Source organism: Kocuria sp. NBRC 114282, assembly GCF_030268385.1.
GTDB classification, from domain to species: domain Bacteria; phylum Actinomycetota; class Actinomycetes; order Actinomycetales; family Micrococcaceae; genus Kocuria; species Kocuria palustris.
In genome coordinates this window covers 282392-339314 of the sequence record NZ_BSQO01000001.1, presented here as the reverse complement: position 1 = coordinate 339314, position 56923 = coordinate 282392, and the positions used below count along the sequence as shown (strand labels likewise).

Annotated in this window: 48 protein-coding genes (2 of these 48 cut by a window edge); 16 read left to right on the top strand and 32 right to left on the bottom strand. The window is 71.2% G+C overall.

Annotated features, from left to right (window positions below):
- From QSJ40_RS01540 to QSJ40_RS01480, 13 genes are all read right to left on the bottom strand, one after another.
- Window positions 1-1021 carry the 5' portion of an NHL domain-containing thioredoxin family protein gene (locus QSJ40_RS01540; protein ID WP_285728400.1) on the bottom strand. 878 nt of this gene lie to the left of the window's left edge, so the window shows 1021 of its 1899 coding nt (coding positions 1-1021); it begins with the start codon at window positions 1019-1021; its stop codon lies off the left edge, out of view.
- A gap of 100 nt (window positions 1022-1121) precedes the next feature.
- The gene (locus tag QSJ40_RS01535) at window positions 1122-3332 is read right to left on the bottom strand and encodes a bifunctional copper resistance protein CopD/cytochrome c oxidase assembly protein (protein WP_271403456.1); all 2211 of its coding nucleotides are present in this window, start codon (window positions 3330-3332) and stop codon (window positions 1122-1124) included.
- Window positions 3333-3471: 139 nt separating this feature from the next.
- A complete protein-coding gene (locus QSJ40_RS01530) occupies window positions 3472-4875 on the bottom strand; it encodes a Dyp-type peroxidase (protein WP_285728399.1) in 1404 nt (467 codons plus the stop codon).
- Window positions 4872-5552 carry a copper chaperone PCu(A)C gene (locus QSJ40_RS01525; RefSeq protein WP_285728398.1) on the bottom strand — a complete coding sequence of 227 codons (681 nt, stop codon included), beginning with the start codon at window positions 5550-5552 and terminating at the stop codon, window positions 4872-4874. The genes QSJ40_RS01530 and QSJ40_RS01525 overlap by 4 nt, the downstream gene beginning before the upstream one ends.
- The gene (locus QSJ40_RS01520) at window positions 5549-6196 is read right to left on the bottom strand and encodes a copper resistance CopC family protein (RefSeq protein WP_285728397.1); all 648 of its coding nucleotides are present in this window, start codon (window positions 6194-6196) and stop codon (window positions 5549-5551) included. The genes QSJ40_RS01525 and QSJ40_RS01520 overlap by 4 nt, the downstream gene beginning before the upstream one ends.
- A 241-nt stretch (window positions 6197-6437) precedes the next feature.
- Window positions 6438-7097 (bottom strand): hypothetical protein, encoded by a 660-nt coding sequence (locus QSJ40_RS01515; RefSeq protein WP_285728396.1) that lies wholly within the window; start codon window positions 7095-7097, stop codon window positions 6438-6440.
- Between the two features lie 250 nt (window positions 7098-7347).
- Window positions 7348-7632: an HU family DNA-binding protein gene (locus QSJ40_RS01510; protein ID WP_006213874.1), complete on the bottom strand. Its 285-nt coding sequence runs from the start codon at window positions 7630-7632 to the stop codon at window positions 7348-7350.
- Between the two features lie 70 nt (window positions 7633-7702).
- Complete coding sequence (rpsN, locus tag QSJ40_RS01505; RefSeq protein ID WP_053447915.1) at window positions 7703-8008, bottom strand: 30S ribosomal protein S14; 306 nt, start codon at window positions 8006-8008, stop codon at window positions 7703-7705.
- Between the two features lies 1 nt (window position 8009).
- Window positions 8010-8177: a 50S ribosomal protein L33 gene (gene rpmG / locus QSJ40_RS01500; RefSeq protein ID WP_006213876.1), complete on the bottom strand. Its 168-nt coding sequence runs from the start codon at window positions 8175-8177 to the stop codon at window positions 8010-8012.
- A gap of 1 nt (window position 8178) precedes the next feature.
- Window positions 8179-8415, bottom strand: a complete 237-nt coding sequence (gene rpmB, locus QSJ40_RS01495) for a 50S ribosomal protein L28 (protein ID WP_006213877.1) — start codon at window positions 8413-8415, stop codon at window positions 8179-8181.
- 419 nt (window positions 8416-8834) lie between these two features.
- Window positions 8835-11108, bottom strand: coding sequence for a 4-alpha-glucanotransferase (gene malQ, locus QSJ40_RS01490; protein ID WP_321163956.1), 2274 nt, complete (start codon window positions 11106-11108; stop codon window positions 8835-8837).
- Window positions 11109-11227: 119 nt separating this feature from the next.
- A complete protein-coding gene (locus QSJ40_RS01485; protein ID WP_006213879.1) occupies window positions 11228-12076 on the bottom strand; it encodes an HpcH/HpaI aldolase/citrate lyase family protein in 849 nt (282 codons plus the stop codon).
- Window positions 12077-12228: 152 nt separating this feature from the next.
- Window positions 12229-13305 carry a glutathione S-transferase family protein gene (locus QSJ40_RS01480; protein ID WP_058870783.1) on the bottom strand — a complete coding sequence of 359 codons (1077 nt, stop codon included), beginning with the start codon at window positions 13303-13305 and terminating at the stop codon, window positions 12229-12231.
- Window positions 13306-13560: 255 nt separating this feature from the next.
- On the opposite strand from QSJ40_RS01480, the gene QSJ40_RS01475 reads away from it, so the two are divergent.
- Together QSJ40_RS01475 and QSJ40_RS01470 are read left to right on the top strand one after the other, a co-directional pair.
- Window positions 13561-14700 (top strand): hypothetical protein, encoded by a 1140-nt coding sequence (locus QSJ40_RS01475; RefSeq protein WP_268144407.1) that lies wholly within the window; start codon window positions 13561-13563, stop codon window positions 14698-14700.
- Window positions 14701-14759: 59 nt separating this feature from the next.
- Complete coding sequence (locus tag QSJ40_RS01470; protein WP_058870785.1) at window positions 14760-15356, top strand: hypothetical protein; 597 nt, start codon at window positions 14760-14762, stop codon at window positions 15354-15356.
- A gap of 346 nt (window positions 15357-15702) precedes the next feature.
- Here the strand turns inward: QSJ40_RS01470 and catA are convergent, their stop codons facing one another.
- Window positions 15703-16572: a catechol 1,2-dioxygenase gene (catA, locus tag QSJ40_RS01465; protein WP_058870786.1), complete on the bottom strand. Its 870-nt coding sequence runs from the start codon at window positions 16570-16572 to the stop codon at window positions 15703-15705.
- A 429-nt stretch (window positions 16573-17001) separates the two neighbouring features.
- Between catA and benA the strand changes: the two genes are divergently transcribed.
- The 5 genes from benA (at window position 17002) to QSJ40_RS01440 (ending at window position 24705) form a co-directional block, all read left to right on the top strand.
- On the top strand, window positions 17002-18393 hold the full coding sequence (gene benA / locus QSJ40_RS01460; RefSeq protein WP_285728395.1) for a benzoate 1,2-dioxygenase large subunit: 1392 nt from the start codon (window positions 17002-17004) through the stop codon (window positions 18391-18393).
- Between the two features lie 47 nt (window positions 18394-18440).
- Window positions 18441-18956 carry a benzoate 1,2-dioxygenase small subunit gene (gene benB, locus QSJ40_RS01455; protein WP_285728394.1) on the top strand — a complete coding sequence of 172 codons (516 nt, stop codon included), beginning with the start codon at window positions 18441-18443 and terminating at the stop codon, window positions 18954-18956.
- Between the two features lie 254 nt (window positions 18957-19210).
- Window positions 19211-20812, top strand: coding sequence for a benzoate 1,2-dioxygenase electron transfer component BenC (gene benC / locus QSJ40_RS01450; RefSeq protein ID WP_285728393.1), 1602 nt, complete (start codon window positions 19211-19213; stop codon window positions 20810-20812).
- Window positions 20812-21717, top strand: coding sequence for a 1,6-dihydroxycyclohexa-2,4-diene-1-carboxylate dehydrogenase (locus QSJ40_RS01445; protein ID WP_285728392.1), 906 nt, complete (start codon window positions 20812-20814; stop codon window positions 21715-21717). Before benC ends, QSJ40_RS01445 begins: the two co-directional genes overlap by 1 nt.
- A 114-nt stretch (window positions 21718-21831) precedes the next feature.
- Window positions 21832-24705 carry a helix-turn-helix transcriptional regulator gene (locus tag QSJ40_RS01440; RefSeq protein ID WP_285728391.1) on the top strand — a complete coding sequence of 958 codons (2874 nt, stop codon included), beginning with the start codon at window positions 21832-21834 and terminating at the stop codon, window positions 24703-24705.
- 51 nt (window positions 24706-24756) lie between these two features.
- Here QSJ40_RS01440 and QSJ40_RS01435 read toward each other — a convergent pair whose 3' ends face one another.
- Genes QSJ40_RS01435 through QSJ40_RS01425 form a run of 3 tightly spaced genes read right to left on the bottom strand, consistent with a single transcriptional unit; the run spans window position 24757 to window position 28538 of the window.
- A complete protein-coding gene (locus tag QSJ40_RS01435; protein ID WP_206390696.1) occupies window positions 24757-25857 on the bottom strand; it encodes a mandelate racemase/muconate lactonizing enzyme family protein in 1101 nt (366 codons plus the stop codon).
- Complete coding sequence (locus tag QSJ40_RS01430; protein ID WP_285728390.1) at window positions 25857-26786, bottom strand: LysR family transcriptional regulator; 930 nt, start codon at window positions 26784-26786, stop codon at window positions 25857-25859. The genes QSJ40_RS01435 and QSJ40_RS01430 overlap by 1 nt, the downstream gene beginning before the upstream one ends.
- Window positions 26787-26795: 9 nt before the next feature.
- Window positions 26796-28538: a long-chain-fatty-acid--CoA ligase gene (locus QSJ40_RS01425; RefSeq protein ID WP_251714482.1), complete on the bottom strand. Its 1743-nt coding sequence runs from the start codon at window positions 28536-28538 to the stop codon at window positions 26796-26798.
- Window positions 28539-28849: 311 nt separating this feature from the next.
- On the opposite strand from QSJ40_RS01425, the gene QSJ40_RS01420 reads away from it, so the two are divergent.
- The 4 genes from QSJ40_RS01420 to QSJ40_RS01405 all read left to right on the top strand — a co-directional run bounded on the left by QSJ40_RS01420 (window position 28850) and on the right by QSJ40_RS01405 (window position 32723).
- On the top strand, window positions 28850-29566 hold the full coding sequence (locus QSJ40_RS01420) for a LuxR C-terminal-related transcriptional regulator (RefSeq protein WP_058870791.1): 717 nt from the start codon (window positions 28850-28852) through the stop codon (window positions 29564-29566).
- Between the two features lie 40 nt (window positions 29567-29606).
- Complete coding sequence (locus QSJ40_RS01415; RefSeq protein WP_058870792.1) at window positions 29607-30908, top strand: sensor histidine kinase; 1302 nt, start codon at window positions 29607-29609, stop codon at window positions 30906-30908.
- On the top strand, window positions 30889-32010 hold the full coding sequence (locus tag QSJ40_RS01410; RefSeq protein WP_251714479.1) for a DUF8320 family protein: 1122 nt from the start codon (window positions 30889-30891) through the stop codon (window positions 32008-32010). The genes QSJ40_RS01415 and QSJ40_RS01410 overlap by 20 nt, the downstream gene beginning before the upstream one ends.
- A gap of 113 nt (window positions 32011-32123) precedes the next feature.
- On the top strand, window positions 32124-32723 hold the full coding sequence (locus QSJ40_RS01405; RefSeq protein WP_006213901.1) for a DNA-3-methyladenine glycosylase I: 600 nt from the start codon (window positions 32124-32126) through the stop codon (window positions 32721-32723).
- Window positions 32724-32819: 96 nt separating this feature from the next.
- Here QSJ40_RS01405 and QSJ40_RS01400 read toward each other — a convergent pair whose 3' ends face one another.
- The 4 genes from QSJ40_RS01400 to hisC all read right to left on the bottom strand — a co-directional run bounded on the left by QSJ40_RS01400 (window position 32820) and on the right by hisC (window position 38035).
- Window positions 32820-34388 (bottom strand): 2-oxo acid dehydrogenase subunit E2, encoded by a 1569-nt coding sequence (locus QSJ40_RS01400; RefSeq protein WP_006213902.1) that lies wholly within the window; start codon window positions 34386-34388, stop codon window positions 32820-32822.
- Between the two features lie 54 nt (window positions 34389-34442).
- A complete protein-coding gene (locus QSJ40_RS01395) occupies window positions 34443-35456 on the bottom strand; it encodes an alpha-ketoacid dehydrogenase subunit beta (RefSeq protein WP_006213903.1) in 1014 nt (337 codons plus the stop codon).
- Window positions 35453-36604, bottom strand: a complete 1152-nt coding sequence (locus QSJ40_RS01390; RefSeq protein ID WP_081609449.1) for a thiamine pyrophosphate-dependent enzyme — start codon at window positions 36602-36604, stop codon at window positions 35453-35455. Before QSJ40_RS01390 ends, QSJ40_RS01395 begins: the two co-directional genes overlap by 4 nt.
- 324 nt (window positions 36605-36928) lie before the next feature.
- Window positions 36929-38035 (bottom strand): histidinol-phosphate transaminase, encoded by a 1107-nt coding sequence (gene hisC / locus QSJ40_RS01385; protein WP_058870794.1) that lies wholly within the window; start codon window positions 38033-38035, stop codon window positions 36929-36931.
- A 132-nt stretch (window positions 38036-38167) separates the two neighbouring features.
- Between hisC and purB the strand changes: the two genes are divergently transcribed.
- Entirely contained in the window at window positions 38168-39610 is a 1443-nt protein-coding gene (gene purB / locus QSJ40_RS01380) for an adenylosuccinate lyase (RefSeq protein ID WP_006213908.1), read from the top strand.
- A 130-nt stretch (window positions 39611-39740) separates the two neighbouring features.
- Here the strand turns inward: purB and QSJ40_RS01375 are convergent, their stop codons facing one another.
- From QSJ40_RS01375 to QSJ40_RS01360, 4 genes are all read right to left on the bottom strand, one after another.
- Complete coding sequence (locus QSJ40_RS01375) at window positions 39741-40553, bottom strand: FAD:protein FMN transferase (protein ID WP_040560445.1); 813 nt, start codon at window positions 40551-40553, stop codon at window positions 39741-39743.
- A 383-nt stretch (window positions 40554-40936) separates the two neighbouring features.
- A complete protein-coding gene (locus QSJ40_RS01370) occupies window positions 40937-41836 on the bottom strand; it encodes a glycerophosphodiester phosphodiesterase (RefSeq protein ID WP_081609438.1) in 900 nt (299 codons plus the stop codon).
- A gap of 202 nt (window positions 41837-42038) precedes the next feature.
- Window positions 42039-42860, bottom strand: coding sequence for a hypothetical protein (locus QSJ40_RS01365; protein ID WP_006213911.1), 822 nt, complete (start codon window positions 42858-42860; stop codon window positions 42039-42041).
- A gap of 112 nt (window positions 42861-42972) precedes the next feature.
- Window positions 42973-44187: an endonuclease/exonuclease/phosphatase family protein gene (locus tag QSJ40_RS01360; protein WP_006213912.1), complete on the bottom strand. Its 1215-nt coding sequence runs from the start codon at window positions 44185-44187 to the stop codon at window positions 42973-42975.
- Between the two features lie 129 nt (window positions 44188-44316).
- Between QSJ40_RS01360 and QSJ40_RS01355 the strand changes: the two genes are divergently transcribed.
- Window positions 44317-45132 carry a spermidine synthase gene (locus tag QSJ40_RS01355; RefSeq protein WP_006213913.1) on the top strand — a complete coding sequence of 272 codons (816 nt, stop codon included), beginning with the start codon at window positions 44317-44319 and terminating at the stop codon, window positions 45130-45132.
- A 9-nt stretch (window positions 45133-45141) separates the two neighbouring features.
- Here QSJ40_RS01355 and QSJ40_RS01350 read toward each other — a convergent pair whose 3' ends face one another.
- Window positions 45142-45465 carry an acylphosphatase gene (locus QSJ40_RS01350; RefSeq protein ID WP_006213914.1) on the bottom strand — a complete coding sequence of 108 codons (324 nt, stop codon included), beginning with the start codon at window positions 45463-45465 and terminating at the stop codon, window positions 45142-45144.
- A complete protein-coding gene (locus QSJ40_RS01345) occupies window positions 45462-46292 on the bottom strand; it encodes a DsbA family protein (RefSeq protein ID WP_285728389.1) in 831 nt (276 codons plus the stop codon). Before QSJ40_RS01345 ends, QSJ40_RS01350 begins: the two co-directional genes overlap by 4 nt.
- A 143-nt stretch (window positions 46293-46435) precedes the next feature.
- On the opposite strand from QSJ40_RS01345, the gene QSJ40_RS01340 reads away from it, so the two are divergent.
- Window positions 46436-46636, top strand: coding sequence for a hypothetical protein (locus QSJ40_RS01340; RefSeq protein ID WP_006213916.1), 201 nt, complete (start codon window positions 46436-46438; stop codon window positions 46634-46636).
- A 7-nt stretch (window positions 46637-46643) separates the two neighbouring features.
- Here the strand turns inward: QSJ40_RS01340 and QSJ40_RS01335 are convergent, their stop codons facing one another.
- From QSJ40_RS01335 to manA, 3 genes are all read right to left on the bottom strand, one after another.
- Entirely contained in the window at window positions 46644-47855 is a 1212-nt protein-coding gene (locus QSJ40_RS01335; protein ID WP_268144436.1) for a hypothetical protein, read from the bottom strand.
- A gap of 127 nt (window positions 47856-47982) precedes the next feature.
- Window positions 47983-50604 (bottom strand): excinuclease ABC subunit UvrA, encoded by a 2622-nt coding sequence (locus tag QSJ40_RS01330; protein WP_285728388.1) that lies wholly within the window; start codon window positions 50602-50604, stop codon window positions 47983-47985.
- Window positions 50601-51779: a mannose-6-phosphate isomerase, class I gene (gene manA, locus QSJ40_RS01325; protein WP_285728387.1), complete on the bottom strand. Its 1179-nt coding sequence runs from the start codon at window positions 51777-51779 to the stop codon at window positions 50601-50603. Before manA ends, QSJ40_RS01330 begins: the two co-directional genes overlap by 4 nt.
- Before the next feature lie 131 nt (window positions 51780-51910).
- Here manA and QSJ40_RS01320 point away from each other — a divergent pair, with 131 nt between their 5' ends.
- Window positions 51911-53308, top strand: a complete 1398-nt coding sequence (locus QSJ40_RS01320; RefSeq protein ID WP_024289745.1) for a phosphomannomutase/phosphoglucomutase — start codon at window positions 51911-51913, stop codon at window positions 53306-53308.
- Between the two features lie 469 nt (window positions 53309-53777).
- The gene (locus QSJ40_RS01315) at window positions 53778-54617 is read left to right on the top strand and encodes a hypothetical protein (RefSeq protein ID WP_235044718.1); all 840 of its coding nucleotides are present in this window, start codon (window positions 53778-53780) and stop codon (window positions 54615-54617) included.
- Here QSJ40_RS01315 and QSJ40_RS12750 read toward each other — a convergent pair.
- The gene (locus QSJ40_RS12750) at window positions 54547-55203 is read right to left on the bottom strand and encodes an ATP-binding cassette domain-containing protein (protein WP_352155837.1); all 657 of its coding nucleotides are present in this window, start codon (window positions 55201-55203) and stop codon (window positions 54547-54549) included. The genes QSJ40_RS01315 and QSJ40_RS12750 overlap by 71 nt on opposite strands.
- Window positions 55119-56923 carry the 3' portion of a phosphoenolpyruvate carboxykinase (GTP) gene (locus QSJ40_RS01310; protein ID WP_024289741.1) on the bottom strand. It continues 55 nt past the right edge of the window, so 1805 of the gene's 1860 nt are visible here — the last part of the coding sequence; its start codon lies beyond the right edge, outside the window; its stop codon occupies window positions 55119-55121. Before QSJ40_RS01310 ends, QSJ40_RS12750 begins: the two co-directional genes overlap by 85 nt.

Sequence of the window (56923 nt, the reverse complement as noted above, 5' to 3'; positions counted from 1 at the left end):
CCAGCTCGCCGGTGCGCGGATCGAAGGTGAAGATCTGATGCGTGCCGGACATGGCCACCACCAGGGTGTCGGCGGCCGTGGACCACACGGTGTCCCACGGCGAGGACAGCGCGACGTCCCGCGGGTCGGCTTCAGGATCGATGTGATCGGCGTCCACGCCCTTGGCCCGCTCCGAATCCAGCAGGCGCTGCACGCCGCTGCCCGCCAGGGTCGTGACCTCGCCGTCGGACAGGCGCACGCCGCGCAGGCGGTGGTTCACGGTGTCGGCCACGATCACGTCATAGCCCACCTGCTCGCGGACGCCCTGCGGCAGCAGCGCGAGCCCGCGCGGCTCGTTGAAGTGCGCCTCTTCGGGGCCGCCGTCGGCGTGGCCGCGGGTGCCGTCGCCGATCACGGAGCGCACGGTCTGCAGGTCGGCGGCCATGCGGACCAGGCGGTGGTGGCCGGTGTCGGCCACCAGCACGGAGCCGTCCTCGAGGGCCACGGCCTTCTCCGGGAAGCGGAGGTCGCCGTCGGTGATCTCCGGGGGGACGTAGGGACCGTCGCCGCGGTGCAGCGTGCCGGCCGCCTCGTGCTGCTCCACGAGCTGCTCGACGAGCGAGACGATCCCCTGGACGTGGCCCTCCCCCGAGAGGTGGGCCACGATGTAGCCCTCGGGATCCACGACCACCAGGGTCGGCCAGGCGCGCGCGGTGTACGCGTCCCAGGTGCCGAGCTCGGGGTCATCGAGCACCGGGTGGTGGATCTCGTAGCGGTCCACCGCCGAGGCCAGGGCCTCGGGATCGGCCTCGTGCTCGAACTTGGGCGAGTGCACGCCGACCGTCACCAGGACGTCGGAGAAGCGCTCCTCCAGCGGACGCAGCTCATCCAGCACGTGCAGGCAGTTGATGCAGCAGAACGACCAGAAGTCCAGGATGACGATCTTGCCGCGCAGCTTCTGCCAGTCGAGCTGCTCGCCGCCGGTGTTCAGCCAGCTGCGGCCTGTCAGGGCGGATGCTCGGACGCGGGACTGCGCGCTCATCTGGGGTCCTCTTCCTCGTGCTCGTCTCGTGCGGGGCCCGATCGCTCGGTCCTGCCCCGTCGTGACAACCCCCGGCGGGCGCCGGGGTATTCCGTCCGGCTCAGCGGCGCTCGCGCTCGGCCAGCGACTGCATCATCTCGTTGTAGGCCTCGAGCTCGGCATCGCCGGTGCGATCCGCCTCGCGATCCACCCGGCGGTTCTCGCGCTTGCCGTCCATGGCCCACTGAATGGCCACGACGACGGCCAGGATGGCCGTGGGCAGCTCGCCGATGCCCCACATCAGGGCTCCGCCCGTCTGCTGGTCCTCGATCGCCGAGGCTCCCCAGGGGCGGCCCATGTTGCCGAACCAGGAGGCCTCCAGCAGCGTGTCCATGCCCATGATGGTGACGCCCACGAACGCGTGGTAGACCATCGTGGCGATCAGCAGGACCAGTCGCATGAAGTGCGGCGGCCGGTACGGGATGGGGTCCTGGCCCACGAGCACCAGGGCGAACATGTACCCGGTGAACAGGAAGTGGGCCATCATGAACTCGTGGCCCACGTGGTAGCGCAGCGTGACCGACAGCAGGTCCGTGAAGTAGAAGATCACGATCGAGGCCGCGAAGTTCACCGAGGCGAAGATCGGATGCGTGACGACCTTGCCCCAGGTGGAGTGGACCAGGCGCAGGATCCACTCGCGCGGTCCGCGAGTGCCGTCCTGGCGCGGCTCCAGGGCCCGCAGGAGCAGGGTGACGGGCGAGCCCAGGACCAGGAACACCGGGATGATCATGGTCAGCGACATGTGCTCGACCATGTGCGCGGAGAACAGCACCCGCGCGTAGATGGCCAGACCGCCGGACGTCGCGTACATCAGCAGGGCCAGGCCCGCGAACCAGGACACTGCGCGCAGGGGCGACCAGCGCCCGCCGGTGCGCGCGAGCTTCCACAGGGCCCAGGCGTAGGACAGGCCCAGCACGGCGATGACCGCGACCCACAGCCAGTCGAAGCGCCACATGGTGACCAGGCCCTCGGGCGTCGGCGCCGGCGGCAGCTCGTAGAACGTGAGGATGCGCGCCGGGGAGGCGTTGTCGGAGAGCTCCTCGGGCACCGGCGGCGCCGAGTTGCCGAGTGCTACAGCGACGCCGATCAGCGCGCCCATGAGCACGAGCTCGCCCAGGATGACCTGCCACACGGCTCGGCGCCCCGAGACCTTCCCCTCCTCGAGCGCGGGGATCACTGCGCGGCGGTGCATGAGACCGGCCACGCCCAGCAGCAGGGTCAGCAGGAGCTTGAGCAGTGCCAGGACCCCGTAGTCGCTAGTGAGCTGCTCCCAGGTGCCGATGCGCACCCCGGCGTTGATGATCCCGGAGGCCAGCACGAGGACATAGCAGCACAGCGCCAGGGTCGAGAAGCGATGCAGGACCACGGCGATGGTGGGGACGCTTCGGCCTCGGGCGGCCTGCCCGGACTCGGCGCCGCGGCGCCCGCGCGTGCCGATCGGCAGTGCCGTAGTGGTGGTGTCCGCGGCCAGCTGCGGCGAGATCCACGCCAGAGCGGCGAGGCCGCCGGCCCACAGGCAGACGCCGAGCAGGTGCAGACCCAGGGAGTTGACCGCGCCCATGTGATCGTCGCCGCCGGCGCTGTGGCCGTTGAGGGCCATGGTCACGATCGCGAGGCAGCCGACCGCCATGGCCGCGGCCAGTCCCAGCCGGGAGCGCAGGCCGAAGAGCAGGGTCGTGGTCACGGCGGCGACGATCGTGCCCACGGCGATCGCCTGCCCCGTGGGGATCTCGGTCGCGAAGCTCACGAGCTGGCGCGTGTAGTCCGAGCTGGCGGACAGCTGCACCCCGGAGACATCGGCATAGGTCAGGATCAGCACCGCGACCGAGGCCACGGTCCACACGATCGACGACGCCCCGGCCAGAGCGACGGTGCGCGCGAACAGCGGGGACTCGGGCTCCTGCTCCCCCGCGCGGGCCCGAGGCGAGCGGCCCCGCCCCGAGCGCTGCCGGTGCGGGAGCACCGACACGGCCAGCAGCACGGACCCGAGCGCGACGATCATGCCCGTGTCCCGCAGCGCCTCGGCGATCGGCAGACCCCAGCGCACTGCGGCTCCCGGATCGGCGACCTCCTGCGGGGCGGAGGCGCCCGAGAAGGCCAGGGCGCCCAGAAGCGACAGCAGCACCACCACGATCACCCCTGCGATCCACCAGGGCGAGAGGCCGTGGACGACCCCGGGCCCGGTGGAGGGCGAGGATCCGCCTCCGAGGGCGGGGCCTCGCCCCGACCGCCGCTGCTGCGCGGTCCCGGTCGAGTTCGCCGTGCTGCTCATGCTGTCCTCCCGGCCGGCGCCGTCTGCGCCGCGGCCTGTGCTGCTGGGCGCGCCGTCGCGGCGCACCTCCATCCATCTGCTGCCGGCCGACCGGGGCCCGCGTTCGGGGCCTCCGCCGGACAGCGCTGTCCCGAGGGTCTCACCACAGCTGCTCCCCCACGAATCCGCCCGGCTCGCAGGCCGGCGGGATCGCGAACACCGAGGACCCGGTCGGCACCGTCCAGGTGTTGAGCATGTCGAGCTCGTCCAGGCGCTGCTGGATCGGGAGGAACTGCTGGGCCGGATCCGACTGATACGACGCGAACAGCAGACCGGAGTCGCTGACCCCGCCCTCCGTCTCGTCGGGTCGGGAGAACCCGGAGGCCCCGCTGACGGGCATGTCGTAGTTGTAGACCCGTCGGTGGATGCGCACCCGCTCATCGGGGTGCCGCGCCCGGCGCATGTGCGAGTAGTCCGAGATCACGGGGAACCCCACGGGGGTCGTGGCCTCGAAGTCGGGCTCGTCGTGCTCGTGCTCACCGGTCAGGGGCGCCCCGGTGTCCAAGGTGCGTCCCACGGCGTCCTCGCGCCCGATGCGGTCGACCTCGTCCCAGGTGTCCAGGTTCATGTGGATCCGGCGCAGCACCAGGGAGGTGCCGTTCTGGATCCAGGGCTCGAACGCGTCCTCGCCCTGGCCCCACACGATCCTCTCGTGCTCGGGCGTGCCTGCGGCGGTGTCGACGGTGCCGTCGACCTGCCCGAACAGGTTGCGCGGCGTGGTGCCCGCGGGTTCGGCTCCGGCGGCGGTGCGGAACCCGTCCTGCACCCAGCGCACCTGCCCGAAGCTTCGGACGTCCTTGAGCAGCACGCGCTGAGCGTGCGCCAGGGTCAGCGGGTCCTCGCAGCACAGCTGCAGCAGCAGGTCGCCGTCGCTCCAGCGCGGCTGCAGCTGATCGATCGAGAACTCCGGCAGCGGGGCCAGCCACGACGGGGCGGCCGCCGGGGCCAGGATCCGCATCAGCCCCGACCCGAAGCCGAAGGTCACCGTGAGCCTCGACGGGTTCAGCGCCAGCTCGGGCTCCTGGTCGCCGATCGGGGCCTGGCCCTCGGTCAGCTCGGCGGCGTCCTGGGTGAGCACGACGAGCATGCGGCGCAGGTCCTCGCGCGTGGTGCCCTCGGTCAGATCGATGCCCAGGAAGGCCGCGAAGCCCTGCGCGGGGGTGTCGATGCCGGCCTGGCGCTCGCCGTGGAAGTCCTCGGCGATGTCGCCGATGAACGCGGGCTGAGCCTCTTCCGCCTGAGCGTTCGAGCCTCCCGAGCGCGTCGGCTCGGACAGCCTGGAGGCGCCCAGACCGACAGCGCCCAGGCCAGCCGCAGCGGCAGCTCCCACGGCGCCGCCTGCGCCGAACAGCCCGCGCCGGGACAGGCCCCGCGCGGGACGGGACTCGCCCTGAGGCGCCCCGGCCGCAGCCCAGGGCGGCTGCGCTGAGCCGCCCTGGGCCTCGACCGGGCCCTGCTGCGCGCCGCGGGAGCGCGCAGCAGGATCGGGACGGCGCTGTGTCACGCAGCCTCCTCGCACATGGGCAGCGCCTCCGAGGAGGAGTCCTCCATCCCCGCCATGTCACCGTGATCCATGCCCTCCATGCTCTCGTCGGCATGTTCCGGGCTCTCACCGGCGGTGGGCTCCTCGCCCGGTGCGTACTCCTCCTTGGCACCGGCGTAGTCGCGCACGGGCAGCCGGAGGCTCTGCTCCTGACCGCCCTCGAACTGCAGCTGCACGCTCACCTCGGTGCCGGCCATGGGGGCGCACTGCAGATCCATGAGCATGATGTGCTGCCCACCCGGTTCGAGGGTCACGGTCTCCCCCGGCTCGATCACGATCGGGTCCTCCAGCGCCTGCATCTTGGTGGCCCCGGTCTCCGGATCCGCGACGGTCTCGTGCAGCTCGACCTCGCCCGCGATGCCGTCGGCAGAGGCTCCGGTCAGGGTGACGGCGGTGTCGCCGTCGTTGCGCAGCTGCCCGAAGGCGGCGGTCATCCCGCTATCGGCCGCCTTGATCCAGGGCTGCTCGACGCTCAGCTGATCGCCGCCCTGCGCCTCGGCGCTGCTCGAGGCGCTGCTGGAGGCCGAGTCGCCGTCCAGGGCGTCCTGTCCCACGGCGCAGCCGGACAGCAGGAGCAGGCCGCCCACGGCGGACGCAGCGGGCAGAAGGCGCCGCCGCGCGGCTGCCTGCGCGCTCATCGCCCCATCCTCCGCATCATCACGACGGCCGCAGCGACGGCACCCAGCACGACGACGCCGCCGCCGATCAGCAGCCACAGGGCTGTGCCGGAGGACGACTCGTCCCCGGTGTCGGACGAAGGCTGGTCGTCGTCCTGCCCCTCGGTCGGGGCGTCGTCCGCGTCCGAAGAGGCCGGCTCCGGGGCCTGCGCCGCGCCGGAGGCCCCGGCGGACGACGACCCCGCGGCCGGCTCCCCGCCTGCGGGCTCCTGCGAGGCGCTGGCCTCCCCGCCCTCGACCGTGTAGTCGTAGGCGCCCTCGATCGGGTGCCCGTCGGAGGAGACCACCCGCCACACGACGGAGTACTCGCCCGGCTCGTCCGCCTGATCCGACAGGGGCTGGGTGACCGTCGTGCCCTGGATCTCGGGCTCGCCGTCCGTCACGTCCGAGCCGTCGGGCCCGCTGACGCGGATATCGAGGCCGATGTCCTGCGGGGCCGCTGAGAACGTCAGATCGATCCCCTGGGGAGCCTCAGCGCTCGAGGCCCCGCTCTCGGGGCTCGAGCCGGTGAGGCTGTCGTGCGCCAGCGCCGGTGCCGGCATGGCGATCAGCGCGGCAGCGGCCAATCCGGCCCCCGCGCTCATGGTGTGCTTGCTGATGGACATGGAGTTCCTCCTCCGCCGCGCCTCGGACATGCCCTTCAGGGAATGGAGGGGCGGCGATGATGCTGTGATGGAGCCGATCCGGTGCCGGTGCTGGCCCGCTCGGCGTGGAGCTGCGCATCTCGCCATCGTCCGCAGGCAGAAGCCGCTGGACCCGTGAGGGGCCGCGACGTCCACGGGCCGACGCGCCGGTGCGGTCTCAGGCGCACTCCGGAGCGCGCGGCTCGACGTGGAGCGCGGAGGATCAGATGGCGAGCATCCGCACGGGCGGACCCCGGTAGCGCAGTGCGGCCAGGATCACCTGGGCGAGACGCGGCACGGCCGAGCCCATCGGTGCGCAGCGCCATGCGGATGCGGCGATGACGAGCGGGTCCCCGATCCGCGAGATCAGTGCTCGAGCACGGATCAGCAGCGTGGCCGCGGCCCGCAGGGCGAGCTTCTCGCCGTGGCGCAGCACCAGCACGGTCACGATCCCGGCCGCAGCGTGCAGGACGGGCATGAGCCATGCGGCGCTCGAGGAGCTGACTCCGAGCGCCTCGAGCGCCGCGTGGTCGTGGACCATGGCTCCGGTGGCGCTCAGGACCAGCTCCGGGCCGTCGGAGGCGGCACCCAGGTGCCCGGCGTGCGAGGTGTGATCGACGGCTGCGGACATGCTCCCGGACACGGAGAACAGTCCGTGGAACAGCAGCTGCGACACGGCGACGGACAGCGTCAGCCCCAGCCCGGGCAGCCGCAGTCCGGCCAGGAGCATGCACACCGGCGCCGACAGCGCGAGGCACAGGGCCACGAGCAGCGGCGACGGCCACGGGCCTCCGGCGGCGGTGTGGGCCAGGGCGGCTGCACCCGTGGCCACCGCGGCCGCGGTCCAGCCGCGCAGCAGTCGGAGGGAGCGCGCGGTGATCACGGCGAGCGTCCCTCCTTCGGGCCTCCGGGCGGCGATGCGGACTTCCGGGCGGCGGGGCCTCGACCGCCCGGGCAGATGCCCCACAGTATGCCGCGCGCCGCGTCCGCCCCGCGAATCCGCGGGGGCCGGTTGCCGGGCCATGACGCGGAGCACCGCCTGGTCCGAAAACGCCTCAGGGCGGCTCCCCCGAGGGGGAGCCGCCCTGAGGCGCTCGGGCCGGGCAGCAGTCCTGCTGCTCAGCCGCGCGGCATCACTTGGAGGAGGCCGCAGCCTTCAGCTTGGAGCCGGCCGAGAGCTTCACCGAGTGGCCCTCGGGGATCTCGATGGACTCGCCGGTCTGCGGGTTGCGTCCGGTGCGCGCCTTGCGGACGGTGCGCTCGACGGAGAACCAGCCCGGGATGGTGACCTTCTCGCCCTGAGCGACGGAGGTCTCGAGGACCTCGAAGAGGGCGTCCAGGACGCCGTTCACCTGCGCCTGGGTGGTGTCGGCCTTCTCGGCGATCTCGGCGACGATCTCGCTGCGGTTCTTAGCCATACTGCAGTCCTCCTGAAGATTGGGGTCTACTCAGTGGCATCTCATCGGGAGATGCCCGCCGAACGGGAAATTACCAGCTCGACTTGGTGATGCCCGGCAACTCGCCCTTGTGAGCCATGTCCCGGAAGCGCACACGGGAGATCCCGAACTTCTGGAAGGTGCCGCGCGGGCGGCCGTCGATCTGGTCGCGGTTGCGCACGCGGACCGGCGAAGCGTCGCGGGGAAGCTTCTGCAGGCCCAGACGAGCTGCCTCGCGAGCCTCGTCCGAGGCGTTCTCGTCGATCAGGGTCTTCTTGAGCTCCGCGCGCTTGTCGGCGTAGCGGGCGACGATGACCTTGCGCTGCTCGTTCTTGGCGATCTTGGACTTCTTGGCCATCTCAGCGCTCCTCGCGGAAATCGACGTGCTTGCGGGCGACCGGGTCGTACTTCTTCAGCACGATGCGATCCGGGTTGTTCCGACGGTTCTTGCGGGTCACGTAGGTGTACCCGGTGCCGGCGGTGGACTTCATCTTGATGATGGGACGGACGTCCTTATCCTTGGCCATATCAGAACTTCTCCCCTCGTGCCTGCATCTCGGCGACGACAGCATCGATGCCGCGGGCGTCGATGACGCGGATGCCCTTGGCGCTGAGGTTCAGCGTGATGTTGCGGCGCAGGGACGGGACCCAGTAGCGCTTCTTCTGGATGTTCGGGTCGAACCGGCGCTTGGTGCGGCGGTGCGAGTGCGAGATGGTGTGCCCGAAGCCCGGCTGAGCTCCGGTCACCTGGCAATACGCTGCCATTGTGCTCTCCTCCAAATGTCGACGAATGACGGCACGCTGTGGTGCGCGCTGATGCACGGATGCAACTGCGGCAGCGGCCAGGGCGTCCCGTCACCTGAGTACAGCCACCGTTCATGAACCCAGGGCCCGCACTCGGGCCCGGCACGGTGGGTAACCGTCAGGGGTCCGCCATGACGACGGTGAAGATCTTGGTGCCGGAAGGTGGACTCCACCACACGACAGCCTTAGATAGTAGGTTGACGCCGGGTTGCCCGCAACTTTCCGCATCCCCCGGTGAAGGAGGATGCCGCCCCTCCCCGGGTGCCGTCCGGAGCCTTGATCGGGCCCGAGACAGGGATGGGACGAGAGGCGAGTCTAGTCGACACGGCGCGGAAGACCAACCGGCAGGGGGTGGGATCACCCACACCCTGCCGCGCGGCTCAGCCTTCGACGGGGCTCACGGAGCCGGTGGTCCACGGCGCGGTGGGGGCGTCCGGGTCCATGGTCCGCGGCTGCGAGGGCGCGCCCTCGCGGTTCTGCCTGCGCATCCCGCGCCCGAGGGCCCGATTCATGACCGCGGACAGCGAGCGCACGCGCTCCGAGCCCTGGATCTCCTCGAGCAGCACGCGTCGGCCCTCGTCATCGGCCAGCGGGATGCGCCAGTTGGGGTGCTGCTCATCGGTCGTGCCGGGCTGGTTCTGCACGCGGCGCTCGCCCACGGCGTCGACGAGCTGGACACAGTGCAGCAGCGACGGCGCCAGTCCCAGGTAGGCGTGCAGTGCCTCGACGGTCTGCTGCTCACTCGCCTCCTCGGGCAGCAGGCCCTCGGCCCGGACGGCGTCGAGCCAGCGCTGCAGCGTCTGCTGAGCCTCGGCTCGCTCCTGCTCGACGGGCCGCTCGAGCAGTCCGAGCTCATCGCGCAGGTCCACCTGGACGCCCTGGAGGTAGCCGGCGGTCGGCGGGAAGTCGTGCGTGCCCACCGAGGCCATGGTCTCCACGCGGTAGTCGCGGGGGTCCTTGGGGCCGTCGCCCTCGGTCTCGAACCACAGCACCGAGGTGCCGAGCACGCCGCGGGCCGCCAGCTCCTCGCGCACCCAGGGCTCCACCGTGCCGAGGTCCTCGCCGACCACGACGACGCCCGCGCGCTGGGCCTCGAGCGCCAGGATGCCGAGCATGGCCTCGTGGTCGTAGTAGACATAGGCGCCCTCGGAGGCCCTGTTGCCCTCCGGGATCCACCACAGCCGGAACAGACCCATGATGTGGTCGATCCGGATGCCGCCCGCGTGGCGGAAGATCCCGCGCAGCATCTCCCGCCACGGGCGGTAGCCGGCCTCCGCCAGACGGAACGGATGCCACGGCGGCTGGCTCCAGTCCTGTCCCTGCTGGTTGTACATGTCGGCGGGAGCGCCCACGGAGACTCCCCGAGCCAGAGACCGGTTCAGCGACCAGGCATCGGCCCCGTCCTTGGACACTCCCACGGCCAGGTCATGCATCACGCCGATCGCCATGCCCGCCGAGTCCGCAGCGTGCTGGGCGCTGGCAAGCTGCTCGTCGAGCAGCCACTGCAGCCAGATGTGGAAGTGGACGCGGCCCTGCAGGCGCGTGCGGGCCTCGACGGCGTACGGCGAGTCCGGACCGGCGGCCTCGTCCTCCCACAGCGGCGAGTCCTTTCCGATCTCCTCTCGGATCGCGCACCACAGCGCGAAGTCCTGCAGCTGCTGCCCGCCCTCGGCGGCGAAGCGGCGCAGCTGCTGCTGGCGCTGTGCTGAGCGGCGGACGGTGTAGAGCAGCTCCAGCGCCTTCAGCTTGGCGGCGTAGACGGAGTCCCGCTCGACGTCGTCGACCTCGAGGATCCTGCGCCGCTGGATGGCATCCAGCGTCTGGACGACCTCGGCGTCGCCGGGACGGAGGTAGACGATCTCGGGGATGCCCGCGATGCGCAGATACAGCGGGTTGAAGAACCTCCGGGTCACCGGCAGGTAGGGCGAGGCCTCCAGCGGGGGCACCGGCTCGGAGGCGTGCAGGGGGTTGATCAGGATGTAGTCCGCGCCCTGCTCGCCGCCGATCGCGGCCAAGCCCGCGAGGTCGTTGAGATCGCCCACGCCCCAGGTCCGGTTCGAGGCCACGGAGTAGAGCTGCACGGCCCAGCCCCAGCGGCGCTTGTCCTGCAGCCGATCGGTGGTGGACAGGCGGGCGGGCGTCACCGCCAGCTCGACCTCGGTGGGCACCCCGTGATCGATCTCCGGGGCGCTGGCGCGCAGCTCGTACCACTCCGGGGCCAGATCGGAGGGGATGCGGTAGAGGATGCGATCGACCGGGCACCCGTCGATCTCCCGGGTGCTCAGGCTTCCGGGCACGGCCTCGAGGGGCCGGGTCCGCTCTCCCGCGAAGAGCTCCACGGTGGGCTCGCTGCCGGAGGGGACGTGCACGGGGAAGGAGTCGTCGCGGCCTTCGACGGCGATCACCACCGGCGGCAGGAGCCTGCGCCAGGGGGCGTCCAGGTGCTCCTGCAGGGAGTCCAGCGCGGCCCGCTCGGAGGAGACATCGAGATCCAGGGCCGTGAGCACCGAGCTCAGCGTGGCGTCCGGGACCTGCGCCTCCTGGCCGTCGAAGCCCTCGTAGCTGGTGCTCACGCCCAGCTGCTCGGCCAGGCGCCGCAGCGTCTGCCCGGACGGACTGCCGCCGGTGCTGGTGGGTCCTGTGGAAGTGCTCAAGCGCTCCTGGGGTTGATCCATGCCGCCATCGTATCGGTCGGCTCCATCGTCCCGACGAGTCGACCCTCACACCGCCGACGAGCCCTCGTCGCGCGCGGCGAGGGCTCGTCGGAGTCGGGTCAGCGGTTCCAGAGGCCGTAGGTCGCGGCGAGATCCGAGACCTTGCGGGCGCGGGCCAGGCGCGGCAGGTAGCTGCCGTCCATGGTCCCGGGCATGCCGGACTCGTGCTCGTGGAGCAGCTCGCGGGCCCAGGCGATCTCCTGCTCCGAGGGCGCCAGTCCGGAGTTGATCGCCTCGGTCTGAGCCGGATCCAGGGTCAGCTTGCCGGTCATGCCCATGGACTGGGTCACGCGGCAGGCCTCGTCGAGCTGCTCGCCGGAGGCGCCGGGGGTCGGGCCGTCGATCGGGCCGGGCAGACCGCCCACGCGGGAGGCCACCACCAGGGTCGAGCGGGCATGGGCCAGGGCCATGGGGTCGCCGGAGGCACCGGTGTCGCGGCGGAAATCGCCCACGCCGAAGGCCAGGCGGAAGACGCCCGGGGCCCGGGCGATGTCATTCGCGTTCACCAGGCCCAGCGCAGACTCGATGAGCGCGATGACCGGGGTGCCGGCCGGCATCATCATGGCGGTGCGCGTGATGTGATCGGACGACTCGGTCTTGGCCAGCATGATCCCGCGGAGGTTGCGCGCCCCGGACAGCGCATCCAGGTCCGCCTGCCAGTGCTCGGAGTGGATGTCGTTGATCCGCACCCACGCGCCCGCGCCCTGGTTCAGCGCCTCGACGACATCGGCCCGCCCCTGCTCCTTCTGCCCCTCGGGCAGGCCGTCCTCGATATCGAAGATGACGGAGTCGGCCTCCGAGGCCAGCGCCGGGACGAAGGCCGAGGGATCGCCGGCTCCGACCAGCAGCACGGAGCGGGAGAGCCGGGCCGGCAGAGCGGCGGCTCGCTGATTGCGGTACGGGGTCACGGAATCATCCTTCAGGGGAGTGGGGGCGGCCCGGCGGCGGGGGCGGGGCCTGCGCGGCAGCCGGGCGGGTCTCGACCCACCAGCGTACCGCCGTCGCCCCAGCCGGGCCGGTCCGCTGAGCGCAGGTCGCGCCGCGGGGTCGGCGCCCGGGCTCAGACCGCCAGGGGCGTGTGCGCCGGATCCACGCGCTCGTCGGGGCGCACGGGTCCGGGGGCGGTCCCGTCGCCGAACGGGCTGCCGCCCAGCGCCTCGCGGCCGTGGGGCTCGAGCCAGTTCTCCAGCGACGGCCCGACCGGAACGATCTGCGTGGGGTTCAGGTCCTCGTGGACGATGTAGTAGTGCTCCTTGATCTGCTGGAAGTCGACGGTGTCGCCGAATCCGGGGGTCGTGAACAGATCGCGGGCGTAGGCCCACAGGTTGGGCATCTCGGACAGCTTGTTGCGCGAGGCCTTGAAGTGGCCGTGGTAGACGGGATCGAAGCGCACCAGGGTCGTGAACAGGCGGACGTCCGCCTCCGTGATGTGATCGCCCATCAGGTAGCGCCGGTCCGCCAGCCGCTCCTCGAGCCAGTCCATGGCGGTCCACAGCCGGTCGTAGGCCTTCTCGTAGGCCTCCTGCGAGCCGGCGAAGCCCGCGCGGTACACCCCGTTGTTGACCTCGGTGTAGATCCGCTTCATGACCGCCCGCATCTCGTCCTCGAGCTCAGCCGGCCACAGGTCCGGGGCGCCCTCGCGATGATGAGCCGTCCACTGCTTGGCGAAGTCCTCCGTGATCTGCGGGAAGTCGTTGGTCACGACCGCACCGGTCTCGATGTCCACGATCGCCGGCACCGTGATGCCGCGGGGGTAGTCGGGGAATCGGGCGAAGTAGGCCTCCTGCAGCCGCTCGATGCCCAGCACCGGGTCCTTCCCGCCCTCGTCGAGGTCGAAGCGCCACGAGCGGACGTCGTGGGTGGGCCCCGGGAGCCCGACCGAGATGGCATCCTCGAGCCCGAGCAGGCGGCGCACGATCAGCGTGCGGTTGGCCCACGGGCAGGCGCGCGCGGCGACCAGGCGGTAGCGCCCCGCCTCGACCGGCCAGGCCTGCGCCCCCTCGTTCAGCCGCGCCGACGACGGGTCCGCCACGATCCGGTCCTCGATGTAGTTGGCGTCCCGGTCGAACTCCTCGCCCTGGTGCACGTAGGCGCCCTTGGTGCTGTGCTCGGTGCCTGCTGTCGTCAGCTCGCTCATGGCTCTCCTCCATCGTGGTGCGCTTGCGGCCCCGAGCCCCGCGCTGCGGCGGGGCCGGCGACCCGTTCCTGGTTTAGATGATACGTCACCAAAAGAGATCCGGCCAGTGCCCATGACCCGCCTCACGACCGAGGACGCTCGCGCATACCGTACGATCCCGCCAGACGTCCTGCCCCCCCCCACGGGCGGCGGGAACACCCCGACACCCCCACCGTCACCCGACCCGCTGCGCGCGGGCCAGAGGGAGAGCACCCCGTGAGCCAGAGACTTCGCGTCGACATCGTGCGGACGGAGGCGCAGCTGCAGGAGTTCATCGACCTGCCCTGGGAGCTGCACCCGGCCCACCTGCACATGCCGATCATGGAGGAGACGATCCGCAGCTGGTTCCACGGCTCCGCGGATCACCCGGGGCGCATCGACCTGGTCCTGGTCCGCGACCAGGAAGGGGCCGCGCGGGCTCGCTCGACCGTGCACACCCACGACGCCTTCGAGCAGCGTCTGGGCACGCCGACCCTGTTCTTCGGGGCCACCGAGTTCGCAGATCACGCCTGCCTCGAGACGCTGACCGCCTGGGCCGCCGAGCGCGGGCGGTCCATGGGCAAGCAGCAGCTGCTCGGCCCGGTGGCCCTGGACGGGCAGGAGCGCTGCGGCGTGATCACCAGCGGCTTCTCCCAGCCGACGTTCATGGACCAGCCCTGGAACCCGAGCCGCGTCCCGGACAGCTTCGAGGCCCTGGGCTTCGAGCGCTGGACCGAGGGCGCGACCTGGAGCGTGGACCTGACCCGCGCGCAGCTGCGCCGCCCCGAGGCGGCCGAGCTCGACGCCCGCGGCGTGGAGCTCGTGCAGCTGCGCCGCCGCGACGTGGACGGCATCCTGCCAGAGATCGCCGCGGCCGTGAACGAGGCCATGGGCCGCCAGCACTACTTCACACCCATGGACGAGCAGCAGTTCGCCGCCTCGGTCAAGGACCTGTCGATCATGCTGGATCTGGAGATCGTGGGACTGCTGCGCGATCGGGCCACCGGGCGGATCGCCTCGCACTTCATCTGCATCCCGAACATCTCGCCCGCGGTGCGCGAGGCGCGCGGCCGGATGCGCCTGTGGGACCAGGCCAAGCTGCTGGTGCGCAACCGGCGCTACCGCCGCGAGGCCCTGCTGCTGGTCCAGGGCACGCGCGCGGAGCACGAGGGCCAGGGCCTGCTGTCGATGCTCAGCCAGGAGGTCATGTCCCGCCTGCGCGAGAAGGGGTATCGCCGGCTGCTGGTGACCTTCATCGTGGAGGAGAACCGCGGCTCGTCGCGCCAGTTCGAGCGGGTGGGCGGGGCCCCGCTGCACGGCACCACCTTCTACCGAATGGATCTCACCGGGACCCGCGAGGCTCCGGTCGTATCCTGAAGACGGGTCAGATCCGCCGCAGATCCGCGGGCGGATCAGAACCACCAGGAGGTGATCCCGTGACCGAGCGCCCCGATCCGGCCGAGGACTCCGTGCACGCGCCGTCGACGGACGAGCGCACCGTCCGCGCGCGACGCCGGGCCGTGCGCGGGATCTCCCTGGCCATGATCAGCCTGGGCCTGCTGCTGTGCGCTTCGCTGTCCACCACGGGCCGGAGCCTCCTGGGAGCCCTGGGCCTGCTGCCTGCGGTGATGGGTGCTGCGGGATTCCTGGCCGTGGGCATGGGCGTGCCTGCAGGGCTGCGCCTGCCCGCTCGCGAGCACCGCCGCGGCCGCGCGCTATGGCTGCTGCCCTCCGCGGTGCTGGCCCTGGCCCTCGTCTTCCTGGGCGCAGCCTTCTGGGCCGACGGCACCGCCCCGGAGTCCGGCTCCCCCTGGACGATCGTCTGGCTGGTCAGCGCTGCCACCCTGGTCACCTTCGCCGGACTGAGCTTCGGACTCGTGGCGGCCTCCCGCCTCACCATCCACGATGACGACGACGCCCCGCTGCGCCGCGTGGACTGGGCCGAGGAGTACCCCGAGCGCTTCGAGGACCGCCCGCGCCGACGTCCCGACGCCGGCTACGACTCGTCCTGGATCCGCGGCCAGCGACGCTGAAGAGCATCCTGCCCCCGGGTGTGCGAACGGGCCCTGCCGCTTGGGGGATCAGCAGGGCCCGTTCTGGCGTCCGCATCGGGGGAACGGGACGCACCATCGCGCGCGGGAATCATCCGAGAACACATACGGGGGACGTCCTCGGGCCGATACGCGCGACATCCCCCAATATAGGGGACACCTCAGCCCACTGACAAGACATCGACAATTCATATTTCTCCGCCCGTCGGGCGGAGGCGCAGAAGCCCCCGGTCGCACCTGGATCGGTGCCTCCCGAGGGCTCGTGCGATGCGAAGCCGGCCAGCGGGACCTCGCCCCTGGCCGGCGTCGCGGGGTCAGCGGAGGCTGATCACTTGGTCTCGCCCTCGCGGGCCAGGACGTAGTTGTAGGTCGCCATCTCGCCGGGGGCGTCCGGGTTGTCCTGCGGATCCAGCATCAGCTCGGGCTTCACGGCGCCGGCGATGTCATCCTCGTTGTGGACGTCGCCCGGGAAGTAGAGCTGCTGGGTGACCAGCTGGTAGCCCGGAGCGTGGACCTTGATGTGGATGTGGGCCGGGCGCCAGGCGTGCCAGCCGGCGGCTGCGATCAGCTGGCCGCAGGCGCCGTCGGTGGGGATCTGGTACGGCGCCGGGCGCTTGGTGTGGATCTCGAAGTGGCCGTTCTCATCGGCGGCCACAGTGCCGCGGAACAGCCACTTGGGCAGCTCCGGGGCGTACTGCGAGTAGAAGCCCTGGGCATCGGCATGCCAGATCTCGATTGTCGCATCCTTGATCGGGTTGCCCGCGGTGTCGGTGAAGTCGCCCTGGAAGACGATGGGGGTGCCCTCCTCGTCCTCGCGCATCTCCAGCGTGGCCGGGGTCTGCATCTGCGGGGCGTTCGGAACGTAGTACGGGCCCTCGATCGTGCCGACGACGCCCGGACGGTCCTGGGAGTTGATGTCCTCGATGGTGTGCTCGAGCCACACGTCGAGGAACAGCGGCCACTCGCCGTCCGAGCCGACCTTGATGAGCCAGGACTTGAACGCGTTGAACTCCTCGTACGTGGCGCTGTGCTTCACGGCGATCTCGTTCAGGGCGTTGACCAGGTCCGAGGCGATCGCGTCGACGCGCTCGACCGGGACGTCCAGGCCGGAGAGCTTGCCGGACTCGGCGAAGCGCTGGGTGGCGAGCGAGCCGGCCTCGACGGCTGTGCCCTCGTGCTCCTTGCGGGTTTCAGTCATGTCGACCTCCACATAGTTCGGATTGCCGACGCGAGCACGCCGCCCATGGCTGCGCCGCGTCGATGCGGAGCCGTCCCCGCCGTCGGCTGTCAGCCGCGGCACCCCAGTCCGCGGGCCCGGAGGGCCTGCGGACATCCTGCCGGGACGAGGGATCCGGCCGCACATGTGATGTGCGATACAGCCAAGACTAAGTCACTCATTGCTCATATCACAAATATCAATCGTGTCGCTTCTCTTCTTGAACCAACATATTCGAACCCCTTGCCCCCCACTAGGCATTCCCCTGATGTGAGCGCCGTCACCGAACCCCAGACTTGGTTCATCATCGAGGCACGCCGCATTCCCGAAGAACGCATCGTGGGAAGCGCGAGCCGCGCACCCGTCCCAGGGCACATCCCGGACGGTCCGGTCGACACTCCAGGAGGAGACATGACTGAGAACCTGAGCCATCTGCACGACGTCATCGACAACGCCGTCATCGACGACCGCGAGAACGGCGTGATCCGCGCCAAGCGCGAGATCTTCACCGACGAGGAGGTCTTCGAGCTCGAGATGAAGTACATCTTCGAGGGGAACTGGATCTACCTGGCCCACGAGTCGCAGATCCCGAACGTCGGCGACTACTACACGACCAACATCGGCCGCACCCCCGTCGTGATCACCCGGGACAAGGATGAGCAGCTGCACTGCATCGTCAACGCCTGCGCGCACCGCGGGGCCATGCTGTGCCGACGCAAGACGGACAACCGCACCACGTTCACCTGCCCGTTCCACGGCTGGACGTTCCGCAACAGCGGCGAGCTGCTCAAGGTCAAGGACGGCCGCAACGGCGCCTACCCGGAGGGCTTCAACAAGGAGGGCTCGCACAACCTCACCAAGGTCGCGCGCTTCGAGTCCTACCGCGGCTTCCTGTTCGGCTCGCTGAACCCGGACGTCAAGCCCCTCGAGGAGCACCTGGGCGATGCCACCAAGGTCATCGACTCGATCGTCAACCAGTCCCCGGACGGCCTCGAGGTCCTGCGCGGCGCCTCCACCTACACCTACGACGGCAACTGGAAGGTCCAGGCGGAGAACGGCGCCGACGGCTACCACGTGACCTCGGTGCACTGGAACTACGCCGCGACCACCTCGCGCCGCTCCTCGGGCGACTCCACCAACACCACCAAGGCCATGGACGCCGGCAAGTGGGGCAAGCAGAAGGGCGGCTTCTACTCCTTCGAGCACGGCCACCTGCTGCTGTGGCAGGAGTGGGGCAACCCGAAGGACCGCCCGCTGTGGGACCGCCGCGAGGAGCTCGTGGAGAAGCACGGCGAGGAGATGGCCAACTTCATGGTCAACATCTCGCGCAACCTGTGCCTCTACCCGAACGTCTACATCATGGATCAGTTCTCCTCGCAGATCCGCGTCTTCCGCCCGCTGTCCGCGGACAAGACCGAGGTGACGATCTACTGCATCGCCCCGGTCGGCGAGTCCAAGGAGAACCGCGCCAACCGCATCCGCCAGTACGAGGACTTCTTCAACGCCTCTGGCATGGCCACCCCGGACGATCTCGAGGAGTTCCGCTCCTGCAACAAGACCTACTGGGCCAAGGGCGCGCAGTGGAACGACATGACCCGCGGCATGGAGCACGAGATCCAGGGCCCGGACGAGCAGGCCAAGGCGCTGGGCATGGACAACGTGCTCGCCTCGGGCGTCAAGACCGAGGACGAGGGCCTCTACCCCATCCAGCACGGCTACTGGCACGAGGTCATGGAGTCGGGCCTGCAGGCCGAGGAGGCCGCCGAGGCAGAGGCTGCGGAGTCCGCGGCCGCCTCGAGCTGACGCACGCCCCTCGCAGACCGATTCCCCAGACCTGAAGGAGACACCACATGGCTGAGCTCATGAGCATCGAGGACATCCAGGTCCTCGAGACCGTCCGCGCTTTCCTCCACCGCGAGGCCCGCCTGCTCGACGACCGCGACTTCGACGCCTGGATCGAGTGCTACCACCCGGACGCCGAGTACTGGATGCCGTCGTGGGACGACGATCACGAGCTGACCACGGATCCGCAGACCGAGATCTCGCTGGTCTACTACGCCAACCGCGGCGGCCTCGAGGACCGCGTCTTCCGCATCAAGACGGACCGCTCGTCGGCCACGTCGCTGCCGGAGCCGCGGCACAACCACAACCTCTCGGACATCGAGGTCCTGGGCCGCGACGGCGACACCGTCCACGTCCGGTACAACTGGCTGACCGGCTACTTCCGCTACAACAACGACATGTACTACTGGGGCCACGCGGAGGTCGACATCGACCTCGCCGGCGACAAGCCCCAGATCACCAAGAAGAAGGTCGTGCTCAAGAACGACTACATCCACCAGGTGATCGACGTCTACATGATCTGATCGCAGGCGCCCTCCGGCCCGCCGACCGTGATCTGCCTCCGTCACGGACCGACGCAGAGCACGGCGGCGGGCTTTCGGGTGTCGCCTGTCGAACCCGCGCGAGTCGCCGTCTGCCCGGCGCCCCGCACCCCCGCCCGGGGCCATCCCGGGCCTTCCCGAATCCCGACCCCCGCGCGAGCAGCCCGCCCGCGCGGCCGTCGGACCACGAGCTTTCCTGCGCCGGCCGCAGCGCCGCAGAGGACGAGGAGAAGACCATGCCCAACCAGGTCGCACTGAATTTCGAGGACGGCGTCACCAAGGTCATCAAGGTCGGTGACATGGAGACGATCATGGATGCCGCGTTCAAGGCGCGCATCAACATCCCGTCGGACTGCCGCGACGGGGCCTGCGGCACCTGCAAGTCGTTCTGCGAGTCCGGCGAGTTCGATCCCGGCGACTTCATCGACGACGCCATGACCGAGGACGAGCTGGAGAAGGGCTACCTGCTCACCTGCCAGTCGACCCCCGAGTCGGACATGTCGATCAACATCCCGTCGACCTCCGAGGTCGCCAAGACCTCCGCCGTGACGTTCAACGGCAAGGTCGACATGATCGAGCGCCACTCGGACTCCACGATCTCCTTCGGCATCGACATCCCCGACCGGGACGAGCTCTCCTTCCTGCCGGGCCAGTACGTGAACATCAAGGTCCCCGGCACCGACGAGGTCCGCTCGTACTCGATGTCCAGCGGCCCGGACACCGACGAGACCACCTTCATGGTCCGCATCTCGGAGAAGGGCGCCATGTCCGAGTACCTGCGCGACCGCGCGCAGGAGGGCGATGAGATCGAGTTCTCCGGCCCCTTCGGCTCGTTCTTCCTCCGCGAGCCCAAGCGCCGGCTGCTGCTGCTGGCCGGCGGCACCGGCCTGGCCCCGCTGCTGTCGATCCTCGAGAAGCTCGCAGAATCCGGCACCGATCAGCCGGTGCACCTGATCTACGGCGTGACCCGCGAGGCGGACATCGTGGGCCTGGACCTGCTCAAGGCCTACGAGGACCGGCTCTCCGACTTCACCTGGGACTACATCGCCTCCGAGGAGGGGACCTCCGCCCCGCACACGGGCTACGTCACTCAGATCACCGAGCCGGAGCACCTCAACGAGGGCGACGTCGACATCTACCTGTGCGGCCCGCCCCCCATGGTCAACGCCGTGTCCTCCTGGCTCGACGAGAAGCAGGTCAACCCGGCCAACTTCTACTTCGAGCGCTTCGCCCCCAAGGGCACGACCGGCGGCGACGACGAGACCGGCGCTCCGGTCTCCCCCGACGAGGTCGACTCGTCCACCTCCGCCGAGCAGGCGGTCTCGTCCATGGAGACCGGCGTCCTGAAGTTCGGCAAGGTGGACACCGCCGCGCACCTCGATGCCCGCGCCGGGCTGGAGACCGCCGCCGCCCGCCTGCTGATCGGCAAGCTCACCGAGGAGCAGCTCGACAACTGGGGCCGCCTGGCGGACAAGTGCGACGGCACCGTCGAGGACTGCAAGCTCGTGGACTACGAGGCCTTCGTGGCCGCGAACTACGACTTCCACGAGTACCCCTTCACGGTCGCCGACAACCCCGCGCTGCTCGCGGCGTACCAGGGGCTGGACACCCCCTCCCACATGCGCGAGGCCCTGGAGAACGGCGGCGTGATCTTCGAGACCGTCACGCAGGAGCACCACGATCTCGTGGAGCTCATGCGGGCCGGTGAGCTCGAGAAGACGCTCGAGCTGATCCAGTCTCACACCGTCCAGGCCAAGCAGACCATGGACACGGCAGTGGACGCCCACGAGACCTCCGCCGACGAGAAGCCGGAGACGGCCGCCGGGGCGGATTGCTGATGGCCTCCGCGGACGGCAAGGGCCCGGGCGCTCCCGGAGCCACGGGCACCGATGTCTCCGGGATGCCGACCGTCGAGGCCGAGGCCGGGCAGCGCACGCACCTGAGCTCGGGCCGCTTCGCGGACCGCGTGGTCGTGGTGACCGGAGCGGCTCAGGGCATCGGCCGCGCGGTGGCCGAGCGCGTGGCCGCCGAAGGCGGCACCGTCGTGCTCGTGGACCGCTCCGAGATCGCCGAGGAGGTCGCCGCGGGCATCGACGAGCGCGCGGAGGCCGGCTCCGGCGCCGGGCGGGCCACCGCGGTGACGGGAGTGGATCTGGAGCAGGCCTCGGGAGCGGAGCAGTTCGTCTCCGCCGCGCTCGAAGCCCACGGCCGGATCGACGTGCTCATCAACAACGTCGGCGGGACCATCTGGGCCCGGCCGTACGAGGAGTACGACGTCGAGAAGATCGACAAGGAGATCCGACGCTCGCTGTTCCCCACCATGTACGCGTGCCACGCCGTGCTCAGGCCCATGCTCGAGGCCGGCTCGGGGACCATCGTCAACGTGTCCTCGGTGGCCACGGGCGGTCTGAACCGCGTCCCGTACGCCGCGGCCAAGGGCGGCGTCAACGCCCTGACCAAGGCGCTGGCCTTCGAGGTCGCCGAACGCGGTGTGCGCGTCGTGGCCACGGCTCCGGGCGGAACGCTCGCCCCGCCGCGGGCCGTGCAGCGCGGGCCCGGCCCGGAGACCGAGCAGGAGGAGGCCTGGTACCGCACGATCGTGGACCAGACCGTCGACTCCTCGTTCATGAAGCGCTACGGCACCCTGGAGGAGCAGACCGCGCCGATCGTGTTCCTGGCCTCCGACGAGGCCTCCTACATCACCGGCTCCGTGCTGCCGGTGGGAGGCGGCGACCAGGGCTGAGCCCCCGGACGCAGCCCCCGGGGCCGGTCGACTCCCTCGGGGCCGGCCGGCCCCTCGTCGTCGGACCGGTGGGGGCCCGGATGTCCGGGCAGACGTGATCGCTATGATCTGCCCATGCCCCACGCACCCACCGGAAGCTCCGGCGATGTCGCGCTCGTCGGGCGCGATGCGCAGCTCGAGCACCTCCTGCGGCTCTACCAGGAGGTGCGCCGCGGTCATCCCCGCACCGCAGTGATCTCCGGGCCGGTGGGCATCGGCAAGACCAGGCTGCTGCGCGAGCTGCTCGCCCCGACAGCGTCCCGCAATCGCACGGTCCTCTCCGCCAGCGGCAGCGATTGGGAGTCCGCGCTCCCGTTGGCCGGTTACACCCAGCTGATGGGCAGCGCCCCTCTGCGCAGTCCCTCCGGGTTCGACGGCGGCCCGCAGCCGCCCTCGCAGGTGGTCGAGCGGCTCACCCCCGACCAGGCGCTGAACTACGCCCAGACCCTGCAGACCCACCTGGAGGCCCAGCAGCACCGCGGGCCGGTGATCGTCGTGATCGACGACCTGCAGTGGCTCGACGAGGACTCGCTGCGCATCCTGATCTTCGCCGCGCGGCGGCTGCACAGCTGCCGGGTGCTCTTCCTCTTCGCCGTCGACCTGGACCAGGCCGACGGGCTGCCGACCGGGATCATCGACCATCTGACCGGCTATCCCACCGAGGTGCTGCACCTGCCTCCGCTCGAGGCCGAGGCCGTCGCCGCCCTGGGCCGCGAGATCGTGGGCGCCGAGCTGAGCATGACGACGGTCCACGAGCTGCTGCGCCATACCGAGGGCCACCCGCAGTCCGTGATCGAGCTGCTCCGGGAGGTCCCCTCGGAGCAATGGCACGGCTGGCTGCCGAAGCTGCCTCCGTCGCGGCGCACGCGCGCCCGGGTGGCCTCCCAGCTGCGTCGAGCCTCTCCCGAGCTGCTGCGCATGGCCGAAGCCGTCTCCGTGCTGGGGCAGGACGCGCCTCTGCAGCAGGTGGCCGCTCTCGCGCGGCTGTCCCACTTCCTGCCCGTCGTCGACGAGGGCCACGCCGCCGGGCTGCTTCGCCTGAGCATGGACCGGCAGCCCTCCGCGGTGCACTTCGTGGAGCCCAGCGCGACCGCTGCCGTCTACCAGCAGATCGCCCCCACCCGCCGCTTCACCCTGCACCGGGCTGCCGCGGAGCTCGTGGCCGATGAGGGCGCGCGGCTGGGCCACCTGGTCGCGGCCTCTCCCGGTCCTCAGGAGCTGCTGGCCCTGCAGCTGGTCGCCTATGCCCAACGCCAGGCGGCCGACGGCTGCTGGTCGGAGGTCGCCTCAGCCATGCTCTCGGCCTCTCGGCTCTCGCTGGACCGCCGCGACGGCGACCTGCGGCTGCTGCGCGGGGTCGACGCCCTGATCGGAGCCGGCGACATCACCAAGGCCTCGAGCCTGGTCGGCGTGGTCGAGTCCATGCCGCCGTCTCCCCTGCGCGCTTCCGTGCTGGGCTACCTGGCGGTCGTCACGGGACGGCGCTCGACGGCGGCGGCCCAGCTGGCCATGGCCTGGCGCACGGTGCGCGAGGACCTGGATCCCAGCGCCGGAGCGCGCATCGCCCTGCGGCACACGCTGCACGCCCTGGCCGACTGGGACGGCGAGGGCATCGTCGCCTGGGGCGAGCGCACCGCCGAGCTGGCCGAGGCGCCGCATCACGTCAGCGTCGAGGCCCGGGCCATGTACGGCCTGGGACTGTTCGCCTCGCGGCGCCTGGACGAGGCCGAGCGGCCGTACATCGATGATCTGGACACGACCGTGGGCAATGCCCAGGAGCAGCGACTGCTCATGGGCTACGCCTGGCTGGCCCTGCGCACCGACGACGTCGAGACCGCCCGCCTGCGCTTCGAGGAGGCAGTGCCCACCGAGTACCGCGGCGGGTCGCTGCGGATCTCCCTGTGGGCCGAGTCCTGGCTGGCGCGCTGCCAGCTGATCCTGGGCGACTGGGATGCGGCGGCGGCCACGATCGCCCACGCCTCCGTGCGCCTCGAGTCCTCGGGCATGCGCCTGATGCGGCCCCTGCTGTACTGGACCGCCGCCGAGCTCAATGCCATGCGCGGGGACTGGGACCGAGCCGAGCACTTCCTGTCCCTGACGACCGTGCCGACCGACGGCTACCGCAGCATGACGGTCCCGGCAGCCCTGGCCCGAGCGCGCTACCACGAGGCCAGGGCCAACTACGAGTCCGCGCTGGAGGCCCTGCGTCCGCTGCGCAGGGCGGATCCGGTCACCGACCGGCGCGAGCCCTTCTGGTCCTGGCAGGACACCCTGGTGAACTCACTGGTCATGTCGGATCAGCTGGACGAGGCCCAGGAGTTCCTGGACGAGCTCAAGGCCGTCGCCTCACCCACGCCGTTCCCGTCCGAGACCGCCCGCATGGCATGGGCGGAGGGGCGGCTGCTGGCCGCGCGCGGAGAGGTCGAAGCCTCCCAGGAGCTCTTCGACCGGGCGCTGGACGCGCTGCGCTCGAGGCGCCGTCCCTATCTCGAGGCCCGGGTGCGCTTCGCCTACGGGCAGAGCATGCGGCGGGCCGGCAAGCGGCGGCTGGCCTCGCGCGTGCTGCGCTCGGCCCGCGAGCTCTACGCCTCCCTGGGCGCCCAGACCTACGTGTCCCGATGCGACCGGGAGCTGAAGGCCGCCGGGGCCAACGCCCTCGTGCCGGCCGCCGAGCAGACCGGCTCGGACGGGCTCTCCGATCTGCGCAGGCAGGGCCCCGACGCCCTGCACGTCGGCTCCGAGGCCGTGCAGCTGACCGCCCAGGAGCACGCCGTCGCCCAGTTCGTGGCCGGGGGGTCGACCAACAAGGAGGTCGCCCAGGCGCTGTTCATCGCGGAGAAGACGGTGCAGTTCCACCTGACCCGCATCTACGCCAAGTTCGGGGTGCGCTCGCGCAGCGAGCTGGCGGCCGTCTACGCCAGGGAGGGCATGGGCTCGACCGACGGGTGAGGGCGCAGGAGCCCTGCGAGGGCCGCAGCGGCCCTCGCAGGGCCGAGCGGCTCAGCGGTCGCGGTGCCCGGCCAGCTTCTCCAGATCGGGCTCGGTGCCCACGCCCGGGACGTCGGGGACCATGATCTTCCCGTCGGCGATCGTCAGCGGCCTGGCGATGAGGTCATCGGCCATGTCCAGGTAGTTGGACAGCTCGCCCGCCCGGCGGTGGGTGTGCTCGAACGCCGCGCCGAACACGACGGAGGCGACCGAGCCGATCTGCGTGTCGATCTGGTTGCCCACGTAGACGTCCACGCCGGCCGCCTGGGCGAAACCCACGATCTTGGCGGACTCGGTGAACCCGGTGCGCGCGGTCTTCACGCACAGCAGGTTCGCTCCCCCGGTGAGGATCTCGCGCGCGGCCTCGCCCATGTTGGGCGCGGACTCGTCGGCGGCGATCGGGATCGCGGACTTCTCCACGAGCCGACGACGGCCCAGCACCTCGCGGGCGTCGTCCGGCTCCTCCAGGAAGCTCAGCCCGAGATCCGCGGTGCGGCGAAGGACCTCTGCGGCCTCATTGGCGCTCCAGCCGCGGTTCGAGTCCATGTAGATCTCGGTGTCCTCGCCCAGGCCCTCGCGCAGCACGCGGGCGGCCTCCACGTCCAGCGACAGCGGGCGGCGGCCGGTCTTGAGCTTGAACGTGTCGATGCCGTAGGTCTCGCGGAACTCGAGGGCCAGGTCGAGCAGCTCCTGCGCGGGCTTGAAGCCGAGCATGTGAGAGACGCGCATGTGATCCGAGAATCCGCCGAGCAGCTCGGTGACGGGTCGGCCCAGGATCTTGCCGAGGCAGTCCCACAGGGCGATGTCCACCGCGCCCTTGGCGGTCTCATTGTGGATCGTCCGCGCCATGACAGCCTGGGCCTTCTCCCGGTCGAAGACCGAGAGCCCCTCCAGCTGCGGGGCGAAGATGTCCTCGATCACGGCCACGATCGACTTCTGCGTCTCCCCGTACGTGTACGGCCGCGGCGGGGTGTCCGCCCAGCCGACGACCCCGTCCGAGGTCTCGATGCGCACCAGCACGTGATTGGCCTCGTGGACGGCGCCGGAGGCGAAATGCAGAGGGGTGGAGTACGGGATCGTGTAGGGGATCGCCTCGATCTTTGCGATCTGCATCAGGGCATAGGCCTTTCGATGGGGTCGGGACCCGGCTGGTCTTCGGATTCTGGTTCATCGGCCAGCTCGGTGACCAGCTGGATGACGTTGGACAGCAGCACCGAGCGGTCCTCGCGCCGCCAGGCGACCGCCAGCTCCGCGTGCGGGGAGTCCTCGAGCTCGCGGTAGCGCACGCCGCGCAGCTGGACGCTGCGCACGCTGGCGGGCATCAGCGCCACGCCGCCGCCTGCGGCCACGAAGGACAGGATCGTGGAGGTCTCCTGGGCCATCTGCGAGACGCGGTGCTGGAATCCGGCCTCGCGGCACAGGTCCGCGGTCATCCGGTACATCACGGACTCCGGCGGGTAGGTCACGAAGCGCTGCTCGGTCAGCTCGACCATCGACAGCGGCCGGTCCGAGGCCAGCGGGCTGTGCGCGGGCAGCGCGACCACGAGCGGCTCGCGGTTGATGATGCGGAAGTCGATCTCCGGGCTGGAGACCGGGGGGCGCAGGATCGCGGCGTCGAGCGTGTGCTCGAGCAGCCCGCGCTCCATGGCCGGGGTCAGCATCTCGCCGTGCAGATCCAGGGTCAGCCCGGGGTACGCCGTGCCGGCAGCGCGCACGATCCGGGGCATGACGCTGTACGTCGAGGCTCCGGAGAAGCCCACGTGCAGCACGCCCGTTGCCCCCTGGCCGACCTGATAGACGTCCGCCTGCAGCGCCTCGACGTCGTTGAGGATGCTGCGCCCGCGCTCGAGCATCAGCGCCCCGGCCGCGGTGAGGTCCACCCGGCGGGTGGTGCGGTCGAAGAGCTTGGCGCCCAGCTGCTCCTCGAACTGGCGGATCTGCTGCGACAGCGGCGGCTGGGCGATGTGCAGCCGCTTGGCCGCGCGCCCGAAGTGGCGCTCCTCCGCGACGGCGATGAAGTAGGTGAGCTGGCGCAGTTCCATGGACGCGGCCTAGCTGCGACGGGCCAGGTCGACGCCCAGCTGCTCGAGCTGCTGGCGGACCTCGCGGCGCTGGATCTTGCCGAGCATGGTGCGCGGCAGCTCGTCGAGCTCGATGATCCGTCGGGGCACCTTGTAGCGGGTGACCTTGCCGTAGCAGTGCTCGCGCAGCCGGGCTTCGTCGAACGTGCGGTCCGGGGAGGTCACCACAGCGGCCACCACGACCTCCGAGCCGTCCTCGCCCCGCAGCCCCACGACGGCGGCCTCCGCGACCTCCTCGGCCGTGGTCAGCGCGTGCTCGACCTCGGTCGGCGCCACGTTGAAGCCGCCGGTGATGATCAGCTCCTTCAGCCGGTCGACCACGCGCAGGAAGCCGTCGTCGTCCACCGTGACGATGTCGCCGGTGCGCAGCCAGCCGTCCTGCAGGATCTCGGCGGTCTCCGCGGGTCGCTTCCAGTAGCCCTGGAAGACCTGCGGGCCGCGCACCCACAGCTCGCCGGGCTCTCCCGCGGGGGTGTCCTCGAGGGTCTCGGGATCTACGGTGCGGATGTCGGTCGACGGGAACGGGATGCCGATCGAGCCGGTGCGGCGGGTGTCGTTGAGCGGGTTGCAGGCCACCAACGGAGAGCACTCGGTGAGCCCGTAGCCCTCGATCAGCATGCCGTCGGTGTGCGCCTCCCACTCCTCGACCAGATGATGCGGCAGCGCCATGGCCCCGGAGACGCCCACGGTGATGCCCTCCAGGGAGCGGCCCTTCTCATCGGCCAGCTCCATGACCTTCTGGTAGATCGGCGGCACGGCCGGCAGCACCGTGGCCGGGGTGCGCTTCATGGCGCCCACGATCAGATCCGCGCGCGGCGTGGGGAACAGCACCAGGGTGGCCCCCAGCGACATGGCGAAGGTCATGCCCAGGGTCATGCCGAAGACGTGGAACAGAGGCAGAGCCCCGTAGACGACCTCGTCGGAGCCGGTGTGCAGCCACTCGCGGCCCATCACGGCGTTGGACTCGAGGTTGCGATGGCTGAGCATCACGCCCTTGGGCCGGCCCGTGGTCCCTGAGGTGTACTGGATGATCGCGAGGTCCTCCGCGCCCGGGCGGGGGTGGTCGTGAGCCAGGGGCCCGTGGGAGAGCAGCTGCTTCCAGTCCGTGGTCCCGGAGGCCGGGGTAGTGAGCGCCGCGCGCTGCTGCCTGAGGCGGCGCACGGGCAGGCGAAGGGCTGTGCGCATGGGCAGCGGCATGGACCGGGTGATGTCGACGGAGATGATGCTCTCCACGGCCACATCGCCGGGGAGGCTGCGAACGGTCTCGACCGTCTTGTCCCAGACCACCGCGACCTTGGCGCCGTGGTCCTCGAACTGGTGGCGCAGCTCGGCGGCGGTGTAGAGCGGGTTGTGCTCCACCGCGATCGCGCCCAGTCGCATCACGGCGTAGAAGGCGACGATGTGCTGCGGGCAGTTGGGCAGCACGAGGGCCACCCTGTCGCCGCGGCCCACTCCGAGCCGGCGCAGCCCCTCTGCGGCGCGCTCGACCTCGGCGCCCAGGCGGGAGTACTTCCAACGAGCTCCGAAGAACTCGAGGGCCACGCGCTGCGAGTTGACCGCCACGGAGCGCTCGAGCATATGGATCAGCGAGGTCTCGGGCAGGTCGATGTCATGGGCGACGCCGTCGTCGTAGGAGGCGGTCCACGGCCGGGTCGCGAGGAGCTCCCGCGAGGATCCTGGGGTGGCCGCCGGGTCATCTGTCTGCTCAGGCATGAGATCGAGGATACCGTCCGGACTGTGCGCGCACCGGCTGCGGTCCCGAGATCGAGCCGGGGCCCTCCGCAGGACGGGCGGGCGACCGACTCGGCGATTCTCAAGTCATATTCATGGACAGTTGGGCACGGATCCTCTTCGACGGCCTCGCGCTGGACTACACTGACGCTAGTCCATACGCCGGAGACCGCGCCTGTTCGGGGCAGACGCGCGCTCCGTCTCGGGGGCCACACCTGCCTGAGAGGTCATCAGTCCGTCACCCGGACGGACCCTCAGGCCGTCCGATTCCGCCGACCTCCCAGAGGTGTCACATGCCGTCCACGCTCGTCGCCGTCGTCGATGACCACGAGGTCGTCCGCGAGGGCATCCGTCTCGTCTCCATGACCTCCCAGGCGGACGTCAAGCTGGTGGGCTCGGCCTCGACCGTGCCCGGCCTGATCGATCAGCTGGGCCGCGACCCGGAGAACGCCGCCCTGACCGCCCCGGGCGCCAAGCGCATCGAGTGCGACGTCGTGCTGCTGGACCTCTCGCTCACGGACCGCTCGCGCCCCTCGGAGAACGTCGAGCGCCTGCGCGAGGCCGGCATGAAGGTGCTGATCTTCTCCATCGGGGAGAACGCCGCCCTGATCCGCGAGGCCCTGCGCGCCGGCGCCCTCGGGCTGGTGCGCAAGTCCGAGCCGCTCGAGCACGCGATCGAGGAGGCCCGCAACATCGCCGACGGCAAGCCGGTGATCACCAAGGAGCTGGCGGCCGCGATCGACGGCGACATCGAGTTCGCCCGCGCCAACCTCTCGCCGCGCGAGCAGGAGACGCTGCGCCTGTACGCCTCGGGCTTCGCCCAGGTGCAGGTGGCCCGCCGCATGGGCATCAAGCAGTCCGCCGTGAAGACCAACATCGACCGGATCCGCGAGAAGTACGCGCGCATCGGCCGCCCTGCCCCCACCAAGATCGATCTGCGCATCCGCGCGATCGAGGACGGACTGGTGGAGCCCGAGGCCGATGTGAACAACGTCGAGATCCGCCGCTGAGCAGCCCGCTCGTCCTGCTGACCGGGGACGACGCGCACCCATGATCCACGCCGCCGAGCCGTCCTCCCAGGACTTCAAGCGCTATCACGGCAGGGCCCTGCGCTCGCGGCTGCCCTCGCCGGCCTCGGCCGGCACCATGGGTCCGAACGTCTACCGTCTGCAGTGGTCGGCGCAGCTGTGCGCAGCGGCCGCGATGTTCGCCAGCGGCCTGGCCGCGCTGCCCTCGGTGAGCACGCTCACCGGGGCGCCCGCGCTGCTGAGCACCCTGTTCTTCGCCGGGCTGCAGGTCTGCGCGGGCATGCTGTTCTACTTCGGCGCACGGCGCCGTGTGGTCACCTGGCCCTCCACGGCCGCCGTCGTCCTGATCATGCTCTGCTACACCTCGCTGGCCCCGATCTGGGCACCGGCCTCCGAGATCTCTCCCCCGTGGCTGTCGTTCCTGCTCGTCCTCGCGGCGGGGCTCACCGCGATGACCTGGGGAGCGATCGCCTCGCTGGCCGTGATCGGATGGGCGGTGCTGTGCCTGGGGATCTACGTCCTGCAGATGCCGCTGGGCTATCCGCTGCAGTCGGAGATCATCCAGACCGGGGTCGACTGCCTCTATGCGATCCTGCTCGCGATCGCGGTCTCGCTGACCCTGCGCGCCGCCGATCACGCCGACACCGACTACAGCACGGCGATCGCCCATGCCACCGCGCTGCGCCGCTCGCGCACGCAATCGGATGAGCAGGAGCGCCTGGACCGGCTGATCCACGACAACGTCATGGCGGCGCTGCTGGACGCCTCACGGGCCCCGGGCGCCGTCTCCAAGCGCACTCGAGAGCTGGCCATGCGTGCCCTGAGCGTCCTGGAGTTCGAGGAGAAGCGGGCCACTGGAACCGCCACGACCTACGTGCACACGCTGATGGACGACCTCCTCGACGCCCTCACCCCGTGGCGCTCGCGCGTGCGCTTCAACGTCCTCGTCCCCGACATCAGGCCCATGGGCCACACCCGGGCCTTCATGCCCTCGGACACGGCCCAGGCCCTGATCCACGCGGTGACTGAGGCGGTCTCCAACAGCGCACGGCACTCCGGCGTGGCCACCACTTTCGTGACCATGGACGGAGGGGCCTGCCCTCCCACGGCGCTGAACCCCTTCGGCTTCTACCTCTCCTTCGAGGTCCTCGACCGCGGCAAGGGGTTCCAGATGCGCTCCATGGACTCCCGGCGCCTCGGCGTGCGAGTCTCGATCATCGGCAATGTCGAGAACGCGGGGGGCCGGGTCGACGTCGCCTCCGCCCCGCACCGCGGGACGCGCATCCAGATCCTGTGGCCCAGCGATGCCCATCCGTCGGACTAGGCGCCGCAGCGCCAGGTACCGCGCAGACGTCGACGTCGGGCTGCGCAGCCGCCTGCTGGACCTCGTGGGCCAGTGGGTCGCACGGCTCACCGCGGAGGGCCGGGCCCAGAGCTCCGTGCTGTTCTTCGGCTCGCTGCTGGCCTTCCTGATCCCGTCGCTGATCGCGGGGCTGCCGCTGCTGCAGGTGCTCCAGCATCCGCAGCTGCAGCTGATCTCCGGCGTGCCGTACATGATCGCGGTCCTGCTCGTGATCGCCCCAGGGCGGCGCCGGCTCGACGAGCTTCCCGTCATCACAGCCGTAGTGGCCATGATCTCGTGCCTGGCGCTGACCCACGACTCCGACCCCGAGCGGCTGCCGCTGCTGTCGCAGCACTGGGGGTACCAGGGGCTGCACCTGTTCCCGGTCGCCCTGGCCGTTCGCCAGCGCACGGCGTGGGCCTGGGGGACGGTGTTCATCGCGACCATCCTCGGTGCGACCTTCGGCGCTCGCTCCGAGCACGGCATGCTCATGGGCATGGCGCCCATGGCCACGGTCGCAGGCACCCTGGTCATCGCCCTCCTGATCATCACGGAGATCGAGCGGCTCCTGGATCGCCGCCGCGAGGCCCGGGCGCTGGGGGCATCGGCGCGGACCGATGACGACGCCGAGCAGGACACCGTCAATGCCTCGATCCGGCGCATGCACGAGGTCCGACGTGTCGTCGGCCCCGCACTCGAGCGGATCGCCTACGACTCGAGCCCCGTGGACGACGAGGAGATCCGCCGCTTCCGGGTCCTCGAGGCCCACCTGCGCGATTCCATCCGCGGTCGGTCGATCTCGACCCCGGAGCTGCACGAGGCGGCCCGCCGAGCCCGCGAGCGCGGCGTCTCCGTGGACATCCTCGACGAGCGCGGCTCCGTCCTGCCCGAGCGCGTGCTGCGGATCGTGGGCCGGCAGTCCGCCGCGGTGCTGGACGCCGCGCAGGCGGGCTCGGTGACGATCCGCGCGTTCCCCGCGGATGACCAGACCGCCGTGCTGATCGTGCACGACCCGGGCGACGACGACGAGGACGCGATCGCCCTGGAGATCGCCCAGGGAACCGGTGAGATCTCCGAGTTCTGAGCCCTTGGGCACCAGGCTCCACAGCACCCGGATCAGCGGAGATGGGGGCCGCAGCTGCACAGTCCGGTCCTCGGGCCCCGATGCTGCTGCGAGCATCGCCGTAGCGTGCCGCCATGCCCACCGCCGAAGCCGCCCACTGCTCCTCAGATGCGCCGTCCTGCACCGACCGTCCGCGCGCCGACCCGTCCGTCCTGCTGAGCCCCGTGCTGTGCGCCGACGGTCGGCTGCGCTGCCCGTGGGCGCTGTCCACCCCGGATGTCCTGGACGATCACGACACCTCGTGGGGCATCCGCCCGCAGCTGCGCTCCGAGTGGTTCCGGGCGCTGAGCCTCGAGATCCTGCAGGCCGGGCTGGCCCCGGGCGCCTCGGTGTCGCGGCTGCCCGCGCTCGAGGAGGTCTTCAGCTGCTTCGACCCGCGGATCGTGGCCGGTCTCGATGACGACGCCGTGGACGAGCTGCTGCTGGACCGTCGGCTGATCCGCAATCGCGCCAAGCTCACCGCTGTGGTGGTCGCCGCCCGCGCCGTTCGCAGCTGGTCCGGCGAGGACTGGCAGCGGGAACTGGAGCCGGCCGAGGGGACGGATCACGTCCAGGCGGTCGCAGGTCGCCTGCGCGAGCACGGGCTCGTGCACGCCGGCCCCGGCACGATCGCCCGGCTGCTGGCCCGCACCGGGATGACCCCCGGCCACCTCGACGGCTGCTTCCGCTGCTGAAGGGGCCGCGAGCTCCTGTGCGCATGCCTCGGCCCCGGCAGCGACGCGCGCCGACCGGGGCCTTCCGCAGGGGTGCTCGTCAGGCCGTGAGGGGGTTCAGTCGAGCAGCAGCGCGGGCTCCTCGAGGATGCGGGCCACGTCCGCCATGAAGCGCGCGGAGAGGTCGCCGTCGACCACACGGTGGTCGAACGATCCGCCGAGCGTGGTGATCCACCGCGGGATGATCTCCCCGTCCACGACCCACGGCTTCTGCTTGATGGTTCCGAAGGCCACGATCGCGACCTCACCGGGGTTGATGATCGGAGTGCCGATGTCGATCCCCAGGGAGCCGATGTTCGTGATCGACAGGGTGCCGTTCTGCATGTCGCCGGGCTGGGTGCGCCCGGCACGAGCCGTGGCCGTCAGCTCGTTGAGGGCGATCGCCAGCTCGCGCAGGCTCATGTCCTGGGCGTCCTTGATGTTCGGGACCATGAGCCCGCGCGGGGTCGCCGCGGCGATGCCCAGGTTCATGTAGCGCTTGATCACGATCTCGCGGTCGGTCCAGGTCGCGTTGACCTGGGGGTTGCGCGCTGCGGCCCAGATGACGGCCCGGGCCAGCAGGAGCAGCGGGGTGACCTTCACTCCCTCGAAGTGATCGGAGGTCTTCAGCCGCTTCACGAACTCCATGGTCCGCGTGGCGTCGACATCCACGAAGATCGACACGTGCGGGGCCGAGAACGCGGACTTGACCATGTTCTGGGCGGTCAGCTTGCGCACGCCCTTGACCGGGATCCGCTGCGTCCGGTCCCCTGCCCCGGGGGCGTCCGAGGAGACCCAGAAGCCGTCGGGGCCGTCCGGGACCTCGCGCAGATGGGCGGCGTAGGCCAGCAGGTCTCGCTTGGTGACCTGTCCGGCCTCGCCCGTTCCGGAGACCTCCCGCAGGTCGATGCCCATCTCCTTGGCGGCCTTGCGGACGGGAGGCTTGGCCAAGGCCGGCTGGGAGGCCCGCGCCGGCTGCACTGCGACCGCGCCGCTTCCCGGGGCCGCGGCCTCCTCTCGGGAGCCGCCCCCGGCCAGGCGGGCCAGCCGGTCGCCGCGCGAGCCGGGCCCCTGCCCCAGGCCCGCTCGCGAGAGCAGGTCGGCGATGCCGTCGCCCAGCGAGGCCCTCCCGCCGGCGGGCTCGGCCGTGCTGCGGCCGCGCGAGGGCTCGGCCTGCTGAGCAGGGGCTTCCGGTCGGGTCGGCTCCGGGCGGGCGGGGCGGCGCGAGCGCTGCCTGCGCACGACCGGATCCGCCTTGGGACCCGACCCCACGAGCGGCTTCTGCTGCGGCTCCTCCTCCGCGCTGGAGGACTGCGCCGGCGCTTCCGGATCGCTCGAATCGGCGGCGGCATCGCCGCCTGCGCTGGTGGCGGAGTAGCCCGGATCCGGGCGCGAGCCCGGGGCCTCGGCGGAGTCGCCGATCGAGACCAGCCCTGCGCCGACCTCCAGGGTCTCGCCCTCCTGGGCGAGCAGCTCGAGGACGGCCCCCTCCCAGGGCGAGGGCAGCTCGACGAGCGACTTGGCGGTCTCGATCTCCACGAGGGGCTGATCGACGGAGACCTGGTCGCCGACGCGCACCTTCCAGGTGACGATCTCGGCTTCGGTGAGCCCCTCGCCGACATCGGGGAGGCGGAAGATCTGTGCCATGCGGGAATCCTTCGGAAGCGACGGTGCGGGGCGCGTGCGTGCGGTGAGCGGGTCCTAGTAGGCGAAGGCCCGGTCCATGCCGTCCAGGACGCGGTCCAGGTCCGGGACGTAGTCCGCCTCGACCCCGGCGGGCGGGTAGGGCATGTGGTAGCCGCCCACGCGGATCACGGGGGCTTCGAGGCTGTAGAAGCTGCGCTCCGTGATGCGCGCGGCGATCTCGGCCCCCAGCCCGGAGAAGACCGGGGCCTCGTGGGCCACGACCATGCGCCCCGTGCGCTGCACCGAGGCCTCGAGGGTCGCGAAGTCGATCGGCGACAGCGAGCGCAGGTCGATCACCTCGACCGAGCGGCCCTCCTGCGCGGCGGCCTCTGCGGCGGCCATGGCCACGGGCACCAGCGGACCCCACGCCACGAGGCTGAGCTCCGAGCCCTCGCGCAGCACCTGGGCACTGAAGGGATCGGCGGTGCTCGGGTTCTCGAGGTCGACCTCCCCCTTGAGCCAGTAGCGGCGCTTGGGCTCGAAGAAGATCACGGGATCGGGGCAGGCGATCGACTGCTGGATCATCCAGTAGGCGTCCTGCGGCGAGGACGGCGAGACGATGCGCAGCCCGGCAGTGTGCGAGAACTGGGCCTCGGGCGACTCGGAGTGGTGCTCGATCGAGCCCACGAGCCCGCCGTAGGGGATGCGGATGGTCACCGGGACGGTGACGTCGCCGTCGGTGCGGGCATGCATCTTGGCCAGCTGGGTCGTGATCTGGTTGTAGGCGGGGAAGGTGAAGCCGTCGAACTGGATCTCGCACACCGGGCGGTATCCGCGCATGGCCATCCCGGTGGCGGTGCCCACGATCCCAGCCTCGCCCAGAGGGGTGTCCAGCACCCGGTGCGCGCCGAACTCCCCCTTGAGCCCCTCGGTCACGCGGTACACCCCGCCCAGGGAGCCGATGTCCTCGCCCATGAGCAGGACCCGGGGGTCCTCCCCCATGGCCCGGCGCATGCCCATGGTCAGGGCCTTGGCCAGAGTGGCCCGGACGGTCGTGGGCCCGCCCGTGCGCGTCTGCTGCTCGCTCATGCCCTCTGCCCCTCCTGGCTCTGCCCTGCGTCTGCGCCCGGTCCGCCCTCGCCGTCCAGGAAGGAATCGGCGTAGTCGCGGTGCCAGGCCCGCTCCTCCTCCACGAGCGGGTGCGGCTGCGCGTAGACGACGTCGAAGCGATGGTCCAGCTCACCCGGATCGGAGCGCAGCAGCTCGGAGCGGACCTCCTTCAGCCACTGGTCGGTCTCCTCCTCCAGGTCCTGGAACCACTGCTCCTGCACGCCGAGCTCCGTCTCGAGCAGGGCGCGCATGCGCAGCAGGGGCTCCTTCTGCGCCCACTGCGCCTCCTCTGCGGAGAGGCGGTACTTGGTGGGGTCGTCTGCGGTGGTGTGCGCGCCCAGTCGGAAGGTCTCCGCCTCGATCAGCACGGGGCCGCGCCCCTCGCGGGCCTCGGCGGTCGCCCACCGGGTCACCGCCAGGACAGCCAGAGGGTCGTTGCCGTCGACCCGCACGCCCTCGAAGCCATAGCCGGCCGCCCGGGCCGCCAGGGGCACGCGGGACTGCGTGGAGAACGGCACCGAGATCGCCCACTGGTTGTTCTGCACGAAGAACACCACGGGGGCGTCGTAGGAGGCGGCGAAGACCATCGACTCGTGGATCTCGCCCTCGGTCGAGGCGCCGTCGCCGAAGTAGACGGTGACAGCACCGGGTTCCGGCGCGGGCTCCCCCGCCTCCTCGGCAAGCCGACGGTCCTGGACCATGCCCATGGCGTAGCCCACCGCGTGCGGGACCTGGGAGGCCAGCACCAGCGAGTAGACATGGGTCCGGGTCTCGGACGGCTTCCAGCCGGAGGCCGCGTGGCCCCGGAACTGCACCAGGACCCGCTCGGCCGGGACCCCGCGCTCCAGGACCACGGCATGCTCGCGGTAGGAGGGGAAGACGTAGTCGTTCTCGCCCTGGGCCAGCGCCGAGCCGACCTGGGCCGCCTCCTGGCCGCGCAGCGGGGGCCACAGGGCCATCTCGCCCTGGCGCTGCAGCGCAGTGGCCATCTCGTCCAGGCGGCGCGCCCGCACCATCGAGCGGTGCATCCGCTGCAGCGCCTCGGCATCGACGTCCTCGACCCAGCCCGAGAAGCGCTCGTCGTGCTGGCGGACGCCGTTCTCGTCGAGCAGGCGGACCACGGGCATGGTCGCGGCCACGGCCGCGGGGTGCGCTCCGGTGCCGGCGCTCGCACGGGCGTCATGGGGATCCGCGACGAGCGCTTCCGGCGATCCGTCCGGGGCCACGTCGGCGGCGACCTCGACGGCCGGCGCGGCCTGCGCCGTCTGCGCGGACGACTGCTCAGCGCTGGGCTGCTCCTGATCGGGTCCCCGCTCCGGGACCTCGTCGGCCTGCGCCATGGGACACCTCCAGGTGTGGTTCACGCGGTGGCACGGCCCCGGGCCGTCCGGCCCGGCAGCTCATGCCTGCGTCTCCGTCTGCTGCGCGCAGAGCCCGGAGACGAAGCTGTCTCATGAGACTACGTGACGCGCGGGCGTCTGGAAGTTGGAGCAGATCTCCAAAAACCTGTCGTTGGCCTGGGGCACATCGATGCTGACCCGCACTCCGTCGCCGTCGAACGCCCGCACCGACAGCGCCTGCTGCGCGCAGGCCTCGGCGAAGCGGCGGGCGTCCTCGCCCAGCGGCAGCCATACGAAGTTCGCGCGCGTCTGCGGGACGTCCCAGCCCAGTTCCGCCAGCCGGGCCAGGACGCGCTCGCGCTCGTCGACGATGCGCTGGACCCGCTCCTGGACCTGCTCCAGGTGATCGAGCGAGGCGATCGCCGCGGTCTGGGCCATCTCAGTCACCGCGAACGTGGTCGCGACCTTGCGCAGCGAGGCTGTGACCTCCGGCTGCGAGAGCGAGTACCCCACGCGCAGACCGGCCAGGCCGTGGGCCTTGGAGAAGGTCCGCAGCGCGACCACGTTCGGGTGGGCGCGGTAGGTGCGCACGCCTTCGACGAGCTCCGGGTCGCCCTGGAACTCGAGGTAGGCCTCGTCCAGCACCACGAGGATGCCCTCGGGCACCCGGGCCAGGAAGCGCTCCGTCTCGTCCTGGCGCAGCGACGGGCCGGTGGGATTGTTGGGCGAGCACAGCAGGATCACGCGGGTGCGCTCGGTGATGGCCGCGAGCATGCCCTCGAGGTCGTGCGAGCCGTCCGGCAGGTTGGGGACCTGCACGCTCACGGCGCCTGCGGTCCCCACGACGATCGGGTAGGCCTCGAACGAGCGCCAGGGGTAGATGACCTCATCGCCCGTGCCGTCGGAGGAGGTTCCCGCGAAGGCCGCGATGATCTGCGTCAGCGCACCCAGGCTGCCCGCACCGGTCACGATGTCATCGGCGGGCACGCCCAGGTGCTGGGCGATCCGCTCGCGCAGCGGCGCGGCGGTCGGGTCGGGATAGCGGTGCATCCGCTGTGCTGCCTGGGCGATGGCCTCCTGGGCTGCCGGCACCGGTCCCCAGGGGTTCTCGTTGGAGGACAGCTTGAAGGCCTCGAGGCCGTCGACGGGCTGCGGGGGCCGGCCCGCAGCGTAGTCGGGCAGGGCGGACAGGGCGGCGCGGGGTGTGACGGAGGACATGACCCTCACTGTAGCGGCGCGGCCCAGCATGAGGCCCACCCTCGGAGCCCCGTTCCGGACGGAACGCCGGCTCGAGCAGCGCGCGCCCGCCGCGCGCCCGGAGACGCCGCCCGAGGATGGAAGAATGTCCGCATGTCTCAGTCTTCCGCCCCCTCGACCGACGATCCCACGGCCCGCATCCCGCTCGGCGGGCTCGAGCCGCCCCTGGCCCTCGGAGCGCTGGACGGGCGCTACCGCCCGGCCGTCGCACCGCTGATCGACCACCTCTCGGAGGCGGCGCTGAACCGCAACCGGCTCCATGTGGAGATCGAGTGGTTCATCCACCTGTGCGCCGGACGCGTGCTGCCCGGGATCGAGCCGCTGGGCCAGGAGCAGATCGACGGCCTGCGCCGCATCGTCGAGGACTTCGGCGCCGAGGGCATCGCCGAGCTGGCCGAGATCGAGGCCGTGACCGTCCACGACGTCAAGGCCGTCGAGTACTACATCGGGCGCCGGCTGCCCGCGCTGGGCCTCGAGCACCTGATCCCGCTGGTGCACTTCGCCTGCACCTCCGAGGACATCAACAACCTCGCCTACGCCGTGGGCGTGCGCGATGCCGTCGAGCTGGTCTGGGCCCCGGCTGCCCGCGAGCTCGTGGAGCAGATCTCGCAGCTGGCCGCCGACAGCGCGGAGGCGCCCATGCTCTCGCGCACCCACGGCCAGCCGGCCACGCCCACCACGCTGGGCAAGGAGCTCGCGGTCTTCGCCCACCGCCTGGGGCGCCAGCTCGCCCGGGTCGGATCCACGCAGTTCCTGGGCAAGATCAACGGGGCCACCGGAACCTACGCCGCCCACACGACCGCCGTACCGGAGGCCGACTGGCAGGAGGTCTCGCGCACCTTCGTCGAGGGGCTGGGGCTGAGCTGGAACCCCCTGACCACGCAGATCGAGTCGCACGACTGGCAGGCCGAGCTCTACGCGGACGTCGCCCGGTTCAACCGCATCCTGCACAACCTCTGCACGGACATCTGGTCCTACATCTCGATCGGCGTCTTCCGCCAGGTCCCCGTCGAGGGCGCCACCGGGTCCTCGACCATGCCGCACAAGGTCAATCCGATCCGCTTCGAGAACGCCGAGGCCAACCTGGAGATCTCGTGCTCGCTGCTGGACACGCTCGGAGCCACGCTCGTGACCTCGCGCTGGCAGCGCGACCTCACGGACTCGTCGTCCCAGCGCAACATCGGCACCGCCTTCGGGCACTCGCTGCTGGCGATCTCGAACGTCGCCAAGGGCCTGCAGCGCCTGGATGTGGCCCACGACGTCCTGGCCGCCGACCTCGACGAGAACTGGGAGGTCCTGGGAGAGGCGATCCAGACCGTCATGCGCGCCGAGGCGATCGCCGGGACCCCCGGCATGGAGAACCCCTACGAGCGCCTCAAGGACCTGACCCGCGGCCACCGCGTGGATCAGCAGCGCCTGCAGGAGTTCGTGGCCGAGCTCGGGCTGTCCGATGCCGCAGAGCAGCGCCTGTCCCAGCTCACGCCGCAGACCTACATCGGGATCGCCCCCAGGCTCGTGGAGCATCTCGAGCGCTGAGGGGCCCCGTCCCGTCCGAGGCTCCCGCGCAGACGACGCCGGGCGGTGCTGCTGGTCCAGCAGCACCGCCCGGCGTCGTCGTTCGCATCCCCTTTCAGCGGCGCGGATCCGTCAGGTCCGCACCGCCCGATCACATGTCCTTGGCCGCCCAGCCAGCGGTGCGCACGCGGCGACGGCCGAACAGCCGTCCGGGGCGCGACGGGCGCAGCTCGGCCTGAGCGCCGACCGTCTCGAGCCACTCGGGGGCCATGCGCCCCAGCTCCTCGGCAGAGCCCGCGAAGGCCAGCGCATCCACGGCGCTGTCGGCGCTCACGGCCACGGCATCCCACACCTCAGCGCCGACGCCGCGAGTCTGCTCGCAGAGCACGGCGAAGGCGCGGGCGCCCCGCTGCAGCGCGGGGTCCAGCACGGTGAGGTCCTCGCCCAGGGCCTCGGAGATCTCCCAGGCGGCGCCCACAGCGCTGACCGAGGAGCCGACCACGATGGCCAGGGAGGCGAAGGGATCGGCCTCCTGGACGCGCTCCATGATGCGGTCGGCGGCCCTGGCGCAGCCGATGTCCCACAGGTCGAGCTCGGTGCCGCGCGGCAGGGTGAGCCGGCGCGTGCGGGTGTCGAGCTCGACGATCTCGCCGCCGGTCAGCTCTCGCGACAGGCGGATCGGGCGGTACCAGCCGCTCGAGACGGCCTGGGCACGCTGAGCGGCCTCGAGGACGGCGCACAGCGTGGGCGAGATCTGGGCGGTGAGCGCATGATCGCTGCTCAGGGAGAGCAGCAGGGACAGCTCGGAGTCCGGGCGCTCGGTGCTGAGCACCCACGACAGGTCGGAGAGGACCTCGTCGGCGATGGACTCGGCGACCATGCGGGTCAGCGGGTCGACGGCGGACACGGTCCGCTGCGCCGTCAGCGTGGGGGCGCTGCGGCGGAGCCTGGGGGGAACGGCCATGGTGGGGGAACCTCGTGGGGGGATGAGGCGGGGCTGGGGATGCCCCGGAGCAGATGAAGGCCGCTGCGGATCGACACCGGCCAGATTTTCGGGAGACAGAGGGTGGAGACGTATCGCAGCCCGCGATCCGGCTCCGCTCCTCTGCGCGATGCCCCGAGACTCCAGTCTCTCGGACTGCTGTCACAGCCCCTGTCGAATCGGCGCGCCATGTCGACGGAAGTGAGGTGAGGGCCTCGGCACCCGTCGGCACAGCCCATACGTTACCTGCGAGTAATGAAGATGCAACACCTTCTCTCCGATATTTTCGACCCATCTGACTGGGGACGATATCGAAACATGGCTGCATTGAATATCTAATGAATATGCATTCTGCAGTGGGCTGTTCAGCACATTCTATCGCTGCTGCCGACAGCGGTGGGGGCACCGCCCGCAGCGAGTCGATCCAGCAGCTCCCCCGGCCGGTTGGTCGTGATCTGCTGGACGCCCAGGGCAAGGCACAGCTCGAGGTCCGCCGCGGTGTCGACCGTCCAGACCCGCAGGATCGAGCCTTGCGCCAGCCAGGTCCGCACGAGACCGGGGTGATCCCGCACGAAGGCGATGCCCGGACCCGCGATCTCGCACAGGCCCCGGGTGATGATCGGCTCCGCCGACGGCACGACCCAGCGCATGCCGGCGTGCACGAGCCGGGCCGTCACAGCCGGGACCCGCAGGCTCGCGGCCACGGACTCCGGGGTGGGATCCTCGATCAGCTGGCACACGTTGCGCGGGGCGACGGTCTGCAGGACATGGCGCACGGCATCCGGGTGGAAGCTCATGATCGAGACCTGCAGGTTCCCCAGGCGCCCGGTCTCCGGGTCCCAGCCCTCGGCCATCAGGACGCTGAGCACGGCCTCCTCCAGCCGATGACCGGCCGGGGAGGGATGCTTGGTCTCGATGGCGAGTCCGACCCGCCTGCCCGCGCCGCGCAGCAGCTCGAGCAGCTCCGGCAGCGTCAGCAGCTGCTCATGGGGCTCGCCGTGGCTGACCGGGATCTCGACGCCCTTCCAGGAGACGAAGTCCAGACGGCGCAGCTCGGCCAGCGTGTGCGAGGAGACCGGTCCGCGGCCGTCGCTCGTGCGCCCCAGCTGGGCGTCGTGGTGCAGGACCAGGTGGCCGTCGCGCGTGAGGTGGACGTCTCCCTCCACGCCGTCGGCCCCGTCCAGCAGGGCCTGCACGTATGCCGCCCGCGTGTGCTCGGGGTACTGAGCGCTCGCTCCGCGATGCGCGAGGATTCTGGGGCCCAAGCTGTGCCTTCCTGCGAGGAGAGGGTGCTGCGCCGTCGACTCGCAGGGAGTCGGACAGCGCTCTCGCCTCTCACGCTAGGGGCCTGCTGTGAACGCCGGAGGAACGACGACGGCCGACCCGATGAAGCACCTGGTCCCCGCCTGAAGGATCAGGCGGGGACCAGGGGTCCTGCATCATGTCGGCCGCTGTGCGCCGCAGGACTCAGCTGTCCTGCTGACCCTCGCCGCTGATCTGCGCCGGCTCACCGGCCTCCTCGGAATCCTTGGAGCGGTCTCGGGCGTCGTCGGCGAGCTTGGGAGCCCGGTCGACCTCGGACAGCTCGGGCGGGAAGCTCGCCGGAAGCGGCCCGAAGGCCTCCTGGGTGCTCTTCACGACCGCCCGTGACATGGCCAGGTTGGCGCCGCCGCCGACCACGGCGCCGATGCCGAAGGGCAGCGCGCGGCCCAGCGCCGCCGTGGACTGCTTGCGGATGAAGCGGCGCACGAACATGTTGCGCAGCTTCTTGCCGACATCGAGGCCGCCCTCCTTGGAGCCGGTGCCCATCATCAGGCCCCAGCGGTTCGTCAGGCCTCGGGACTTGGAGCTCGAGGCCAGGACCTGCTTCATGAGCACGCCCCCGTCCTCGCCGAGCATCAGGGCCATGACCATGGAGCGCGTGCGCACCGGGTCGGAGGTGTGCACGCCGTGCAGCTCCGCGATGGCCTGGGCGTACAGCGCGGTCATCTCCAGGTAGCCGCCGACCGAGACGGTCGACACGCCCAGGGAGGCCAGCGTGCCGATGCCCGGGATCATGGCCGCACCGCCGGCCACGCCGCCGGTGGCCGTGTTCGCCCGGACGTACATCCGCTCGAGGCGCTTGGCGATCTGCTCGGGGGTCTCGTCCGGGTGCTCGGCGCGCAGCCGCTTGACCCAGCGCAGCACGACGGGACGCTGCACCTTCAGGGCGTTGTCGAGGAAGCCGTTCAGCGCCGGGGTCGGCTTGCCGTCATCATCGAATGCGTGCTTCAGGGGGTTGAACGCCACGGTCGTCTCCTGGGGTGGGTGTCCTTGAGAAGTTCGACGACCAGCCTACCCACGGCCATCAGCGTCCTGTCTGATCGGCTCCTGACGACTGGCTGGGAGCCGCAGGCACGACTCAGCGCACGCGCAGATCCGCCCAGACGGGCCGATGGTCCGAGGTCGGGAAGGGATACGAGCCCGTGAGCTCCGCGCCGGGCTGCCCCGGTGCGGGCCAGAACACCTGGGAGTCCTGCACCCGGAGATTCGACGAGGGCAGGACGTAGTCCACCCGCAGGTTGCCCGGCGCTTGGTCGGTGAAGTCCGCCGTGTCGAAGCGGTGCTCGCCCAGATGCCTCGTATTGGCCCCTCCCTGGGCGGCAGCCGCCGCGACGGCCCCCTCCGAGCTCGGCCGGGGATCCTGGATGCGGTGGTGCTCCAGCAGCTGCCGGGCAGCCCCGGGCCAGGAGTCCCCGTCCTGAGGGTCGGAGTTCAGATCGCCCATGATCACGAACCTGCTGCCGGGCAGCAGTCCGCCGGTGCCCCCGTTGTCGTCGCGGATCCAGCTGCCGCGACGCGAGCCCGTGATGTAGTCCGCCCAGAAGCGGATCTCGTCGTGGTTGCGCCTCCCGTTGCGGTCCTCGGATCCGTCGAACGACGGCGGAGTCGGGTGGGAGGCCAGCACATGGACGGTGTCGCGGCCCACCCGCACGGGAACATCCCAGTGCGACTTCGACGACAGCCGCAGCCGCTTACCGATCTCGCGGCCGTAGTAGTCCCAGGGCAGCAGGCTGTCCGGCATCTGCGACCAGAGCTGAAGCTGGAAGGTCCGCACCGCGCGGTGGTCGATGGGCGCCGTGGAGTACACGGCCATGCCGTACTGGCCGGGGAAGAGGCCGAAGCCCCAGGCATCGTCGCCGGTGCGCAGCGTCCCGTCCCCGTTGAGGTCCAGGCCCGAGTCCACGCCCGTGTTGACGGCAGCGGTGAAGGCGTGGGGGAAGTCCAGCGGGGCCTGGCCGTTCTGGCTGCGCGCCAGGTAGTTGTCCCGGAACAGCTGCACGCCCAGGTGCTCGGCGTCGTAGTCGAACTCGTTGATCAGCAGGACGTCGGGGGCGCAGCGCTGGATGACCTCGGCGACCGCCTGCGCCTGGGCATTGCCGGGCGTGGAGAGATCCCGCACCAGCTGCCCCTGCGAGCCGCGGTTGAGCGAGGCGTTGTAGGTCATGAAGCGCAGCGTCCGATGCCCGGCCCCGCCGCGCTCGGAGGCTGCGGCGGGAAGGGCGATCGAGGTCACCGCGGCCCCGGCCAGGCCTCCGACCAGGCTGCGGCGGGTGAGTGCGGTGCGGCGGCTCATGTGACCCCCTGGGGTGCTCGGTGGGCGCGGCCGGTCGGCCGATGACATGGACCGACCGTAGCGAGAGCGGTTGAACCGGCCGTGAACGCACGGCGAGCGGATCACGCGGATCGGTGAGACGATCCGAGCATGTCCCGCCCCGCACACCGCTCCCGCTTCCTGTCCGCCCTCGACGCCGGGGCCGAGATCGCCTGGGACGAGCTGACCGAGGGGTGGATCCTCAGCATCGGCGGCGCCGAGCAGTCGCACGTGGACCTGGCGGATCCGAGCCGGGTCTTCTACGAGTACCTGCAGCGGATGTCGGCGGCCTGCGACCTGCAGCGCCCGAGCGGACAGCCCGTGCGCGCGCTGCATCTGGGGGCCGGGGCGCTGACGCTGCCCCGCCGGCTGAGCGCGGTCCGCCCGGGATCGCAGCAGACGGTGATCGAGCTGGCCCGCGAGCTGCCGGGGTTCGTGCTCGAGCACCTCCCCTGGCCGGACTCGCAGCCGCCCCGGATCCTGATCGGCGACGCCCGGGAGCAGCTCGGCGCGCTGCGCGAAGCCGAGACGGAGCCGTTCGACCTGCTGGTGCTCGACGTCTTCGCCGGCGACGACGCACCCGCCCATCTTCGCGAACGATCGTTCTACGAGGAGATGGCCCAGGTCCTGGCCCCCGACGGGGCGCTGATCGTCAACGTGGGCGATGACCCGGGACTCGGCTTCTTCCGCGAGCAGGCCGAGCGCATGGTGCAGGCCCAGGGCAGCGGCGGTGCCCCGGCCTTCGCCGACGTGTGGTGCCTGAGCGACGCCTCGATGCTCGACGGGCAGCGCGCCGGCAACCTCATCCTGCTGGGCTCGCCCTCGAGCATGCCGCGCGAGAACCTGGACGCCCTGCGCGCCGCCGGCCCTCACCCGGCCGCGGTCCTGGACCGCATGCAGCTCGAGGACTGGCTGGCCGGTGAGTGAATCCGCCGCTCAGGCGGTCGTGAAGCCGCTCAGGTCGCCCTGGGGGTCCTCGAAGTGCGCGTCCACGCGCATCACGGCCCCCGGTGCGTCCGGGCCCTGGATCTCCTTGAGCAGATCGCGCACCGCCCAGCGGGTGCCTTCGGCGATCACCTCCACGGTGCCGTCGTCGAGGTTGCGGGCGCAGCCCACGAGCCCCAGCTTCTCGGCGTGCTTCCACGTCCAGTAGCGGAAGCCCACGCCCTGCACCGTTCCGTGCACGATCGCGATGGCCCTCAGCCGCTGCCTGGTGTCCAGGCCGTCCTCCTCGTCTCGTGCTGCGCCCTGCTGGCTCATGCCCGGGTCCCGGAATCGCTGGAGGAGCCCGAGGAGCCCTCGGCCGCATCGCGCAGCACGTCGCGGAGGTCCTCCGCGCTGCCGATCTCCCCGAGGTCGATGGCCCTGCCATCGGCCACGAAGCTCGGAGTCCCCGTCAGCTCGAGGTCCTCCGCCTGCTGGCTGTGCTGCTCGACGATCTCCTCGACGTCGCTGGAGCCCATGTCCTCGCGGAAGCGCTGCTCATCCAGCCCCGCCTCCCCGGCGAGCTCGACGAAGCGGCCCTCGAGCTCGCCGTCCGAGAGCTCGGACCACTCGTCGACGTCGTCGTAGACGAGGCTCGCGTACTCGTGGGCCTCCCCCTGACGACCGGCGGCCTCGACCGCGTGGGCCGCCGGCACCGCGTTGTCGTGCATGGACAGGGGGAAGTTCTTCACACGCACGACGACCTCGCCGTCGAGCTCCTCGGCCACCTGCTCGACCGCAGGGTGGAAGGACCCGCACGCGGGGCACTCGTAGTCGGTGTACATGGTCACGACGGGCAGATCTCCGCTGGCCGTGTTCAGGGCGTAGCCGTCCTCGATGGCCTGGTCCACGCCGGCGACCTCGGTGTCCTCCTGCGGGGCCTCGGAGTCCTGGGCGCTGGCGGAGTCCTCCGCCTGGGCGGAGCCCCCTTCCGACGGGTCCTGGCTCGGGGAGCCCTCGCTCGCGGTGTCCGGGGCGGAGGCGGAGTCCTCGGTCGAGGGGTCCTCATCGGAGCTGGGAAGGCAGCTCGTGAGCAGCAGCGCGCAGCAGGCGGCAGCCGTCAGGCCGGCGGCGAGGCGGGATCCGGTGGGATGGGATGTCATGGCACTCCCGGGGGTTGAGGCGGTGCCCGCAGGGCCCCGCGGTGATCGGTCTGCGATGGCCCAGACTACGGGCGGGATCTGACTGCGCGATACCCTGCCAGCGCCGTGCCGTCCGAGAGCCCGTTGCCAGAAGGAGTCCGCCCGTGCAGCTGATGGTCCCGTTCCAGATCGTGCTCATCGTCCTGGCGGTGATCGTGATCGTCGTGGGAGCCGTGATCTCCGACCCGCTGCTGATGCTGCTCGGGGCGCTCATGGCCGCGATGGCCATCACCGGGCTGGGCATGGCGCTGCGGATGCGCCGACGGCACTCGGGCCAGGCCCCGCAGCGCCCCACGCGCGGCTGAGACCGGATCAGTCCTGGGCCTCGGCCTGCTCCTCGTCCAAGGGCAGCGGCTCTCCGTCCAGCCGGTGGTCCAGGTGCATTCCGGCCTCCGCAGCGCTGCCGCTCAGGGCCTCGGCCGCTTCCTCGTACTGCGGCTCGCTGTACTCCGGCAGCCGCTCGGAGCGCACCCTGAGCATCGGCGCCGCCCCGTCCGAGCCCTCGACCCGCGCCGTGGCCTGCAGATCAGGAACCTGGCCCAGGTCGTGGAGGTCCTCGAGCAGCTCGGGCGTCAGCGACTTCGCGAACGCGCTCGGGACCGTGAGCCGCACGCGGCCGTCGATCACGGTCACAGCGTCCTGGTGCCCGCCCGGCGCCTGGCCGGCCTCCTGGGTGTCCCTGAGCACCCGGGAGAGCTGGGGAAGCGCTCCCTCAGCAGACAGATCCGCCGAGTAGACGGTGGTCACCTCCAGCTGCTGGCCCACGCTCACCGACCAGCGGCGCTCGGGCCCCTGCTCCTCGGCGGAGGACGGCGACGCCGAGGGATCCGGGGCAGCCGTCTCCTGCGCGCCCGGCTGGGGGCCTGTGCGCTGCAGCGCGGCAAGCAGGTCGATGGCCTCGGGGATCGTCGCTGCCGAGCCGGTCGCCCGGCCGTCCGCAGCGGCGGGCTCGGAGGCCGCCGAGGCCTCTGCCGGTCCCGAGATCGAGGAGCCGTCGTCGAGCACCAGGGAGACCTGTCCCAGGCCGATGCCGGTCCCCGACAGCTGGGCCTCGGCCTCCGTCTCGGCTGAGGACCAGGCCTGAGCGATCTGCTCGGGGGTGGCTTCGGGCGCGAAGAGCAGCCCCAGGTCCACGGTTCCTTCGCGGGCCTCGCCCCCCTGGGAGTACGAGCCCTCCACGGAGGCCGAGACCACCCCGGGCAGCTCGCACAGGGCCAGCTCGGTCTGCGGCACCACGAAGGCCACGTCAGCGGCATCCGGAGCGGGTGCGGTCCGCGCCAGGCCGTCGTCCTCGGCGCTGGGTCGAGGCTGGTTGCAGTCGGCGCTGCGAGCCCAGACGGGCAGCTCAGCCCCGGCCACGAGCCCGGGCTCGGCGATCTCCCGGTTCGGCGGCTGCTCCATCTCCGGGATCTCCGGCTCGGGATCGGCCGGTGCGCAGCCCGCCAGCGGCAGTCCCATGGCGGCGAGACAGCCCAGCAGCGCGGCCGATCGGAGTCCGGCGCTCGGGCGCGAGGCGGCTGTCATCTCAGATGCCTCCTGCGAAGCGAGCGGATACGGGGGGTGCGTGCCGCCGGGCGGGGCCGCACGGCCATCCTACGGATCGCGGCCTCCTGCCGCGCACTGCGGTCCGGGCCGTGACGCGCGAGCCGTCTCAGCCGCGCAGCCAGGGACCCGTGACCGAGTCGGGATCGGCGGCGACCTGCTGAGGAGTGCCTGCCGCCACGACGGTCCCGCCGCGGCGCCCGGCGCCCGGGCCCAGATCGATGACATGGTCGGCCGTGCGGATCGCCTCCGGACGATGCTCGGCCATCACGACGGTCGCCCCGTCGCGGGCGAGGCCGTGCAGCACCCGCAGCAGGCGCTCGGCATCGGCCGGGTGCAGCCCCGTGCTGGGCTCGTCGAGCAGGTAGAGCGTCCGGCTGCGACCGGTGCGGTGCAGCTCGGAGGCGAGCTTGATCCGCTGGGCCTCTCCGCCGGAGAGCTCGGTCGCCGGCTGGCCCAGTCGCAGGTAGCCGAGTCCCAGCGCCCCGAGGGCCTCCAGGGGCCTGCGGATCGCATCGACCCGGCGGCGCTGGGAGGCCGAGCGCGGCCGATGCGCAGCCTCCTCGTCGGACGGCTCCTCCGCGAAGACGGCGAGCGCCTCGGCGACCGTGAGCTCCAGGATCTCGGCGATCGTCCTCCCCTCCCAGCGCACCGAGAGGGTCTCGTCGTCGTAGCGGGTCCCGTGGCAGACCGGGCAGACGGTCCAGGAGCCGGGCAGGAAGACCAGCTCGACCTCCACCTGGCCCTGCCCCTGGCAGTGCGGGCAGCGCCCGGGGGTCGTGTTGAAGGAGAACCGTCCGGCCTTCCAGCCGCGGGAGCGGGCCTCCGGGGTGTCGGCGAACAGCGCGCGCACGTGATCGAAGAGCCCCGTGTAGGTCGCCAGGTCGGAGCGCGGCGTCCGTCCGATCGGCTTCTGGGTGATCCGCACCAGACGGCGCACCTCCTCCAGGCCCTCCGCGGCCGCGACGGTGGTGCCCGGACGGCGCTGCTGCTCGGCCTCGGAGCCCTCGCTGGCTTCCTCCGGGTCGCCGGCCTCGAGGTCCACCACGCCGGAGCCCTCCAGATGCTGCGCCGTCGCATCCGCCAGCGCATCCAGCAGCGAGGACTTGCCCGAGCCGGAGACGCCCGTCAGCGCGGTCAGCGCCCCGATAGGGAACTCGGCGTCGATGCCGTCGAGGGTGTTGCGGCGCACGCCCCGCAGGCGCAGGCGCTGCTCGCTCACCCGCACGGGGCCGCCGCGGATCTGCTCCGGCGGCGTCGAGGCGCGCAGGAAACGGCCCGTGGCCGATTCCGCGACGTCCTGGAGCTGGTCGACGGGACCGGAGTGCAGGATACGTCCGCCTTGGGTGCCCGCGCCGGGGCCGACGTCGACCACCCAGTCGCAGCCGCGCACGAGCTCCATGTCGTGCTCGACCAGGCACACGCTGCTGCCCGCACCCACGAGGCGGCGCAGCACCGCCATGAGCTGACGCGCCTCCGATGGGTGCAGCCCCGCCGAGGGCTCGTCCAGGACGTAGGCCACCCCGAAGAGCCCCGAGCGCAGCTGCACCGCCAGGCGCAGGCGCTGCATCTCGCCGGGGGAGATGCTGAGGCTGCTGCGATCCAGGCTCAGATGCCCGAGGCCCAGGTCGACGACCGAGCGCAGGGTCGAGCAGCCGTCCTCGAGCAGCAGATGCTCGGCCTCCTCGCCGGGGCCCAGTCGCTGGCCCTTCTCAGCACGGCGGTCCAGCTCCGCACGCCTGTCCTCGAGCAGCTGCAGCAGCTCGTCCAGGGGTCGGGCCTGCAGCCGGTCGATCGGCTCGCCGGCCCAGGTCACGGACAGCGCGGCCCGGGTGAGGCGGCGGCCGTCGCACTCGGGGCACGGGCGGGACTCCACGAAGCGCAGCGCGCGGGCGCGCATGCTCGCGCTGCCGGTCTCGGCCAGCGTGCGCATCAGCAGGGAGGCCGCCGAGGAGAACGTCCCCTGGTACTCGAGCTGGACCTGATGGGCTCCGCGCACGGGATGGACGGTCACGACGGGGTGCTCGTCCGTGAACAGCACCCACTGCCGGGTCTGCTCGGGCAGCTCGCGCCACGGCAGGTCGATGTCGATGCCGAGCTCGCGGCAGATGTCGCGCAGGTTCTTGCCGTTCCAGGCGCCGGGCCACGACGCGATCGCGCCGTCGGCGATGCTCAGGCTCGGATCCGGGACCATCGACTCCTCGGTCGGCACGTGCTGCACGCCCAGGCCGTGGCACACCGGGCACATGCCCGTCGGGGTGTTCGGGGAGAAGGCGTCGGAGTCCAGCCGACCGCGCGGGCCCAGCTCCATCCCCTGGGGATACTCCCCTGCCCGCGAGTACAGCAGCCGGATCGTGTTCGACAGCGCCGTGATGGTCGCGACCGAGGACCGGGCGGTGCCGCCTCCGCGCTGCTGGCCCATGGCGACGGTCGGCGGAAGACCTTCGACGGAGCGGACCTGGGGGTCGACGGCCCCGGCGATCAGCCGACGGGCGAACGGGGCCACCGATTCGAGATAGCGGCGCTGGGCCTCGCCGTGCAGGGTGCCGAAGGCCAGCGAGGACTTCCCGGAGCCGGAGATCCCCGTGAATGCCACGAGCCGCTCGCGCGGGATCTCGACATCGACCTCGCGCAGGTTGTGCAGGTGGGCGCCGCGGATGCGGATCATGCCGTTGTCGTCGGCGTTCTCGGCCTTCTGAAACGGGGTCGTCTCCCCGGAACCGGCGGTCATGCCCGCAGCTCCACGGCCCAGAAGGTGCCCTGCCCGCTCACGACGACCGGCTCGCCGTCGGCTCGGACCCACGCCGAGTGCCCGGCGCCGACCTCCACAGGCTCGGCCCCAGGGGAGCTGAGCGTCACGGAGCCGTCGACGCACAGGACCGTGCACGTGCTGGGATCCAGCTCCAGCTCGAGCTCGCGCCCGGGCCGGGCCTCTCCCGAGACGAGGCTCAGGCGGTCCTCCCACAGCGAGATGCGGCGCAGCCCGTCGGGGCCCGTCACCGCCTCCTGCGGCACTCCGGGGTCCTGGTCATCGGTCACGACCCGCAGCAGCTCGTCGACGTCGACGTGCTTGGGAGTCAGCCCCGCGCGCAGCACGTTGTCCGAGCAGGCCATGATCTCCACGGCCGTGCCCTGCAGATAGGCGTGGACCTGGCCGGCGGGGGTGAACATGGACTCCCCCGGCTCGAGCACGAAGTGATTCATGCACAGGGCCACCAGCAGGCCGCGGTCACCGGGGTGCGAGCGGGCGACGTAGTTCAGCACGGAGCCCAGCTCGTCGTCAACGGGCAGACGACGGACGGCCTCCTCCAGATCGGCCAGAGCCGCCTGCGCCCGGTCCTCCGGAAGGCTCAGCACGGTGCGCAGGACGGGCTCGGGGTGCTCGAGCACCTCGCGCAGCCACTGCTGGTCCAGCGCCTCGGCCAGCAGACCGAGCTCGGCGCGATCTCGCATGCCCGTGAGGATCTGCAGCCGCGACAGCGCCACCACGGTCTCCGGCTTGTCGCTGCGGTCCTTGTAGCTGCGATGCGCCGCATCGATCGCGATCCCGGCGGCCTCCTCGCGCTCGAACCCCTCCCGGGCCTGCGCGATCGAGGGGTGGACCTGGATCGACAGCGGGGCCTCGATCGCCAGGATCTTGAGCAGGAAGGGCAAGGATCCGTCGTCGGCCACGACCTGGTCGCCGTCGCGCACGAAGCGCTCGGGCTTCTCCAGGAGCAGCTCGTTGAGGGGCTGCGGGCCGGCCTGGAGCACGAGCTGCGAGGGTGCCGAGCGGTGGGCGCCGATCCACAGCTCGGCCTCGGGCTGCTCCGAGGGCGAGGGCCGCCCCTGCATCTGCGCCAGGACCGAGCGCGAGCCCCAGGAGTAGTGCTGGACGGGGTCGATCATCTCGAAAAACTGGGGCATGGCTCCATGGTAAGCACGGGGACTGTCCCCGCCTTCCTGCCGCAGCAGGGCCCCGCGCCCCCATGTATGGGGCGGCGGCGCGCCCGCCTGCGCTCGGGAGCCGCCCCATCGCCTCCATTAGAGTGCGGGGCATGACCATCGACCTGTCCCAGTCCTTCAAGGCCTACGACGTCCGCGGCATCGTGGGCGAGACCATCACCGCCGAGACCGTGCGCGCGACCGGCGCCGCCTTCGTCGACGTCCTCGAGCTGGCCGGAAGGACGGTGCTGGTCGGCGGCGACATGCGCCCGTCCTCGCCCGAGTTCATCGACGCCTTCGCCGAGGGCGCCACCGCTCGCGGCGCGGACGTCGTGAAGATCGGGCTGATCTCGACCGACGAGCTCTACTTCGCCTGCGGCGTGCTCGATGCCGCCGGCGTGACCTTCACCGCCAGCCACAACCCGGCGCAGTACAACGGCATGAAGATGGCTCTGCCGGGGGCTGTGCCCGTGTCCTCCGAGACCGGGCTCTACGAGATCCGCGACCGCGCCCAGTCCTACCTGGCCGACGGCATTCCGCCAGGCGAGACCCGGGGGACGATCTCCGAGCGCGACGTCCTCAAGGACTACTCCGAGTTCCTGCGCGGACTCGTGGACCTGCGCGGGATCCGCCCGCTGAAGGTCGTCGTGGACGCCGGCAACGGCATGGGCGGGCTCACGACCCCGGCCGTGCTGGGCGACACCGTGCTGGAAGGGCTGCCGCTGGAGATCGTGCCGCTGTACTTCGAGCTCGACGGCACCTTCCCCAACCACCCCGCGAATCCCCTCGAGCCCGCGAACCTCGTGGACCTCCAGAAGGCCGTGAGGGAGCACGGGGCGGATATCGGCCTGGCCTTCGATGGCGACGCCGACCGCTGCTTCGTGATCGACGAGAACGGCGGGGCGGTGACCCCGTCGGCGATCGCCGCGATCGTCGCCGAGCGCGAGATCGCCCGGGCGCAGGCCTCCGGCGAGCAGACCCCCGTCGTGATCTACAACCTGATCACCTCCCGCGCCGTCCCCGAGCTGGTGGAGGCGCGGGGCGGGCGCCCGGTGCGCACGCGCGTGGGCCACTCCTTCATCAAGGCCGTGATGGCCCGCGAGTCGGCGGTCTTCGGCGGCGAGCACTCGGCCCACTACTACTTCCGCGACTTCTTCAACGCGGACACCGGCATGCTCGCGGCCATGCACGTGCTGGCCGCCCTGGGCGAGCAGCAGCGTCCGCTCTCCGAGCTCATGGCCAGCTACGACCCCTACACCGCCTCCGGTGAGATCAACTCTGAGATCGAGGACAAGGCGGCAGCGGTCGAGCGCGTCCGCGGGTCGTTCGCGGGCGAGGACGTGGAGGTCGAGGACTCCGACGGCACCACCTTCGCCGCCGCCGACGGGACCTGGTGGTTCAACCTGCGCCCGTCGAACACGGAGCCTTTCCTGCGCCTGAACGTCGAGGCGCACGACCCCGCCGTGATGGAGCAGCTGCGCGATCGCGTGCTGGGCATCGTGCGCGGCTGAGGCCTCGCGCGACAGGATCCGCGGCCCCGTCCTCGCCCCTCCCCGGGCAGCGGCGGGGCCGCTTCGGCGGAGATCCCCTCTACGCGACGTCAGGAGAGGTGAAGGGCAGCCTTGGCCATCTGGATCAGACGACGCAGCCGATCGGCATCCCAGCAGCCCCTCCCCAGGGCTCTGAGCAGCAGGCGGAGGACGCGCAGCCTCGCACGACCCTGCCTCATGCTGCGGAAGCCGAGCGCCCCGGACCCCGCGAGACCGCTGTGCACGCACCGGCTCGAGCCCCCGAGGCGCCTGTCCCCGAGTCCGCGGCACCATCACAACGCCCTTCGGCGCACCAGCCGATCGAGAACCCGTCCTCCGCGACAGCAACCACGCAGGAGAGCACTGACATGTCCCACTGGATGATTCCATCAAGGAGCTGCTGAGCATCGAGGGCGCCAACGGCGCCGCCATCGTCGATGTCTCCAGCGGCATGGCCCTCGCCTCCGGCGGCAACCCGGGCTTCGACCTCGATGTCGCCGCGGCCGGCAACTCCAACGTGGTCCGCGCCAAGCTGCGCACCATGCAGGAGATCGACATCGACGCCGAGATCGAGGACATCATGATCACGCTGTCGAACCAGTACCACCTGATCCGGGCCCTGAACTCCCGGGACGCCGCTGGCGGGCGGCTGACCGGTCGGACTCAGGCCGAGGTGGCGGCGCGGCGGCCCGAGCCGGAGGGCTCCGATTCGCCGATGGCGGCGGACATGAGGGCGTCCTCGGTGGCCTCGGAGTTCTCCTGCTGGAAGACCAGGCGGCCGTCGCGCATCACGAGGATGGGGTGGCACCACTGGACGAGCTCCGACATCTCGGAGGACACGAGCAGCACCGCGGTGCCGCGGCTGGTCAGCGCGGTGAGCATCTCGCTCGGCCTCGCCGGGACGCTGCGGCTCGGAGAGGCGGCGCTCGAACATCGAGTAGACGACGTCGCCGGTGCTGGCTTCGCGCGACGAGTGCCCGCGCACGATCCGGCCGTCGCGCATCACCAGGATCCGGTCCACGAGAGAGAGGACCTCGTCCACCCGGTGGGACACGTAGAGGATGCCGCAGCCGCGTTGGGCCGTCATCTCGCGCAGGACGTCGGCCAGGGCCTGCTCCGCGCGCAGGAGGCCGCTCACCGGCACATCCAGGTCGAGGCGGATGCCTGTCTGCTCGAGCACAGCCAGCCCATGCGCCAGCAGGCCGCCTTCGGCGATGCCCTCACCGGCACCGATGAACTCGCGGACGCTCATGCCCGCAGGCGCCTCGAAGCGCTGCTGCACGGCGCCTGACCCCCAGCTCGAGCGCCTCCCGCTCGCTGGAGGGGCGGTAGGGGCGGACGCTGAGGTGCATGGTCCCGCCGTTGGCCCTGGCGGCGCCGGAGGCGATCGAGATCAGCGTGGACTTGCCCGCGCCGCTGCTCCCGATGAGGCCGACGGTCTCGCCCTCGCCCGCCGCGAAGTCGATGCCGCGCAGCACCCGGCGGTGCCCATGGGTCTTGGTCAGTCCCTCGATGCGGAGGCGCTCTGCCTTGGATCTCTCGGTCTCCTCGCGCCTCAGGGGCCCTTGGACGGCCCGCCGAGGATCAGCGGACCGGATGCTCTGCCGCCGGCCCTGGATCACGGGCGACGGTCGACTCCCGACAGGCGCATGGCGCCGCGACGAGTCGACTCTGCGAGGTTCGTCGCGGCGCCATATCTCACCTGAGCGGCGTCGCTTCCAAGGATTCGGCCACCGATGCCCCCACGAGCACTGTCCCCCGGACGGGTGGCATCTCGATGAGGGTGGGCCGATCAGCGGGCGTCCGAGAGCCGGGCGCGCAGCCCCTCCGACTGCTCGATCAGCACCTCGGGCACACGGCCCAGGCGCTCGAACCATGCGTCGATGCTGGGCAGCTCGGCCTCCCACTCGTGGACGTCGACCTCCAGAGCGCGGTCGATGGCGGCCGGATCGTAGTCGAGGCCCTCGAGATCCAGGTCATCACGAGTGGGGACGATTCCCACCGGGGTCTCCTGGCCCTCGGCGCGTCCGTCGATGCGCTCGGCGATCCACTTGACCACGCGCGAGTTCTCGCCGAAGCCCGGCCACGCGAAGCCGCCGTCGGGCGTGCGGCGGAACCAGTTCACGTAGAACACCTTGGGCATGTTCTCCTCGCCGTGGCGCTCGCCCACGTTGAGCCAGTGCTGCAGGTACTCGTTCGCGTTGTAGCCGATGAACGGGAGCATGGCCATGGGGTCGCGGCGCACCACGCCCACCGCGCCCTTGGCGGCGGCGGTGGTCTCGGAGGACAGCGTGGCGCCCTGGAAGACGGCGTGCTCCCAGCCGAAGGACTCGGAGACCAGCGGCACGGTGGTCTTGCGGCGCCCGCCGAAGACGATCGCGTCCAGCGGCACGCCCTCGGGATCGTCGTACTCGGGGGCCAGCATGTCGACCTGCTTGATCGGCGTGCAGAACCGCGAGTTCGGGTGCGCTGCGGGGCGGCCGGACTCCGGGGTCCAGTCGTGGCCCTTCCAGTCGGTCAGGTGCTCGGGGACCTCGTCGGTCATGCCCTCCCACCAGACGCCGCCGTCGTCGGTCAGGGCCACGTTCGTGAAGATCGTGTTGCCCTTGGCGACCGCGCGCATGGCGTTCGGGTTGGTGGACCAGCCGGTTCCGGGAGCCACGCCGAAGAGGCCTGCCTCGGGGTTGATCACGCGCGCCTGGTCGTCCTTGAAGCTGATCCAGGCGATGTCGTCGCCGACCATCTCCGCCTTCCAGCCCGGGATCGTGGGCTCGAGCATGGCGAAGTTCGTCTTGCCGCAGGCCGACGGGAACGCGGCCGAGATGAACTTGGTGTTCTGCTGCGGGTCGGTGATCTTGAGGATCAGCATGTGCTCGGCGAGCCAGCCGTGGTCGTGGGCAATGGCCGAGGCGATGCGCAGGGCGTAGCACTTCTTGCCCAGCAGAGCGTTGCCGCCGTAGCCGGAGCCGAAGGACCAGATGGCGCGGTCCTCGGGGAAGTGGACGATGTACTTGTCCGGATTGCAGGGCCAGGCCACATCCTCCTGACCCTCGGCCAGCGGCGCACCCAGCGAGTGCAGGCACTCGACGAACCCGGAGCCCGTCTCCTCCATGCGGCGCAGGACGTCGTCGCCGATGGTCGCCATGATGCGCATGGAGCACACCACGTAGGCGGAGTCGGTGATCTCGACGCCGAACATGGGCTGCTTCGCATCGAGGTGGCCCATGACGAACGGGATGACGTAGAGGGTGCGGCCCTTCATGGAGCCGGCGAAGCGACCGCGCAGGGTCTCCTTCATCTCCAAGGGGTCGCGCCAGTTGTTCGTGGGTCCGGCCCCGGACTCGGACTTGGTGCAGATGAAGGTCCGCTCCTCCACGCGGGCGACGTCGTCCGGGTCGGAGAAGGCGGCGAAGGAGTTGGGGAACTGGGACTCGTCCAGGCGCACGAGAGTGCCGTGATCGACCATCTCGTCCGTGAGCTGCTTCCACTCCTGCTCCGAGCCGTCGGCCCAGTGGATGCGATCAGGGGTGGTGAGCTCGGCGATCTCGCGGACCCACGAGATCAGGCCCTCGTGGGTGGTGGGCGGCGAATCCAGGG

Bases quoted from the DNA above. Each gene is read 5' to 3' on its own strand.
- rpmG (WP_006213876.1), bottom strand. From the start codon at position 8,177: ATGGCCAAGGATAAGGACGTCCGTCCCATCATCAAGATGAAGTCCACC.
- QSJ40_RS01395 (WP_006213903.1), bottom strand. From the start codon at position 35,456: ATGAGCGAGCAGCAGACGCGCACGGGCGGGCCCACGACCGTCCGGGCC.
- rpsN (WP_053447915.1), bottom strand. From the start codon at position 8,008: ATGGCCAAGAAGTCCAAGATCGCCAAGAACGAGCAGCGCAAGGTCATC.
- QSJ40_RS01520 (WP_285728397.1), bottom strand. From the start codon at position 6,196: ATGTCCATCAGCAAGCACACCATGAGCGCGGGGGCCGGATTGGCCGCT.
- QSJ40_RS12750 (WP_352155837.1), bottom strand. From the start codon at position 55,203: ATGGTTCGAGCGCCTGGGCCGTGTGCCCGAGGTGCTGATCGAGCAGTC.
- QSJ40_RS01445 (WP_285728392.1), top strand. From the start codon at position 20,812: ATGGCCTCCGCGGACGGCAAGGGCCCGGGCGCTCCCGGAGCCACGGGC.
- hisC (WP_058870794.1), bottom strand. From the start codon at position 38,035: ATGTCCTCCGTCACACCCCGCGCCGCCCTGTCCGCCCTGCCCGACTAC.
- QSJ40_RS01535 (WP_271403456.1), bottom strand. From the start codon at position 3,332: ATGAGCAGCACGGCGAACTCGACCGGGACCGCGCAGCAGCGGCGGTCG.
- benA (WP_285728395.1), top strand. From the start codon at position 17,002: ATGACTGAGAACCTGAGCCATCTGCACGACGTCATCGACAACGCCGTC.
- catA (WP_058870786.1), bottom strand. From the start codon at position 16,572: ATGACTGAAACCCGCAAGGAGCACGAGGGCACAGCCGTCGAGGCCGGC.
- purB (WP_006213908.1), top strand. From the start codon at position 38,168: ATGTCTCAGTCTTCCGCCCCCTCGACCGACGATCCCACGGCCCGCATC.
- QSJ40_RS01405 (WP_006213901.1), top strand. From the start codon at position 32,124: ATGCCCACCGCCGAAGCCGCCCACTGCTCCTCAGATGCGCCGTCCTGC.
- rpmB (WP_006213877.1), bottom strand. From the start codon at position 8,415: ATGGCAGCGTATTGCCAGGTGACCGGAGCTCAGCCGGGCTTCGGGCAC.
- QSJ40_RS01400 (WP_006213902.1), bottom strand. From the start codon at position 34,388: ATGGCACAGATCTTCCGCCTCCCCGATGTCGGCGAGGGGCTCACCGAA.
- QSJ40_RS01360 (WP_006213912.1), bottom strand. From the start codon at position 44,187: ATGAGCCGCCGCACCGCACTCACCCGCCGCAGCCTGGTCGGAGGCCTG.
- QSJ40_RS01425 (WP_251714482.1), bottom strand. From the start codon at position 28,538: ATGCCTGAGCAGACAGATGACCCGGCGGCCACCCCAGGATCCTCGCGG.
- QSJ40_RS01355 (WP_006213913.1), top strand. From the start codon at position 44,317: ATGTCCCGCCCCGCACACCGCTCCCGCTTCCTGTCCGCCCTCGACGCC.
- QSJ40_RS01375 (WP_040560445.1), bottom strand. From the start codon at position 40,553: ATGGCCGTTCCCCCCAGGCTCCGCCGCAGCGCCCCCACGCTGACGGCG.
- QSJ40_RS01440 (WP_285728391.1), top strand. From the start codon at position 21,832: ATGCCCCACGCACCCACCGGAAGCTCCGGCGATGTCGCGCTCGTCGGG.
- QSJ40_RS01345 (WP_285728389.1), bottom strand. From the start codon at position 46,292: ATGACATCCCATCCCACCGGATCCCGCCTCGCCGCCGGCCTGACGGCT.
- QSJ40_RS01335 (WP_268144436.1), bottom strand. From the start codon at position 47,855: ATGACAGCCGCCTCGCGCCCGAGCGCCGGACTCCGATCGGCCGCGCTG.
- QSJ40_RS01430 (WP_285728390.1), bottom strand. From the start codon at position 26,786: ATGGAACTGCGCCAGCTCACCTACTTCATCGCCGTCGCGGAGGAGCGC.
- manA (WP_285728387.1), bottom strand. From the start codon at position 51,779: ATGCCCCAGTTTTTCGAGATGATCGACCCCGTCCAGCACTACTCCTGG.
- QSJ40_RS01330 (WP_285728388.1), bottom strand. From the start codon at position 50,604: ATGACCGCCGGTTCCGGGGAGACGACCCCGTTTCAGAAGGCCGAGAAC.
- QSJ40_RS01415 (WP_058870792.1), top strand. From the start codon at position 29,607: ATGATCCACGCCGCCGAGCCGTCCTCCCAGGACTTCAAGCGCTATCAC.
- QSJ40_RS01410 (WP_251714479.1), top strand. From the start codon at position 30,889: ATGCCCATCCGTCGGACTAGGCGCCGCAGCGCCAGGTACCGCGCAGAC.
- QSJ40_RS01350 (WP_006213914.1), bottom strand. From the start codon at position 45,465: ATGAGCCAGCAGGGCGCAGCACGAGACGAGGAGGACGGCCTGGACACC.
- benC (WP_285728393.1), top strand. From the start codon at position 19,211: ATGCCCAACCAGGTCGCACTGAATTTCGAGGACGGCGTCACCAAGGTC.
- QSJ40_RS01435 (WP_206390696.1), bottom strand. From the start codon at position 25,857: ATGCAGATCGCAAAGATCGAGGCGATCCCCTACACGATCCCGTACTCC.
- QSJ40_RS01510 (WP_006213874.1), bottom strand. From the start codon at position 7,632: ATGGCTAAGAACCGCAGCGAGATCGTCGCCGAGATCGCCGAGAAGGCC.
- QSJ40_RS01420 (WP_058870791.1), top strand. From the start codon at position 28,850: ATGCCGTCCACGCTCGTCGCCGTCGTCGATGACCACGAGGTCGTCCGC.
- QSJ40_RS01480 (WP_058870783.1), bottom strand. From the start codon at position 13,305: ATGAGCGAGCTGACGACAGCAGGCACCGAGCACAGCACCAAGGGCGCC.
- QSJ40_RS01320 (WP_024289745.1), top strand. From the start codon at position 51,911: ATGACCATCGACCTGTCCCAGTCCTTCAAGGCCTACGACGTCCGCGGC.
- QSJ40_RS01390 (WP_081609449.1), bottom strand. From the start codon at position 36,604: ATGCCCGTGGTCCGCCTGCTCGACGAGAACGGCGTCCGCCAGCACGAC.
- QSJ40_RS01525 (WP_285728398.1), bottom strand. From the start codon at position 5,552: ATGAGCGCGCAGGCAGCCGCGCGGCGGCGCCTTCTGCCCGCTGCGTCC.
- benB (WP_285728394.1), top strand. From the start codon at position 18,441: ATGGCTGAGCTCATGAGCATCGAGGACATCCAGGTCCTCGAGACCGTC.
- QSJ40_RS01315 (WP_235044718.1), top strand. From the start codon at position 53,778: ATGGCCCTCGCCTCCGGCGGCAACCCGGGCTTCGACCTCGATGTCGCC.